The organism is Stappia sp. P2PMeth1, assembly GCF_900185735.1.
Taxonomy (GTDB): Bacteria; Pseudomonadota; Alphaproteobacteria; order Rhizobiales; family Stappiaceae; genus Stappia.
This window is the reverse complement of record NZ_FYAW01000059.1, coordinates 1-55,535: the sequence shown is the minus strand read 5'-3', so window position 1 is coordinate 55,535 and position 55,535 is coordinate 1. Positions and strand designations below refer to the sequence as shown.

The window sequence follows — 55,535 nt, the reverse complement described above, 5'->3', positions numbered from 1 at the left end:
CTTTGCCAACGCTCACGCGCCGCGCTGGCCATATCGCTGGCAGCAAGCCCTGCCTGGTAGCTGTCGGGATAGGCTTGCTGCCATTGCCCCTCAAACTGCTGCAGATCAAAGCTCAGACCCTCAGCCTGGATCATCAAGCCGTCGATCCGCGTCAAAGCTCCCTGCAACTGACCAAGCGAAGAAAAATCCAGCCGCTCCAGATTGCGCGCCATGTTCTGCAACATGCTGGCCTGGTTCTGGAGCTGCAGGATCTGATTGTTGATCTGTTCAAGAGCCCGCGCGGCCTGCAGCACATTCTGCGCATAGCTCGAAGCGTCGAATACCGGCCAGGCCGTGTGCCCCGGCTGCGGCAAGACAAGGGCGATCGCAGCAAGCCCTGCAAGGAATGCCTGTCTCATGACGTTCCATCCTTTCGTTGAGGGGAAAAGCGCGCGGCCAGTTCAGCCGCCCAGTCGAGGCCCTGCGCCTGCAAGAAGGCAGAGAGAAATTCGTCCCGCGCACGCTCGGCCAAGAGCCTGTCCATAAGCGCCTGCGCCGCCGGATCAGACGCACCGCAGAGCGCCAAAGCGAGCGGACCAAGCCCCAGCTCGAACAGCCGGTTGCCGCGCCGCGATTGCAGATAGTAGTGACGCTTGGGAGTTGCCTGTGCGATCAGATCGATCTGCCGCGCGTTGAGCCCGAACCGCTCATAAAAGCCCCGGGCCTGCGGTTCGATCGCCCGATCATTGGGCAGGAAAATGCGCTGCGGACATGATTCAATGATCGTCGGCGCAACCGCACTGTCCGCCACATCCGCCAGAGACTGGGTGGCAAATACCACCGCGACATTGCGTTTTCTGAGAACCTTCAACCACTCTCGGATGCGAGACGCAAACAGCGGATCATCCAGGTAGATCCAGGCCTCATCAAGAATAAGAAGGGTCGGACGGCCATCAAACCGCGCCTCCAACCGGTGAAAGAGATAGGTCAGAACCGGCAGGACCGCGCCAGGCTGATGCATCAGTTCTTCGGTCTCGAAACACTGCACATCCGAAAGCGCCAGACGGTCCTCAGCTGCATCCAGCAAGCGACCAAATGGGCCGTCCAACGTGTAAGGTTGCAACGCCGCCTTGATCCCGCGCGCCTGCACCAGGATGGACAGACCGGTCAAAGTGCGCTCCTCGACCGGCGCACTCGAAAGACTGCCCAGCGCCGACCAGACCGCCTCCTTCACCTCTGGCGTGACCACAACCTGCTCATGCGCCAGCAAGGCACTCACCCATTCTGCCGCCCAGCTTCGTGTCGCGGGATCATCAATGTCGCGCAGCGGCTGGAATGCCAGCGGGTTGGTCGCCTCGTCCTGCGCCGCTCCAAGCGCATGATGCTCTCCACCACAGCCAAGCACTGCAGCGCGTGCCGATCCGCCCTTGTCGAAAATATAGACCTGAGCCTCGCGATATCGCCGAAACTGAAGAGCCATCAGCGAGAGCAAAACGGACTTGCCTGCTCCCGTTGGTCCAACGACAAGCATGTGACCAACATCGCCAACATGCGTGGACAAGCGGAACGGCGTCGAGCCAGACGTCTCGGCATGCAACAGCGCCGGCCCACCCAGATGCGCATTGACCGAAGGCCCGGCCCAGACCGCCGAAAGCGGCATCAGATGAGCAAGGTTCAAAGTATGAACCAGCGGCTGGCGAATATTGGCATAGACCTGCCCCGGCAAACTGCCCAGCCAGGCCTCCACCGCATTGACACTCTCGCGAATACAGACGAAGCCAAGACCGCCAATCACCCGCTCGACGGCACGGACCTTGTCTTCGACACGTTCACGGTCCCTGTCCCACACGGTGATCGTCGTGGTGAGATAGCCAAAGCCAACATGGTCGCCGCCGAGCGCCTGCAAAGCCGCATCCGCATCAAACGCTTTGTTGTTTGCATCGCTGTCGAGCAGTTGCGCAGGCTCGTTGGTCAATACCTCGCGCAAAATCGATGTGATCGACTTGCGCTTTGCAAACCATTGCCGACGCAGCCGCGTCAGCTGCTTTGTCGCAGCCGCCTTGTCCAGCGGAATGAAGCGCGTCACCCAGCGATAAGCGAAATCCTGATGGTTCAACGCGTCCAAAATGCCGGGCCGCGTCGTGTTGGGAAAACCGAGTACCGTCAGGGTCCTCAAATGGCATTCACCCAGCATCGGCTCCAGACCGCCGGCCAGAGGCGTATCCACCAACACGGCGTCGAGATACATCGGAATCTCCGGCCGGGCGACCACCGAGCGACGGGTCGAGATCGTTCCGTGCAGAAAGGTCAAGGTCTCCGCATCGCCAAGGGCACGGATCTCCGGCAAAACCCCGGACAGCAGGTCCTGAACCCGCTCGGTCTCATCCCGAAACCAGGCCAGTTCCTGCCACCAGTCTCGCTGGGTTGCCGTGCCGCCCGTCTCGACCAGAGTGTTCCTTGCACGCGCCTGCGCATCCGGCGGCGGCATGTAGGTCAGCGTGAGATGGCAGCGGTTTTCAAAATGCTGCCCCTGCCGCCCCTCCGCAAACGCCGCGCGGCGCTCCTCGTCAACAAGCCAAGAAGCCGCATCGGGAAATCGGGACAGCGGGTAGTCCTGTGCTTCGCACCGCTCAGCCTCGAAAAACAGAGCCCACCCCGAGCCCAGACGCTTCAACGCATTGTTGGCACGGGCACACGTGCCAAGCAGTTCCGCATCCGTTGCGCTTTCAAGGTCAGGACCACGAAAGCGGAAGCTGCGCTGAAACCCACCATCCTTGTTGAGGACGATGCCAGGAGCAACAAGCGCCGCCCAGGGAAGCAGATCCGCCAAGCGATCCGCCTTGTTTCGATATTCACCAAGCTTCAGCAACCCCACCACCCCTTCTGCCGGAGGTGCCGCAAGAGCACCATCATGAAGTCCGGATCCCGCTTGCCGGCAAAAACGCTGAGCGTGTGCCCAGCCAGAAACAGCAGCAAACCGGCAATCCACTGTTGCAATCCAAGGCCGATGGCCGCCGCCAATGTGCCGTTGAGAATGGCAAGCGAACGCGGAGCACCGCCAAGCAGGATCGGCTCGGTCAAGGACCGGTGTACCGGCACCTCGAACCCCTCGATCCCAGGTCCTGCCTCCCTCACAGGAGCGCCCCGCCGCCAAAGGAAAAGAAGGACAGGAAGAAAGAGCTTGCCGCGAAGGCGATCGACAGACCGAAGACGATCTGGATCAACCGGCGGAAGCCGCCAGCGGTCTCGCCAAAGGCAAGCGTCAGCCCGGTGATAATGATGATGATCACCGCAATGATCTTGGCGACCGGCCCCTGCACAGATTCCAGGATGCGTTGAAGCGGCTCCTCCCAGGGCATGCCAGACCCTGCGGCCCAGGCCGGTCCTGCTGTTGCAAACGCTGTGATGAACAAGAGCGACCTGCGGATGGCCACCGCAAAGGCGCGGATCTGCGTAAAGCTGTTGCGCATGGACAGTCCTTTCTTCAGGAAGGTGACAATTGCGGAAGGCTGAGAGGGGCGATGACATAGCCGTCAGTCGGGTCGACACCCGAAACCGCGGCAATGGTCTCGACCGAACGCGCCGCCCCCCGGCCCGACATGAAGACAACAAGATCAATCGCCTCGGCGATGAGCCGCCGCGGCGCGACCGTGACGCTCTCCTCAACCAGTTGTTCCAACCGGAACAGCGCTGAACGGGCCGAGTTGGCGTGAACCGTGGCGATGCCGCCGGGATGGCCGGTGTTCCAGGCCTTGAGCATGTCAAGAGCCTCGGCCCCTCGCACTTCACCAACAATGATGCGGTCAGGGCGAAGGCGCAGCGTGGAGCGGATCAAATCCGACAGACGAGCAACACCTGCTCGTGTGCGCAAGCTCACACAATCGCGCGCAGCACATTGCAACTCGCGCGTATCCTCAATCAGGATGACCCGCTCGTTGCAGCCGGCAACCTCTGCCAATAACGCATTGGCAAACGTTGTCTTGCCGCTGGATGTGCCTCCTGCGACCAGAATGTTCTTCCGCTCGCGCACCGCTCGGCGAAGGAGCTCCGCCTGGCTCGGTGTCATGATCTGACTGGCGACATAATCTGCCAGCGTGAAGATCCGCAGGGCCGGCTTGCGGATGGCAAAACACGGGCCCAGTGACACCGGCGGCAACACCCCCTCAAACCTTTCCGATCCAAACCCTTCCGAAAGCGCGGGAAGCTCGGCGCTGATGATCGGACTGTCCGCATGCACCTCTGTGCGAACATGAGAGGCAACCAGTCGAATGATGCGTTCAGTCTCGGAAGGGTGAATGCAAATACCCGCATCACTGCGCCCCTCGCCCAAACGGTCAAGCCACAGCCTGCCGTCAGGATTGACCATCACTTCAATGACGGAGGGATCCCTCAAAGCCTCACCAATTGCCGAACCGATCGCAGTCCGCAACATCGTCCGACGTCGCTCTTCCGCCGTCGGGTTCATGACCAGTCTCCCCCCGCACCGGTGCGGGCCGGGCGAGCCTCCTGGTGCGACGCAGCACCGGTCCCACTGCTGGCGGCCTCAGGCTCAGTCGGCTCGTGAACACCGAAAGACTGCGTTCCAGATGCCAGCTGTCGTGCCACCTGCTCGACAAACTTGCGATAACGCTCCTGTGCCACCGCCTTGCCAGCCTGGTCCGGAATCGGCGTATGAGCGTTGAATGTCAGATAAAGCCTGACATAAAAGGCCAGCCCCTCCATCAGCACGGCAAGGTCACGGCGAATGCGGCCATTGTCGCGTGTCATCCGGTCCAACCGGCTTCGCAACACAGGATCGACGACCGGAGCTGTGCTTGGATGAGAAAAATGACGAATCGCCAGCGCAACTGCCGACGACTTGCTGCCATCTGCCTTACGCGTCAATCTTTCGAGCTTAGAACTCGCCTCATCGTCCAGATAAATCGTATGGCGACGCTTCATGAAACCTGTTCCCGGAGCCTGTTTTGAACCGGGAAAAGCTTCGAGCATTTACTGAAATTCTCTTATACCCTTTATCTACGCTGAGATACGCCAAAGCAATCACCTGAAAACCAACGGAAAAACCCCACCCGATCACCAGGCACTCAGACCTTGGACCAACTCAGGCCAATGCCGGCGCAAAGGTTGGCGTTCCAGACAGCCCTCACGACCCGCCGGACAACCGCACGGGCCTGTCGTGCCGCATAGGCCTGTGCAGAGCAGCGGCGACAGCCCCGCGCCGGAAATCGCCGCGCGCCATCTCGCAGTTGGTTGCATTGATGGCATGATCAGCTACAGCGATACTGGCTGACTCCGCTTGAAGTCTTCAACATCGCCCTGCTTTGCCGTACGCATCCGGCGTGGGCCGCCTTGTCGGATTGACCTGACTGTGGCCGATTGTCCTTATGGACGTACATAGGGACAACTGCTGGCCAGATGTGAGCCGGTTAGACATCATCGAGCTTGGTCGGCGGCGCGAATTTACGGATGCTGCGCGGCTGCGGAGTGTCGAGGAAAGCTATTCGGCTCCGCGACTTGGGTCAGCGACGGCGCGCAAATACGGGCTTTCTCGCTCACCGTTGAATACGTGGCGGCGCGCATATCGGGAAGGTCGGTTCGCCGACGGTGATTTTGATGGCTTCGTGCCTGCACTTGTCGCGCCGGAGTCGCCCGTGCCGGCGCCTGTCTTGCCAAGTTTGTCGGCGGGCGGGCGCATGGAGGTGCTGAGCGCAAATGGGCGTCGCGTCATTGTCGACCGCGATGTCGACGTCGATGCATTGCTGCGCATCATCCAGGATCTTGAGGCTCTGCGATGATCCCGATCCCGGCAGGCGTTCGGGTTTGGCTGGCGACGGGCTACACGAATATGCGGTGCGGGTTCCCGTCGCTGGCACTGCGTGTGCAGGAAGTGCTGAAGCATGACCCTCTGGGCGGTCATCTGTTCTGCTTCAGGGGCCGCCGCGGCGATCTGATGAAATTGATCTGGCATGATGGCCAGGGGCCTGTCTGTTCACGAAAAAATTGGAACGAGGAAAGTTTATCTGGCCTTCCGCTGACGGTGGCGCGGTGACGATCTCGCTGGCGCAGCTGTCCTGTTTGCTTTCCGGGATCGACTGGCGAAACCCGCAGGAAACCTGGCGTCCGACACGGGTTTGACTGCATTTACCTATTGAGATTATTGGGAAATCTGGTTGAATGTCATCATGACGTCGACACCGGTTTCCCTGCCCTCGGACCTTGCTAGTGCCCATGCGGTGCTGCTGGCCGAACGCGCGGCACGGCTCCAGGTGGAAGCGCGGTTGGTAAGCACCGAAGCGCTGATCGTGGAACTGCAATTGCTGATCGACCAGTTGGAATTGCAGCTCGAAGAGCTCGTCACATCGGCTGCCGAGGATGAATGGGGCGACGAGGAAGCTGCGGTAAAAACGCAGGCCGTGCGCGCCTTCACGCGCAAGCGACCGGCACGTCAGCCCTGGCCGGAGGACATCGAACGCGAACGCATCGTCATCGAAGCCCCGGCGACCTGCGTGTGTTGCGGTAGCTCGCGGCTGTCGAAGCTCGGCGAAGACATCACCAGAACACTGGAGGAGAGGCCGCGCCGCTTCAAGCTGATCGAGACGGTGCGCGAGAAATTTATATGCCGGGATTGCGAGGCGATCAGCCAGCCGCCTGCGCCGTTCCATGCTACACTGCGCGGCTTCCTCGGCCCGAACCTTCTGGCGACGATCGTGTTTGACAAGTTCGGACAGCACATCCCGCTGAACCAACAGAGTACACGTTTTAGATGCGAAGGCATTGCCCTGTCGACCCAGACGCTGGCCGACCAGGTTGGCCACGTCACCTTCTCCCTCAAGCCGCTCTTCGACCTGATCGAGGGCTATGTGTTCGAGGCCGAGCGGCTGCATGGCGACGATACGACGATCCCGATCCTGGCGAAGGGCAAATGCACGACCGGGCGCATATGGGTCTACGTGCGCGATGATCAGCCGTTTGCAGGACCGGCGCCCCCGGCTGCGGTCTTCTACGCCTCCAGCGATCGGCGCGGTGAGCACTCGCAGAGACACCTGGCCGACTTCAGCGGCATCCTTCAGGCTGATTGCTACAGTGGCTTCAACCCGCTCTTCGACCGAACGAGGAAACAGATGCCGGCGACGCCTGCCTTCTGCTTCGCCCATGCGCGCCGAAAGTTCTTCGAATTGGCAGATGTCGCCCGCAATGCGCGGCGCGGTAAAGGCGCCAAACCGATCTCGCCGCTCGCGCTTGAGGCTGTGACGCGCATCGACGCTCTGTTCGCCATCGAGCGCGAGATCAACAGCCTCAGCGCGACCGAGCGGCTTACCGTCCGGCAGGAAAGAGTAAAGCCGTTGCTGGCCGGTATGGAGGAATGGCTGCGCACCGAACGAGTCAGCCTCTCGCGCTCATCGCCGGTGAGGGAGCCGATCGACTACGTGCTGACGCGTTGGGTCGACTTCGCCCGCTATGCCGACGACGGGAGGATTTGCATGACGAACAATGCGGCGGAAAGAGCGTTGCGCGGCGTGGCCTGCGGCAGGAAATCCTGGCTCTTTGCCGGTTCCGATCGTGGCGCCGACCGGGCGGCCGTCATGCTCACGCTCATCATCACCGCGCGGTTGAATGATGTGGATCCCAAAGCATGGCTTGCCGATGTCCTCGCCCGCATCGCGACGCTGCCGCTCTCCCGTCTCCATGAACTGCTCCCCTGGGAGTGGAAACGGCTGCGCCAGACTGAAAGTCCCACCCTTATGCTGGCGGCCTGACGATGGCGGGTTCTCTGGTTCGCCTGAAGGTCACCCTTGATCACGTCGAACCGACTGTGATGCGGCGCCTTGTCGTGCCATGGCGTATCAGGCTCAGCCGATTGCATGAGGTGTTGCAAGCCGCGATGGGCTGGACCAATACCCATCTCTACGAGTTCCAGATCCGTGACGTTGGCTTTGGTTTACCTGACCAGGAATCGGGAGATGGCCCGCTCGATGCGCGCAAAGTCTCGCTCCTGTCGGCAATCCAGGACACCGGTGCGAAATCCTTCAAATACCACTACGACTTCGGCGACGGCTGGACGCACAGCATCAAGATCGAGCGCACGTTCCCTGTCGTTGCACTGGCGGACCCGATGCTGATCGAGGCAACGGGGCGCTGCCCGCCTGAGGACGTCGGTGGCCCTTGGGGATATCAGGAGTTCCGCGAGGCGCTTGCCGACCCCAGTCATGAGCGGCACGCCGAGCTTGCCGAATGGTGGGGCGCCAAAGACTTCGACCCGAACAATGCCGCCTCCGCCGACCTCAACAGAGCCGTTGACAACCTGGCCGCGAAATGGGCGCGTAGATCACGCCGGAAAACCTGACAGCCCACTACGCTAGGCGCTCAACGGCGGACCACGCCTCATCACCATAGACCGATTTGCCCCTAACCCGCGCGTAAAGATGCCGCGTGACTCCTCGGATGCTTACGCGGTGCCGACTGATCGGCTCCATACCTTCTGCCTTCCCATAGCAACCACACAGCCCATCTGTAGGCGGCAAGATCATGATCCCTTCGAACGATGCTAGGCCTCGCCCGATGTTGTGCTGCGCGGCTGCCAAACAGATTGAAACCGACCGTCCAGATATTGGGATCGTCCAGCACACATGAAGTCAATTGGCCCCAGCGGCGCAAGCCCTCTCACTTCGCCAGTCGACCCCATGCAGCCGTTCGGAACTGTTGCCCATCTCCCTACAGGCTCGTCCGAGCAACCCACACTGCGCAGGACACCGGCGGTTTAGCCCATGCCAGGGCGCACCCATGGTCTTCATACCGCGAGCCGCAGATGCAAAAAGCGGCAAGCACCCCCGACCATTCGGTAAAATCCGAGGCACGCGGAACGGAAGTGCAGCCCGCAAAATCGAGCGAAACGCATTGCAAAAGGTGCTGCGACCGCCAGCTACTCACGTCAAGGAAGCAAGGCGGACGATTTTAAAGATCCGTCTCTGACGGGAAGGGACGACAATGCCTGGATTGAAACCGTAAGCCCAGCTGCCCTCATATACTCCCCGATCAGAACCAGCGCCGCATCCATATCCCCTTCAAACATTTGTCGGTTAATCTCTGTCGAGACTGAAATCACATAATGTTTATCCATTGTCGCTTGCTCCCTCATGCCCATCAAGGCGCCTGAACGAGACCGTCGTTCAGCTCGCTGATGCGAGATCCAATCTCACGCATGCGAAGGTCCAACCGGTCAGGTCCGTCATTCGGGTGATAGTCACGATTGCGGGACGACTTATGCGTCCATTGCCGCAAAATCATCGCCGTCCAGACAATCTCAACCTCAGGATGTCTGGCCAGGCGATCTCTAATCTCTTCCAATCGATCATAGCCAGCCGCCTGGACAAGAATGGTCATGTCTGTCCCGCCCGCAATCGACCATGCCCCGATGAGCTCAGGCCAATTCTGTATCGTGTCATGAACCAACTTGCAGAACGGGCGGCGTAACTTCATGTGAAAGAAAGCAGATTCTCCGCTCTGCTTTCCCCGCCCCTCATCGGCAAGCGTGATCGTGAAGCGCTCGATCACCCCCCGGTCGAGAAGCCGATCAATACGATTCTTCACGGTCATGCGTGACACATCGAGAAGTGCTGCCAACTCGGTATTGGACCGTCGCGCATCCTCGGAAAGCAGCTGGATCAGCCTTCGGTCAAACGGGGAAAGTACATTGTCAAAAACATCCTTGTCACCCATTGCGAGCCCTCACGTCAAAATGCAACCAAGGCGAGAGTATTCATGCATTTCGCTAGACTGATGTCAAATCGCTTTCTGTGAATTGGCGTTTTGTATGCCTAACAAGGTTTGAGGTTCACAAGCTGGAGCTCGACCATGACCGACTTGCATTTCGCAAAATCCGAAATCCTGCGCAGCTTTCACGAGGATGATTGGCGCCTGCCGGTTTTCCGGGAATTCGCCTCGACGCTTGAAAGCGACGCCCGTCCGTTTCCATGCATCTATGGGATCAGTGGCTATCGCGCCAACCAATTGCGATTTGCTTTTCTCGACCCGATCAAAGCCACGTCGCTGGCACCAATCCTTGCGGACTACATCAAGAATGCGCGATCCTTCGGCCCGCACACCACGCTGGTCGTCTTGTCCAAACCGGGGCGGGTCGAGCCGCTTGAAACCTATCGAAAACGCTTCTGGACGTTGCTCGCCGACTTGTCGGTACTGGACATCGCGGAGTGGCCCAGCGCGATCCCACACGATCTTGACAATCCGAAATGGGAATTCTGCTTTGCAGGGGAACCGGTCTTTGTGGCTTGCAATACTCCAGCCCACGTCCTGCGGCAAAGCCGTCGCTCTTCCGGCATGATGCTGCTGTTCCAACCCCGCTGGGTGTTCGACCGCGTTCTTCCTACAGCAGAAAAAGCACAGAACGCATTCGACGCCGTCCGTCGACGCCTTCTCGGCTACGATCTGCTCCCCCCCTCCCCCTCATTGGGACGCTATGGCGACCCGGCAGTGCGCGAATACCAGCAGTACTTCCTCGGTGAAACCAGCGCGAAAGCCGTCTGCCCTTTCCAAAGCCTGCGACACTCATCCCATCCCGTTAAAGCGGAGACAGAAAAGGCATGAGCAACCCTCTCCATAAATCGCGGGTCGATCCCTCCAATATCGGCGGGATCATCCGGCGAACCCTTCCCGACCAGGGAAAACTTACCATCCAACGCGATGTCCCCGGAAAGGAGCACGTCTGGCATCACCACAACAGCGACGAAACCATCATCGTTCTTGAAGGAAGCCTTCGTTTCTACTGGGACGAAGGAGAATGCTACTGCCGTCGCGGCGACGTCATCGCGCTGCCTGCAGGAAAAACACATGGCACAGTCGCGATGGAGGGAGGAGCGCTCTACCTCATCGCCTGGCATGCCTTCGCAATCTGATGTGATCGGCAAGCAGGAGAACACAAGTGTCCGGCCTCAAACACCCCCTGACCGTCGGCCGTGGAACGGCATTGATGCTCAATATCGTCGTGGGGGCCGGCGTTCTTGCCCTACCCGGCCTCGCTATCCAGTTGGCCGGCAATCACGCCTTCCTTGGATGGATCATCTGTGTTTGCACATCACTGCCACTGCTCACAGTGTTCGTGATACTCGGCAAACGCTATCCCAATGCCGGAGGTATCTCCCACTATGCGCACATGGCTTTCGGCAATCGCGGCTATCTCACGGGAGCCTTCTTGTTGTTGGGGGCGGTGGTGTTCGGATTGCCCTCCATCGCCCTGACGGGAGGACACTATCTCGCGCTCATTGTGGACATTCATCCAGCAGCCGCAGCCACCCTGCTGCTTGGACTTGCCACACTCATCCACCTGTTTCCCTCCGAACTGGTATCGAAGACAAACGCGATCCTCGCCGTCGTCATCGTGCTCGCCGTCACGACACTGGTCGTCTTCGGCCTTCTTCGTCTGGACACGACCACCGCACAGCCCGGACAGGTCTTTCCTTCACACTGGGATCTGTCCCAGGCCCTCACACCTTTCATGATGATTTTCTTTGCCTTCACCGGCTGGGAGATGGCAGCCAACACCTCCGAAGAGTTTCGCAATCCTCAGCGGGACTTCCCGATATCAATGTATCTGACGTTTTCAATCGTTGTGTTTCTCTATCTTTCAATAGCTTATATATCACAAGCTGCCCCTTTCCAGACCGGGTTCGAAACGGCATTCGGTGGGATTGCCTTCAACATGTTTGGGCGCCCAGGCCTGTTCGGAACCGCCTTGTTGGCCGCTCTCATCGTCTTGGCAAATCTTGCCGGAGCCTTGTGGGCCGTCTCTCGCCTTCTTTACTCCCTCAGCAGAGAGCGCTATCTGCCACACCAACTGCAGCACAGTCCCGGTGGAACACCTTGGCTTGCAGTCCTCACATCATCGATCATCATCTCGATAATTATCGCTGCCAACGCACTAAAGGTATTTGAACTGAACTTTATGCTGGCGCTGGCAGGACAGAATTTCTTTATCCTATATGGCCTTGCGTCTTGCGCATTGTTTCGGCTGTCAAAATCATGGGGTGAGAAGATCATCGCAGCAACTGGCGCAGCGATCATCGGACTTCTAGTCATCGTCCAGGGCGTGGCCATCCTCTACCCCTTGCTCATTCTGGGGTTGGCTTTTGCCGTGGCGATCGCAAAAGGCAGACCAGACGTGGAAAGACAACAGCCAATCACGTGAACGGCCTCGGCCCTTCACCAGCAGCAGGAGGCGGCTATGACCACCGAACCCATCCTCGTCCGGACAAAACTCCACTACGCAACTGAGAACCTGAAGGCCGCCCAGACCATAGCTGCTCAGGAAGGATTTGAATTCCTCGTCTATCTGATCGCGATGGCGCTCAAAGAAGCAGATGACCTTTTGCGCAGCAGCTCTGGATCCGAGACACAGAATGTCGTCAATCTGAAGCGCGACTGATCAATCCGCCATCCCATTTTGCCGATTTTGACAGCCTCCTCATCAATGCGCCCAAGGAGCGGCCTCGCCTTGCCAACATCCCGTGCAAAGTGCCGGCATGCCCAGCTTGTGAACCGTCGCATGAGGACAGGTCGCAGCCGCAACACATGCCACAGCCAAAGCGCCCCGATCACGCGGCCGCCACACCACACAGCAATGGCGCACGTCAGACTCGTTCGCGCGGAAAGCGGGCCAGGCTGAATTTTAGCAGGCTTCTCTGATTGGGGTCGTTGAGGTCAAGCTCCTCCTGCTCGTTTTCCGGATCATGTCGCTCCGCGGGTCACGCGCTTCTCTTCGCGGTCGGTGCGTGGCCGCCGCATGATGGGGTCAGAAAGGCTCGGCGTCTCAATCTGTTGAACGACCTTGGGAGATCTTGCCCAGGATCTAACCTGCTAACGAGATCGCCTTGCCCATCGCTCCCACGGAACGATCCGGCATCGCCCTTGCGGGCGAAGCTGTAGTTGTTCTTGCTCCTTCAGTTGCCGCCTCGTTCAGGCCACCATGGCGGAGACCGATTCCTTGCCGTAGCGGAATTCGGTTGCGTCAGCCCACATGCGGTGCAGGATGACAGCGAGCTTGCGGGCGACTGCAATCCGGGCCCGCGCCATGCCGCGACGCTTGGCGATGGCTATGCCCCACGCTCTGAGGCTCGACCATTTCTTTGACCTCACAAGCAACGAATGCGCGGCTTCGTAGAGTGCGGTGCGGGCGAGTTCGTCGCCGCAGCGGCTCACCTTGCCCACTATGTCCGTCTCGCCAGACTGATACCGCGCTGGTGTCAGGCCGAGGTGCGCACCCACCGCTCGCGAGCGGCTGAACCGGTCCGGCCGATCGATGGTGGCGCGGAAGGTGAGCGCGGTGATCGGGCCGACGCCGGGAACGCTCATCAGCCGTCGGCAGACGTCTTCCTTGCGGACAATGTCGATAACTTGCTTCGTCAGGCGGACGAACTCCGCAAGCATCGTCGCCAAGATCGCAAGAAGCGGCTCGACCATTGCCGCTACCTGGGCGTCGGCATCCGCCAGTTCGCGCACGCGGCTGGCAAAAGCGGTTCGCGACAGCGTGCCGAGTTTGATGCCGGCCTCGCGCAGGATTGCGCGAACCACGTTCTCGATGCTGCGCATCTCGTTCAGCACCGTGCGGCGGGCGACGAGCAGCGAACGCCAGAGCCGGCACTGCCGGCTTTTCACATGCACCTGTCGATACCAGCCCGTGCGCATGATCTGCGCCAGAGCTCGGGCATCGTTGCGATCGGTCTTGTTCGGCATCGTCTTCATCGCCGCATTGGCCTGCCGGCTTTCGATGCAAATGGCGTTCACTCCATCGTCGCGCAGATGGTCGTGAAGCCATGCCGTCAGCGAACAGGCCTCCAGCCCGACGCGCTCCAGCGGCAAATCGATAGTCCGCAACGCTTCCGATAGCGCCTGCGGCTCGCTCGCCGCCCGAGCCTCCTTCACAATCCGACCGTTCTCGTCGGCAACACAGATCGCGGTCTCTTCCAAAGACACGTCCAGTCCGGCAAAATACTTCATGGCTGCTCCTCCTGATGCTTGTGGCGCTCTACAGCGACCACGTTCTCACATCTCGACAGGAGCAGCCGCCCTTACCTCGGCTCGGGCGAGACCCCAATCACCCCATCTGTTGAAGACGTTGCTCGCCTGCCCGCCCGCGTCAGATTCACTCCCCTTCTTGATGAGGGAGGGATTGCGGTGCGAGGTTCGGACGAGGCGTCGGGAGCTCTGTTCAGCTACGTGGACTAGGAGGCGCGGGTGCGGGCGGATCATCCGCTGCGGGCGATCCGGCAGCTTGCGAACGAGTCGCTTGCGGCTCTGCAGGCGGACTTCTCGGCGCTCTACTCCGGGATGGGGCGGCCCTTGATCCCGCCGGAACGGCTGCTCAGGGCGATGCTGCTGCAGGCCTTCTATTCCATCCGCTCGGAACGGCAGTTGATGGAGCGGCTCGACTTCGACCTTCTGTTCCGCTGGTTCGTCGGGCTCGGGGTCGACGATCCGGTCTGGGACCACTCCACCTTCTCCAAGAACCGCGACCGCCTGATCGAGGGCGATGAGGCGGCGCGCTTTCTCTCCGCCCTGCTCCCCCAGCCACGCGTGAAGCGGCTCCTGTCCAGCGAGCACTTCAGCGTCGACGGCACGCTGATCGAAGCCTGGGCCTCGATGAAGAGCTTCAAGCCCGAGGACGGCACCGGCCCCGGCGATCCGCCGACGCCCGGCGGCCGCAATGCCGACGCCGACTTCCGCAGCGAGAAGCGCTCGAACGAGACCCACGCCTCGACGACCGATCCCGATGCCCGGCTCTACCGCAAGGGGCCCGGCATGGAGGCCAAGCTTGCCTTCCTCAGCCATGCGCTGATGGAGAACCACTCCGCTCTCCTCATCGATGCCTGCGGGACTCGCGTGTCGGGGCACGCCGAACGCGTTGCGGCGCTGGCCATGATCGAAGCCCATGCCGATCGGTCGCGCTCGATCACTCTCGGCGCCGACCGCGGCTACGACGCGGCCGACTTCGTGAACGAGCGCCGGTCCATGAACGTGCGCCCCCACATCGCCCACAACCTCACCCGGGCCAAGGGCCGCTCGGCCATCGACGGTCGGACGACGCGGCACGCCGGCTATGCCGCCAGCCAACGGATCCGCAAGCGCATCGAAGAGAGCTTCGGTTGGATCAAGACCGTCGCCGGGCTGGAACGGCCGATGGTCCGCGGCGTCGACCATGTCGGATGGGGCTTCACCTTCGCCGCCACAGCCTACAACCTCGTCCGATTGCCCAAGCTCATGGCGAGGGTGACCTGATGGCCAGGCGCCCGGCCTTCACCCGCGCCTTTGCCGGCCGCTGGCGGATCACACTGATGGACACGTTCCCGGACGACGTCCTCGACATCGCCGGCGAGGCCCATCTCACCTTCACCGGCACCGATGACGGCGAGATCGCCTTCATCGCCGTCCGCGGCCTCCTCGATGTCCGCTACGGGTCCCGCGACGGCGTCGCCACCGCCGAGCTCAGCTTCGAAGGAGCCGACGATGGGGATCCAGTCTCCGGCCGCGGATGGGCCAGCCTCGGAACCGCCGGCCGCCTCGTCGGGCACATCTACATCCACAAAGGCGAGGAATCCTCCTTCGTTTGCCAGCGTGGGTGACGTCTTCAACGGCCTGCTAGCAGATCGTCCGTGCCGGCCAACCAAAGCCTCAAAATCCATCGAGAACATCTCTCTCGGGCCCCAAAGCCTCGTTCAGGCCATAAACTCTTGCAGGTCCGCCAGCGTGCTCAACAGCCTGCTTTTTAGCCGCCACATCGGCCTCGTCCAAGTCCAGCCCGGGAAGCGCCAGTTGCTCGGCCTCGCCCCGCTGTGCAGGCTCGTGCTCCTCCACACGCGGATACTGCCGCTGAACTCCTGCTCCTTCACTCAAACTCTCCCCCTGCCCGCCAAGCTCGCCTTCATCGGCCACCAGCCGATCATCCGTCTCACGGACCAGGCCGCTCCAATCATCGGGCCGCGCCTCAGGCCGGTCTTGATATTCGCTCCCACACAGACGCGGAGCGGGCAACACCCGACCTACGAAATTCCGATCTTCGTAATAGCGAAGCTTCTTTGCCCGGATCGGCGGCAGGCCAGACACCAGAACCAGTTCATCCTCCGATGGCAGCTGCATGACCTCGCCAGGCGTCAGCAACGGTCGTGCGGTCTCCTGACGGCTGACCATCACATGGGAGAGCCAGGGCGCCAATCGATGCCCAGCATAGTTGCGCTGTGCCCGCAATTCTGTCGCTGTTCCAAGCGCGTCAGATATGCGCTTGGCTGTGCGCTCGTCATTTGATGAAAAGGCGATGCGAACATGACAGTTGTCGAGGATCGCATTGTTTTCCCCATAGGCCTTCGAGATCTGGTTCAAGCTTTGGGCAATGAGATAGGCGCGGATGCCATAGCCAGCCATGAAAGCCAGAGCCGTCTCGAAGAAATCAAGCCGCCCAAGCGCCGGAAACTCATCGAGCATCATGATCAACTGATGTCTGCGGCTCTTGCGCGGATCCCCCTCCAGGCGCTCAGTCAGCCGCCGCCCGATCTGGTTCAACACCAGCCGTACCATCGGTTTGGTTCGGGAAATGTCCGAGGGCGGAATAACGAGATAGAGTGAAATGGGATGCTCAGCATCCATCAGATCCGCGATACGCCAATCACAGGCAGATGTTGCCGCGGCAATGGTCGGATCTCGGTACAGCCCGAGAAATGACATCGCCGTCGACAAGACACCGGATCGCTCGTTCTCCGACTTGTTCAGCACCTCGCGTGCCGCAGAAGCCACCACTGGATGAACTTTCGGCTTGTCCGGCGTGCCAAGGTGGTTTGTCACCATCATTCGCCAAAGTGTCGCCGCAAAAGAGCGACGAGGATCAGACAGAAAATTGGCAACGCGAGCCAAGGTCTTCTCCTCCTCGGCATACAGCACATGCAGGATTGCTCCTACCAGCAATGCGTGACTGGTCTTCTCCCAATGATTTCGCCGCTCCAACGCACCTTCCGGATCCACCAGAACATCAGCGATATTTTGAACGTCACGGACCTCATCAAGCCCCTTACGCACTTCCAAGAGGGGATTGTAGCGAGCAGACTTGGGATCCGTTGGGTTGAACAACAGACAGTGCGAAAACTTGGACCGCCAGCCAGACGTCAACTGCCAGTTCTCTCCCTTGATGTCATGGATCACCGCCGACCCGGTCCAACTGAGCAAGGTGGGGATCACCAAACCAACGCCCTTGCCGGACCGTGTCGGTGCAAAAGCCATGACATGTTCAGGCCCGTCATGGCGCAAATAGCGCCCCTCAAACCAACCCAGAAAGACACCCGCGGAGCCAAACAGACCCGCTTTGCGAATCTCTCGCTGCACAGCCCAGCGCGACGAACCGTAGGTCGTCACCACTTGGCTTTGGCGCGCCCGCCACAAAGATCCCACAATGGCCACGCCGCATCCAAGCACACCACTGGCAGCTGCAAGCATGCCAGCCTTGTCGAACACATCCGGTGCGTAGGCCTCAAATAAAAACCACCACTCAAACACCTTCCAGGGTTCATATATCGGCCAGCCGAACAGGAAGAACCAAGCGCCGCCAAGCTGCGCTTGGTGGCCCAGCATAGACGCACACCATTGCGTCGCCGCCCAGATACCAAGACAGACTATCGCGAAAACGATCGCGATCTGGCCGACAAGCAGTTTGTTGGGCTGCATGCTCTGCTACTCCTTTGCAGATAGCATCCACCCAAAACGGCAAATCAGGTATGTCCCTTACATACGCTCAATACGCCGGCACTTGCCGGAGCCTGTCCTGATCGGGTCCGCCAACTGCTGGACGAACCGGCCTCTCGACCGCGCACTTTGCGGGGGCGGTGGAAAAGTCAGCCCCCCTCACCTCGGCCAGATCTCTCTTGCTGTCCCCAATCAGCTAAGGCCGAGACCCCTCAGCGGCAGGATGAGCGGGAGCGCCCTAAGCACACCTTGCGCAACAGAACAGAGGCATCAGAGGCGCCCCCATACCGAGCGCAAGGATCAGGGTCAGAAGCGCAAGGCCAGGCACGCAAGTGCTCCTGTCGAGTTCAAGGGAGCCGCACCAGTCGCTGTCGATGCGGTCTTTCTCCTAAGCCGGGACAGTCGCAGCGTCCGTCGCGGCTAAGCCCGGATCCCCGGGCCCCGCCGGGCTGCGAGCGGGCAGCGCGACAGCGTCGTTGCCCCCCACGCAGCAAAAGCGGGGGCCGGTCAAAAGGTCAACTTGGCGCACGGGTTAACAGTCAACTGGACCGAATTTCCGATCGGGCTCTCGCGGGAGCTGCAAAATCTGGGTGACAACGGTAAGGGCATTGAGATCGAGCTGGTCGATCTGTTCCCCTTTCACCAGTGCCAAGACATACCGTCTCGCCGCGTCCATGACATCTGCAGCAGGCCACCCGCCTGTGAGTTCACCTAATATCCTCAGCCCAATGATCCCCACCAGACGGCTCGGCTGAACGATGAGCGCGGGTGCGTCCCGCGACGAACATCTAGATCTGCCTCACAGCCAAGTTGCCAGCACGCTCGCCGCCTCACCTGCAATCAAGTACCGCCCCCTTCCCCAAGGCGACCCCGGCGCGGACGTTCGTTGCAACAAAGACAATGCCGCCTCACCGCCACCCACTCGCACCAAACCAAGGCTCAAAAGAGGTCAATGAAACAGCTACTTGCCTGCCAGTAGAGGCGTGAGCTCGACTCGCTTTATCTTGCGAATAACACCTTTGCCCCCCTTCCCTCCTGAAATGTGACGGGCGAGTATGCCAAGTTCCTGCTTTGTGACCCTGTCAGGGGGGCAGCCACGCGTGCACGGCCGACGTTGCAACCCAAAGGACTCGTGGTTTTTTCCCTCCGTATGTGATCGCGAAAGAGGGAAAAAAAGACTGTGCCCGCACGCAATATCCGTGCTCAACGCGCCAGAAAATTCTTCATGATCACGTCCTTCAACAGCAGGATTTTCCAGCCTTGCCAGCGTTGCTTCAATGCGCGCGACATAGGCCTTTGTCTCATCGGGTAGCGGTCTTCCGCCCTCTAGGAAATCCTGGTACCGACCCGGTCCGGCATTGTAGGCCGCAAACAAACCCGGATAGCCAAAGCGCTTATACATCGCCGACAGATAAGCAGTTCCGGCCATGATATTCGCGCGAGGATCAAACGGATCGGCCGGTAGATCGTGTTGCGCGCTCACGTCAGCCCAGGTCCCAGGCATCAGCTGCATCAATCCTATGGCCCCCTTCGGCGAAACCGCGTCCGGATTACCATTGCTTTCAGCCAGAATGACAGCCCAGATCCAGCTCGCCGGAAGCTTGAAGCGCTCCGCCGCATCTTGAAGATGATCTCGGACTCCCTCAAAAGATGCCGCCTCAGCTGGCGTCAAAACGCCGCCCAATAGCTTCAAAAACCGGCAGACCAATGCCTTGATCTGACTGCCAAGCGCTACGCTCTGTGTCTCGCCGCCTCGCCCAATCTTGTGCTGCCCAGCGGAACCCGCATTCCCCTTGCTCACCCACAGTGGCCTCAACCGGCCAATCACAACCTTGTCCCGGACAGGGCCAAAATAACGGCTGTCAAAAGATCGCAAGGACGTGTTTGACAGAAGGAAAAACTCGTTTTCAGAAAGGCTGCGGCAGCCCGCCCAAAGCGGCAACCGACGTCCCCGTTCATCGCCTATCCGCTGCTCCCCAACCATCTCACCATTGATGATGATTGCGCGCCCGAAGGCGCAAGCATGATCGCCAGCACCTGCAACAACGCGCTTCACAAGCGGAACGCCATTTGGCAAATAACCGCGTTCGGCCGCCAGCTGTGCCATGGAACCAGGGAGCTTCACGAGAGCAAAATCACCAGGTTGTGGTGTGCCTGGAATGACAGAATAAAGTCCTGTCGGTGCACTTGCGGAAACATTCCAAACCAACACAGGCCGAGCTCCTGTCAGCAACGAAACGCTCAGCAACATCACTGCTGAACCCGTGGTGGCAAGCAATGCAGATGACGGCCGTGTCATTCGCCCTCTCCTTCCCCAAGCACACAGGAAGGGGTCGCGCCTTGCGACCAGGCCTCAAGATCGGCAATGTGGTAGCGAACAAAACGCCCATGTTTGCGATAGCGTGGCCCCGCGTCTGTCAGCCGCATTTTCTCCAGCGTGCGGTAGGATAGGCCGAGATAGAACGCAGCCTCGCGCGTGGAAAGGAAAGGCGAGCCCTTGCGCGCAGCAGCAGCTTTTGCATTGTGATCCGTCACTTCTGGCTCCATTCATCGTTCGTGTGAATGGTCAGAGCCTGTCAGAGCACTGAACCTGTGCTCAGGATCGAATTTTGCCGGTGCCGAAAACGATCCCCCTGACGATCGCGTCGATCGTCAGAGTTCGCTATGTGCTGCGACCAACACGTCACCAATCAAGCCGCCAGTCTCACCTGTCCGACAGACGACCAGAAAAGACGGTGGTGCTTAAGCCAGTAAGCTGCCGGGACGATGAAAGACGTCACCAAACGACCTCTGCCTTCAGCAAAGCTTTCCAACCGCTGCACCAGCGCTCAATCCCAGGCTCCTAAGACCGGCCCACTCGGCGCCAGCAATCCGACGGCACTGCCACAGCAGCACGTGAGCTTCCTGCCAGCCCATGCTGGCAGGAAGCGGATGAGTGCCTCAGCACTCGCGCGGCTCCCAAAGCACCAGATAATTGATGCTTCCATCCGCCGGAGCGTCGACCTTGACAAGGCGCGCGCGCAACCAGTTCGGGCCGAACTCAGGAGCCGCGAGCTTCAGGCTCAGATAGGCCTCGCCACTCGACTTGGCGACCTGGCTCCAGCCTGCGCCAACCTCATAGCCCTGGCCGTTGCCATCGTAGACGCGATAGTCGGGGCCATTGGTCGATGCTTTCGCGACCGGGACAATGATGAGGCTGGCGACAACGTTGAGCGTCTTCAAAGTGCCGGAGAAACTGCCGTCCTTCTGCTTCGTGAACGTTCCAAGAGCGATGGCCATGATGGTGATCCTTTCATGTCTCCTCGCAGGACCCATCCCTGCGATGGTGAGAGCGGAAAGACCGCATAGCCGAAACAGTTCACCCGCAGCGTCAGCGAAGGGCCGCAACACCGTGGAGGAGCCGCAAGACAGGAAATTTGAAGCAAGGCGGCGCGCGGAATGCCGGCATAAGGTGGCCGCCAACGGCCCCGTGATGCCGGCAGGGGAAATTTCCTGTCCTGCGGCTTGAACGCCTCGGCGCGGGATATACGCCGAAAGCCACATATGCAGGGATGGTGCTCTGTTCGAAAGACACCCGAAGGCGCCTTCATGGCCAGCCTCTACCCGGACGTCCCTAGCCAAAGAGGGCATCTCTGTAGCACATCAAGGAAGAGCACGGATCGCACGTCCTCCTCATATCAACCCCGCGGCGAGCGATCGACCACCGCTCCATCGATGCTAAACACTTGAGGATCGGCAAGGCGATGGCCCAGCGCCGACCGCATCAGCCCCACGTCATGTGGCCAACTGTTGCGGTCACATCCCACTGAGTGACGGCATTCAACACTCTCGCGAGCTGCTTTGAAGCCTCGCCGTCAAGCTGGCTGAGCGCTGAGGATGGTGCCGCCAAAAGCGGAGCGGCTGGCCTTGCCACGAAAGGCGTCATCACTCCGATGACTGTTTCCGCTTGCGCTTCAGCACCCGCGCAGCACGCAGAGACACCTTGCGAAGGTGCGCGAGCACCGTCAAACAGCCCCACTTGCGCCAGGCGTGCAAGCAGGCCAAACCTATTAAATAGTCAGAGCCGATACCCCAAAACGTCATTCTTCACCGACTTCGGCGATGCAAGTGACCGGAGCCAGCGCGCATTGTTTCCCCGGCCGAGTTTACCGAGGAATTCCAGCTGTCGCGCAATCCCCTGGCCAAGATCATGCGGTGCCTCGTTCAGGGCGAATTGATCGAGACGCGGCGCGGAAGTGGCGACGACCCGGTTTCCGCCATGCCGGCACGCTCGATCAGCCTTGCTGCGCTAGTACGCATTCGGGGCATGGCCACTCGCTTCTACAGTGCTTAGCCGCCGGTGGCTGCACGTCCCATGAGCGCTGCCGACGAAAGGCAGATGTCCGATCGGCAGAAGCCGCGCGTTCCTCGCAGAACTCAATCGCAGTGCACTTGCACAGATCGACCTCGCACTGCAGAAAATGGCATAAGCAAGAGGTCGCACCAGTGGAAACCACCTACTCCCGATGGAGGCCTCAAGGCTAATACAGGACCCGAACGCGGATGCAGGGTTTTCAAAGATTGTTTGGCCGATGGAGATCGGCAACGCGACGGGTCAGTTTCCTCGCCAACTCATACCACACTACCCCGGACGCACGCGACCGAGGCGGCCTTTCGTCCTCGTAATCACGCTACGCTGCAGCCTGTTCCGCCTCCCGCGCGATCAGCCAGTTGGCGGCCTCGGATGCTTTGGAGGCGGCGGTGAAGACGGCCTTCTTGTCGTCCTTGAGGACCTTGAGCCAGTGGGCGATATACTGGGCGTGGTCGGCACGGGGCTCCGGCGTGATGCCGAGATCGCCGCACAGGAAGGCCGCGCCAAGCTCGGCGACAAGCTCCTCCATGGCGTAGCTCTCGGCATTGAACCGACCGACGAGATTGCGGTCGAGGCGGTTCGGCGCGCCGGACCAGTGAACCAGCTCGTGGCACAGGGTCGAATAGAAGCCCTCGGCCGGCGAGGTGGTGGCGGTGCCGGTGAAGCGGCGACGCTCGGGCATGCAGATCATGTCGGCGGACGGGATATAGCAGGCACGGTCCCCGCCCTCCTCGATCCTGGCGCCGGTTGCCTTGGCAAAGGCTTCGGCGCGGACGATCGGATTGAAGACGGGCGCTTCGGGCAAGGGCTGTTCTTCGCTGGCAAGATCGAGCCCCTCGACCTGGGCGGCGTTGAAGACGAAGCTGGCGCGGGCCATGAAGCGCTCGGCCTGCTCGCTCTCGCCGGTCTGCTCGTTGGTCTCCTCGACCGACAGCGTCTTGTAGAAGACCACCAGCGAGGACTTCTCGCCGCGACGCACCTGCGCGCCGCGCGCCTGCCACTGGCGATAGGTGCCCCACAGATGCGAGGGATAGTCCTGAACCTGCGCCGCCACCCAGAGCGAGACGATGTTGACGCCATTGTAGGGATTGCCGGAAGCGATGTTGACGGGGCGCTTCATTGAGCCGCCCTTGTTCCTGATCCAGGGCAGGCTGAACTCACCGGCGCTCTCGAGCGCGTCGACGATGCGGTTGGTGATCTCCTGGTGGACATCGAACTTCTGAATGCGGGCCATGATCTCTCTCCTTGTGCCTGTTGAGGCCGCGACCACTGCGGCCTGACGGCGTCCGGAGAGGCAGGGAGAGGCGCGCCCTTGCACCCCGAGCGAGCGGAGCGGCAAGCGAGCGGGCGGGCGAAGCGGAAAGACGGCGCATGCCGTTGCAAGGGCGCTCCTCCCCTGCCAGGACAGCCAGCAAAGGCCGCAGGCGGCGCGGCCAGGATGGGGGGCACCAAGGAGGTATGGCCCGGGAGATGGGTGGTGGCAGGAGAGAGCCGGCAATATCGAGGCGATTGAGAGGTACCAACGGTTGTGATGTATTGGTATCAACAGGAGGCATTGCGATGAGCAAGAACACGTCCATCGCCCTAGGCGAGCATTTCAATCAATTCATCGCCGCTCAGGTGGCGCGCGGTCGCTATGGCAACGCCAGCGAGGTGGTGCGGGCCGGTCTTCGCTTGCTGGAGGAACAGGAGATCAGGCTGAAGGCGTTGCGCGAAGCACTCGCGGAGGGCAAGGCCAGCGGAGAGGCAGAGCCGTTCGACAGTGCGGCGTTCCTTGCCCAGATGCATGAGCGTCATACCGACAAGCGGTAGTCGGCAGAGTGGCAAGGAAGTAAGGCTGCGACCGAAGGCCCGTGCGAACATTGAGGCGATCTGGCGCTATACGGCCGAGCACTGGTCGTTGAAGCAGGCGGATATCTATCATGGGCGGATCGCCGAGATCCTGACGGCCCTGGCCTCCGGTCAGTTGCGTGGGCTGGCTTCAACCGCTGTCGTAAAAGAGATTTGCGGCGACCTTCCTTCCTCGGCCGTGGCAACGCCGAGAATGCCCATCAACTCGCCGCGTAGCTCGGCGTGGACTTCGCCACGCTTCTTGTCGGGCGTGACGATCACCTCGCCGATCAGGGAACGCAATATCTCGGCTGCTTGCCTGCCACCATCGGGATCGTTCAGGACTTCGGCGAACCGCACGACATTGCGGCGGTAGTTGACCGCGAAGTTGGGATGCACGTCCGGCACATCGGCAGGGGCTTCCGCCATGCGGACAGCGATCTCGGACTTCTGCCGTTCCAACTCATCCATCCGGGCGTTCATCGACGGCTGATACATGCCGTCCTCGATGGCCGAGATGATTCCGGCAATGGCGCGCTCGATCTTCGCCAGAGCGCGACGGTCGGTTTCGTGCTGGGCGCGGCGCTGGTGATTCAGCCGATTGGTTTCCTCGACATAGGCGCGCACGGCCTCCTCGATAGCCTCGGCGGATACCAGCCTGTCCTGCAATCCGGCCAGCACCCGCGCCTCCAGCTTCTCGCGCAGGATGGTGCGGTTGTTGGCGCAGGTGCCGCGCCGGTGATGGTTCAGGCAGCCGAGGCGATCCGACAGGATGATGCCGACCCTGCCGCCGCAGCAACCGCAGGTGAGCAGGCCGGAAAGGAGAGAGACGGGCCGGTTCGCACGGTGCAGACGCTTCATACGGCCTTCGCGGGTATTGGCGGGATTGGGGCCGAAGATCGCGGCGATCTGCTTCTGCCGCGCGCGCACGGCATTCCAGAGTGTATCGTCCACGATCCGCAGATGCGGAACCTCGGCCCTGATTCACTCGGATTCCGGGTTCGGGCGGGAAACACGTTTGCCAGTAGCGGGGTCTTTCACGGAGTGCAGCCAATTCCAGACCAGCACGCCCGCGTAAAGCTCGTTGTTGACGATGCCGGTTCCTCGTGTGCGGTGACCCCGGATGCTGGTATCGCCCCATGCCCGACCGAGGGGACCCGGAATACCCTCCTTGTTCAGATCGACGGCGATGGCCTTGGGGCTTTTGCCCGATGCAAACTCGCGGAAGATACGGCGGATGATCTCGGCCTCCTCGGGGACGATCTCGCGGTCGCCCCGGATCGGCTCGCCGTTGCCGTCCAGCTTCTTCACCACCCTGTAGCCATAGCAGAGGCCACCGCCTGCCTTGCCCTTCTCCACCCGCCCGCGCAGGCCACGATGGGTCTTCATGGCGAGGTCTTTGAGGAACAGGGCATTCATCGTGCCCTTCAGCCCAACATGCGGCTCGCTGATTTCGCCCTCGGCCAGTGTCACGATGGTGACGCCCGCAAACTTCAAATGCTTGTAGAGCGTGGCGACATCGGCTGATCGCGGCTGATCCGGTCCAGCGCCTCGGCCAGCAGGACGTTGAACTCACCATGCTGAGCGTCACGCATGAGCCGTTGGATACCGGGCCGTCGGATCGTACTCGCCCCCGATATCGCGGCATCCTCGTAGGAACCGACGATCTGCCACTGCTCCTGGCCAGCGCGTTCGCGGCACAGCCGAAACTGGTCCTCAATGGACGCCTCGCTCTGGTTGTCGGAGGAATAGCGGGCGTAAAGGGCTGCGCGGGTCATTACCGATCCTCTCTCAATTCTACCGGGATTTGCGCTCCCTTTCCCGGCCATCTACCTCTTCGGCTTCTTAGGACTCGGAACGTCCAGCGCCGAGCAAATATCGGTCAGGCCAAAATCGTTGCCGATATAGAGCAACGGGGCCGAATGCTGTTTTGCCAGCGCGTAGGAGAAGCAATCGCCAAAGTTCAGTCCGCCACGCGTGCCGAACCCCTGGCCGTATTCGATGCGCGCCTTCATTGCCGCGCGAGCCAGACGATCATCGACCGGGGCGATGTCGATGCCCAGCGTGGTCAGAAACTCGTCCAGAATTCCGATAGCCTTCGACCGCCTCGACCCGGTGAGCCGACCAGCCAGAACCGTACCCGTCTCCACATAGTTGACAGCAGAAATCAGCCGGGCAGGCGCACCCTCAAGCACCTTGGTGCAATCGGGGCCTTCCGGCTCATCGAACAGAATGGCTATGATGGCGGAACTGTCCACCACCATCATTTCGGAAAGCCCAACTGCTCGGGCGTGTCTCCGACGGCTTCATCCCATTCTTCCTTGGTGACGGGACGACGGTCGAACAGGTGGGCACGCTTGCGCACGAAAGCCTGTACGCGGGCCGTATAGTCACCCTGCGCCTCCCGCTCGGCACGCAGCCGCTCCAGCCGTTCGCGCATGGCCTTGGTGATGGCATCGGTCATGGTCTCGCCGGTCAGGCGGGACAACTCACGCGCCAGCCTGTCGGCTTCCTCGGTCTTGATGCTGAGGCCCATAGCGGCGCTCCTTTCTAGATTACCATTCTAGATAACATATGGGCTGCCTGAGTTCAAACGCAAAACCCGCATCCGGCCCGCCTTATTCATCTTCATCGGCAGTTGACTGGCCCTCCCCTGCATCGGCCTTCCTGTCGGGTTCGCTGTTATCGTTGGCTGCGCACATGGCCTTCTCGTAATCCTCGCGCGCCATGCGCCTGCCGATCAGCCGGGCAATGGACAGCACCACCGCATCCAGCCGCTCGCAAGCACCGGTATCGCCCCCGGCATTCCGCCCGTCCGGCGCATGATTGTCATTCGCCAGCCTCTCTCTTCCCGGCCATTTCCTGCCGTCTTCCTTCATGCCTCTCCCTCTTCCTGCCATGGGAAGGGCTATGAGACGGCAAGGATTTTACCACGCCAAACGATTATTCCCGGCATGCGGCCGTGGCGCGGAAACGGCTAAAAATCGGACGGATCACAAGGCACATGGCCCTCGCCGAGCGCGCGAATCAAGGTGGTACGCGAGAGGCTCCGCAACACCATCGATCCGCCTATTCATTCTGTTGCTCCAGTAGCGCCTCAAGCAGGGCGTGCCGCTGAAGCTGGAACGGGTTGGCGACCGTCACGCCGCCCCAAGTGAACCCGTCCTGCAAATCCTCGGACAGCAGCAAGCGGCAGCCCGATTGAGACGCCACCGACAGGATCACCGCATCCCAGATGCCGAGCCCATGATCCGCGGCAAGATCGGCGGCGGCCAACATGACCTCGGCAGAGGTCGCGGCCACCGGAAACGTGTCGCGCCAGCCAAGCAGCGCCTCGCGCGCCTCGGGCTTCGAGCGACCAGCCTTGCGAACGAGGACGTTGAACAATTCGCCTAACACCTGAACCGGCACCACAACGGCCGATTGCGGCAGGCGGCGCACCAGGTCGAGCGCGACATCGTGCTTCTCGCTCCCGTTCACTCCCTCCGCATAAGCGAGCACATTGGTGTCGAGCGCGAGCCTCACGCCTCGTCCTCGTAGAGTTCATCGCGGGACCAGCGTCCGACATTGACGACGGATTGCCGCTCAAGGCGGGCCAGCAGCGAGGCCCGCGCTCCAGCCTCTACATTCGTCATCTCATCGGCAGGCACGATGCGCGCGACGGCCCGACCATGCGAGGTCACGACATAGCTGTGCCCCTCCCGCACCCCGCGCAGGATGAACGAGAACTTGCGGTTGGCCTCCGCAGCCGACACGGCCTCTTCCATAACGGCCTCCATTGGGTAGTTATATTGCCTACTATAGTGACGGCCGCGCCGGTCTTCAACCCCGTTTGATCGCGTGGCAAGCTGGGCTACCTCAGGCGGAGTAGTGGCCCCATGCTATCGTTGGCAAACAAGCGCACGGCGCGAAAATCCAAGCATCTTCAATGTAGTAGCGACTTTCCACACGTTGTCCCACCAAGCCGAACGGTGCGGAACGCGCCAGAAAACCCAATGAAAACAACCGCCCGACCGAAGCGCACTGTGCGGCCTTTTATCCTGCCATCGTCCGGTCGTGGTGCCCGCGCCCGCCTGGCACACCCTCCATGATGCGAGAAAGTCCGATAAAGTGCGATGGGGTCGCTGCCCGTGTCCGAAGGCTTAGCGAAGGACCTGGTCTTGACGGCGGATGGGGTCGGAAGGCCCCCGGAAACGAAGCAGAAAGCCGCGCGGCTCCTATCGAGCCACGCTCTGCAGGAGGGGGCTCACTGGTGCGCCGCCGAATGCGCGGCAAAATCGGCGCTTGTGCGGAAGGCGCGATCGAGATCACCGATGGCAGGCTGATGCATCATTCGCCGCACTCCTTTTTGACCATAGCGGCGAGAACAACCCAAGGCGGGTATTTGTCGTGCTGGCGGAACGCCTCCTCGACCTTGAGGATTCTCTTAGGATTGTTGTGATACCAATCGCGAATGCACTGCATGCCGTCTTCGACCTTCCGGCCAGCCGCCACGCTGTCTTTCCTGAAGCGGGCATAGGCAAGCCCTTCAACGATACCCGCGACATAGACCACGAACTCGTCGCTCGGCATTTCCCGGAGCACGACACCCGCCGTCATGTCGATGGCATAGGCCGGATGAACACCAGTCGCGAGGAAGAACAGGATTCCGGAAAGAACTGCTTTCACGCTTCTTTCTACTTCTCCAATACTGCTCAAAATCGTCCCGTTTTGTGAGTATTTGAATAATACGCCCAAAATTTGGTATACTTTTATAGAAATCAGGGCCTTGAGTGCCCGTGGCCGATCACACCCGCCGGACACGGAGGCAGGAGCAATAGGGGACGGTTTCGTGACAGGCAGGAAGGGAGCAAGCCATTGAAAAAGAACAAAAAGATCGCATACATCCGCGTGTCGACCTCCGAGCAGCGCCAGACCGCCAGGCCGAAGGCCTGCGCCAGTTCTGCGACGAGCTCCATATCGAGACCGTCTCCGCCTGCGGCCACAGCCGGCCCGTCCTCGACAAGGTGCTGGCGCGCCTCTCCCCCGGCGACACGTTGGTGGTGTGGGATCTCGACCGGGCCTTCCGCTCGGTGGTCGATGCCCTCACCCATGCCGAGGCGCTGCGGGCGCGCGGGGTGCATTTCCGCATCGCCAATCTCAATATCGATACGTCCACGCCTGCGGGCATCTTCGTCTACACGATGATCTCGGCCCTGGCCGAGTTCGAGCGGCGGACATTGTCGCAGCGCACCCGCGAGGGAATGGCCGCCGCGCGCAAGCGCGGCGCGCGGATCGGCCGGCCTCCGGCCTTAAGCCAGCGCGACATTCGCAAGGCGCGTCACCTGATCGGGCAAAAGGAATTGTCGGCAAGTGCGGCGGCCCGCACCCTCGGCGTGGCCCGATGAACGCTCGTGCGCACTCTGCGGCGGCACGAGGCGGCGGTTGTCTCGTGTTGAACAACTGGCGGCAAACAGCCGAATCCGCTAGCCTTAACCGTATGGGAACACGCTTAAAATCCTCGCCCGACAGCGCATTCGCAGACGTCAAGGAACGGCACATTCATACCCGGTCCACGTGCGGTAGGATGGTCGTCCCCGGTCGTGTTGCCGCTCTATCGGAACGGGACCGCCGACCGGCGGGAAGGTCGTTATGATTGCAAAATCATGTCAGATTTGATATATTGATCATGTGGGTTGTTGAAACGCTCAACGCCACGGTCGATGCGGAGCTGGAAGCGCTTCCGGCCGATCAGATCGCCAAGTTCCTGTGAATTGGCGAGTTGATCCAGTCACTGGGACTGGAGCGTGTTCGCGAACCCCACGTGAAGCATCTGGAAGGCCCGCTCTGGGAAATCCGGATGAAGGGCAGAGATGGGATCTCCCGCGCCCTTTATGTGGTGGCAAGGCCAAAGCGGGTGGTCGTGGTCCGGGTGTTTGCCAAGAAGACGCAGAAGACCCCGCGCCGTGAGATTGAGCTCACCTTGAAGCGGGCGGAGGACGTGACATGACGAAGCTGAATGAACTGAAAAAGACGTTGCTGGAGCGCCCCGACGTGCGCGCCGAGTACGAAGCCCTGGCCGAAGAGTTCTCGATTGCCGAGGCGCTGATCCGCGCCCGCGCCGAGGCGGACATGACCCAGGAAGAGGTTGCCCGGAGGATGCAGACCTCGCAGTCCTATATCGCCAAGCTGGAAAGCGGCCGCGTCAGCCCGTCGATGAAGGCCCTGCAGCGCTATGCGGCGGCGACGGGGGCGCGGCTGAGGATCAGCCTCGAGCATGCGACAACGCCGTAACACCGAGCAGCGCGAGGCACGCACCTTTGGAGCGCACCGCTGGACGTTCATGCGCACCCTGCGCACACGCGAGGCGGCGGTTGCTTCGTGACCGGAGCGAGGTTACTCGCGATTTCCTTGTAAATTCAGACGGATTTTCGCTATACTTGTTATATGAGCGAGATTGAGACCACCAGCATTGACGTCTATCCGTGGGCTGCCCCCTACAGCGGAGCAGCGCGCGCGGTTTGATGCGCTCTCGCCGGAAGCCAAGCGCGCCGCGATCCAGGCAGCCATCGACGAGGGCTTCGACAGCCCGCTGTCTTCCAAGTCCATCGAGGACATTATCCGCAAGGCGCGTGCCGACCTGACGCATGCGCCATAGGACTACCCGTCGCGCCGAGCGCGACCTCAAGGACATTTATCGCCACACCGGCTCAAGTCCAGTGAGGCTTTGGGAAGCAAGTAAGGCTTGCTGGTAGCGTGGCGCTCCCCTTGCAACGTGAGTTCGGGCAGATCGAATCAGGCACCGGCGTTCGGTCATAGGCTGGCCCCTGTATGGAAGTCGGGGCAACCGGATCGCGCAGTCTTTCCTATTTGCCGCCGTTTCTACTCCGTAGCCCTATCAGGGCTAAATATCTGTTGCACAACGATTAATCGTTACTCTGTCTGGTCTCTGCAATCGTCAGAAACAACCGGCAGGAGGTAGCGTATCCATGCGTCAACCAGACCGTATCGTCCGCCTGAACACTGTACTTGCCCGCTCCCGCCTGTCCCGATCCACCATCTACCGCAAGATCGCCGAGGGCACGTTTCCGGCCCAGCTCAAGATCAGCACCAACGGAGCTGGCTGGCGGGAATCCGACATCAACCGCTGGGTTGCCGATCCTGTCAGGTGACGGCCAGAGGAAGAGGCTGGCAATGGGCGGTGACGGAAAGGGTTGCGGAAGAGAGAGGCCGGCGAATGATAACCGTCTGCCGGATGGGCAGGAGGCGGGAAGCGGGACCGATGTGTCCGAACGGCTGGACGCGGTGGTGCTATCGATCGCCCGGCTGATCGGCAGGCGGATGGCGCGTGAGGATTTCGAGAAGGCCATGCGCGCCGCCAATGACAATGTGCCACCGGAAGCAGGCGGCAACGACAGATGACACCGCGATCCGCGTTCCTGCGGGATACCTCACATGGCCGGATTCGACATGTGCAATATTGACATCTTATGAGATGTCTATAAAATATCTCCCATGAGGCTGGTTCTGGACACCAACGTGATCGTGGCGGCGTTCCGCAGTCGCAATGGAGCGAGCAATCTGCTGTTGCGGTTCGTTGACCGGGGCTTGCTGACGCCGCTTTGTTCGACAGCGCTGTTTCTAGAATATGAAGCGGTGCTGAGCCGGGAAGAAACCCGCAAAGTGACGGGCCATAGCCTGGAGGATGTCGCTTCCGTGATGTGTGCGCTCGCCGCCGTGTCCGAGGGCGTCGATATCTCGTTTCGGACGCGGCCTTTGTTGTCCGATGTCGCGGATGAGATGGTACTTGAGGCCGCTCTGAACGGAGAAGCCGAGGCCATCGTGACGCATAACGTGAAGGACTTCCGCCCGGCGCTCAAGCTGGGCGTCACCATTGCAACGCCGGGAGAGATCGTCAGGAGGCTGAACACATGACGCAGACCCAACGTTACAAATACCCGCTGCAACTGCCGCAGTCGCTCAAGGAGACGGCGGCGCGTCTTGCCATGGAAGACGGTGTGTCGCTCAATCAGTGGATCGTCTCGGCCGTCGCGCAAAAGATCGGCGCGGTGGAGACTGCCAGCGATTTCCTCAAGGCCCGCGCAGGCACGGCGAAGCGCGGCGATCTGACGAGACTTCTGGACCGCGCACCCGATGTGCCGCCGATGCAGAGGGATGCTATCAAGGAGTGACCGAACGGAGACTGCCGTGACCCGCGTTGCGCCTTATGCCCGCTATTCGTCAGACAACCAGCGGGAAGCCTCGATTGGGGATCAAGTGCGGCTATGCCGTGAGCGCGCGGAGCGGGAGGGATGGCAGGTCGTAGAAAATTATACCGGCGCCGCAATTTCCGGTGCCAACATGATCCTTCGACCAGGGATAAAAACGCTTCTGGCAGATGCTCAGGTTGGGCGGTTTGACGTGGTTCTGGCCGAAGCCCTCGACAGGCTCTCCCGTGACCAGGAAGACATCGCTGCGCTGTTCAAGCGGCTTCGCTTCGCCAGCGTTCGCATCGTTACCTTGTCGGAGGGAACGGTGGACAAATTGCATGTCGGCCTAAAAGGGACGATGAACGCTCTCTTCCTTCGGGACCTGGCTGCCAAGATCAGACGCGGCCAGTCCGGTCGTGTCATCAGCGGCTATTCCGCCGGAGGTCTGTCCTACGGATATCGTGTAGTCAAGAAGCTCGACGAGCGAGGAGAGCCGATCCGAGGCCTCCGCGAAGTGGATGAGGGACAGGCTGGTGTAGTCCGGCACATCTTTCAGGAGTTTGCCTCGGGATGTTCCGCCCGGACGATCGCTGCTGGCCTTAACCGTGATGGCATTCCCTCTCCATTCGGCCGGGAATGGGGAGCCTCAACGATCAACGGCAACCTCAAACGTCGCAGCGGCATACTCTACAACGAAGCCTATATCGGGCTCTTGGTCTTCAATCGCGTCCCGATGGTAAAGGACCCGGAGACCGGCAAGCGCATCTCCCGCCGGAACCCGTCCGAACAATGGCAAGTGGTGGAAGCTCCTCACCTGCGTATCGTCAGTGACGAGCTGTGGAACGCCGTCCAGGCACGTAAGCAGCTCTACGGAGGAACCCGGCTGCATAAGCGCAGAAGGCCGAAACACATGTTCTCCGGCCTTGTGCGGTGCGGATGTTGTGGCGCCACCTACACCGTCAAGTCCCAGAACCAACTCGCCTGCACAGCGCATAGGGAACGGGGGACATGCACAAACAATCGCACCGTCCGCGTGCCTCACCTTGAACGTCGTGTATTAGAAGGCATCAAGCAGCGGCTACTTTCAGTCGATGCCGTTGCCGAATTCCTCGCCGAGTATCATGCCGAAAGGAAGCGCCTCAATGCGAGGATGCGACATGATCGGCAGCAGATCGGTAAGCGGCTTGCCAATCTCGAAAGGCAAATCGCGAACATCATCGACGCCATAGCCGATGGTGTTGCAACGATGGGCATGAAGTCGCGGCTGATCGAGATGGAGGCGGAAAAGGAGCGCCTTGCCTCCAATCTGGCCGCGATCTCCGAAGCAAGCGATATCGTGGAATTGCATCCGGCTTCGATTGAGGTTTATCGCCGCAGGATCGCCGAATTGCAAGAGGCGCTGCACTCCAACGAAGATGATCGCAGGGAAGCAGTTAATGCCATTCGGTCGCTTGTCACAAGCATCGAAGTCATGCCGCGCAAAGGACGTGGAAAATTTGACCTGACCGTCAACGGGGCACTGGCAGAACTGCTCAACCTGCCTCGCCGAAAACCGGGCGAACTACCAACACTGTATTGATGATAGCGGAGGACCGCTACCGCCAATCCATACACCTACCGGAAATACACTACAGGCTCCGATTGTTCTCTCGGCTTCTGGTGGCATAGGTATGCGTACCGCGTGTGCCCAGTAGCTGACTCTGAAGCGCGCATTGACTGTCTAGCTCGCCGGGGTGTGGAACGGCTTCATTGTTCCCATCCAAAGAGGAATTATAAAACTCCACTTTATAAATCGGCGTATGTCTGAAACAGGCCGCCTTGACATTGCAACACTTCAGCCAAAATATATAGCATGACTTTAGAAAAATATGGGCTTTTGAAACAGGTTCTGACGCATGCCCGGCCGGGCCAGCCGCTGACAGCGGCCTGGCTCGCCGAGCAGGGCGTGTCAGCGCAGCTTGCCTATCATTACGTTCAGGCGGGTTGGCTCATCAGGCTCGGGCACGGCTGGTTCCTGCGCGCCGGAGATGAACCGGAATTGCTCCTTTCCTTGGCGGCCTTGCCGGGCACTTTCCATATCGGCGGCAAGACAGCGCTCGCTTGGCACGGTTACCAGCACAATCTTGCCCATCGCCCCGATACCGAACTTTTCGCGCAAAGCCCGTTCCGCCTGCCTGAATGGATGCAGGCGCATTTTCCCCTCACAGTACGGCGGCGTCACCTTTTTAACGATGATGCCCTTGGCGTTGCGCCATGGCGCGACATGGCGAGTCTGCGGGTTGCCGAACCCGAACGCGCCGTGCTGGAAATGCTGTGGGGAGTTCCGCAACATCAAACGCTGGAAGAGGCCACCCACCTCGTCGAAAGCCTGTTCGGCCTGCGCGCGACGCTGATGCAACCGCTTCTGGAAAGCTGCCGCAGCGTCAAGGCGGTGCGGCTTTTCCTGAATCTCGCCAAACAGGCCTCCCTCCCAATCATGGAGGAACTCGACATGACCCGGATCCACACTGGATCGGCCACGCCCTATGTACGCCGCCACGCAACCGGCACGATCAGGACCTGACCGTGGAGAAACGCTATTTCGAGACCGTGCAGCTTCTGCTCGATGTCGCGCCGCTCGTTTTTCGGGGTGAGGATTTCGCCATGAAGGGCGGCACGGCCATCAATCTTTTTCACCGCGACATGCCCCGGCTCTCGGTTGATATCGACGTGGTCTATGTTCATGGCAATCGACCGCGCGAGGAAGCGCTCGGCGCCATATCCCAAGAACTGGATCGGGCAGCGACCGAGTTGGAGCGGCACGGACTTGCAGTCAGGCGGCGAGCATCGACCGGCACTGGCGATATCAAGCTGTTTGTGCGCCGGGGTCTTTCCGAGATCAAGATTGAGGTCAACCCGGTCGGCCGCGGCACGCTGCTGCCCACGCGCTCGGCCGAACTCTGCGCATCGGCGGCGGACGAATTCAAGCGTACCCTCAGGCTGCCGATCCTGGCGCCTGCGGAACTCTATGGCAGCAAACTTGTCGCCGCGATGGACCGCCAGCACCCGCGCGACTGGTTCGATTGCCTGCTGCTGCGGCGGAACGAAGGGCTGACCACCGACATACGCCAGACATTCGTCGCCTATGTCGCCGCCCACAATCGCCCCATCAACGAAATCCTGATGCCGAACCCGCAACCGCTCGAGGCCACCTTTCGCAATGACTTCGTCGGCATGACGCGGGATGAAGTCGGCCTGGAAGCACTTGAGGAAACCCGCATCTGGCTGTTCGAGGAGTTGCCCAAAAGCCTGACACGCACGGAGCGGGATTTTCTCATCGGCCTGAAAGCTGGAGAACCCGACTGGAGCCTCCTGCCGTTTCCCTCACTGCAGCACATGCCCGCCGTGAGATGGAAGCTTGAGAATATTCGCAGGCTGAAGCAGTCCAACCCGCGCAAACACGCCAACCTGCTGGCAAGATTGGAAGAGAAATTGCGGATGTGAGGATAGCTGCGCGGACGAGATCGGCCGCTTCGGGGTCGAGGCTGTGTGAAAACCCTTGATCACGGTATGATTGGGCACTGCTTCGAAGGTGTCAGATGGGACGTTTTGTCGAGGCTGCAGATCGTAATCAGGCGAGTTTTCTGCCGGCGCGTCTTGATGACTATGTTGATCCCGACAACCCTGTCCGAGTGATCGACGCCTTTGTCGATGAACTCGATCTGGCCGAGCTTGGCTTCGCCCGCGTTCAGCCAGCATCGACCGGCAGGCCCGGCTACGCGCCGGGCACGATGCTCAAGCTCTATGTCTATGGGTACCTGCATCAGCTGACATCTAGGCGGAAGCTTGAGCGCGAAGCTGGGCGCCACATCGAGCTGATGTGGCTGACCGGCAAGCTGGTGCCCGACTTCAAGACCATTGCCGACTTCCGCCGCGACAATGCCGGTGCGATCCAGATCGCATATCAGCGCTTTGTTTCCATCTGCTGCGCCCTTGGTTTGGTCGTCGGCGGCATGGTCGCGATCGACGGGTCACGCCTGCGGGCGGTGAACACGCACGAGAGGAACGACACCAAGGGCAAGCTGGCGCGCCGGAAGGCCCATGTCGAGGAGAGCATCGCGCGCTATCTCGCCGAGCTTGAGGAGACCGACAATGCGGAAATAGGAGCTGCAAGGCCGCCCATCGAGCACCTGACCGAGCGACTGGCGTCGCTACGTGGTCGGCTTGGCGAGCTCGAAGAGATTGGCCGGCAACTGCAAGCCGCCCCCGATGAGCAGATATCGCTCACCGATCCGGACGCCCACGCTATGGAGACCGAGAGCGACCATCGCGGTGTCGTCGGCTACAATGTCCAGGCGGCCGTCGATACCAAGCAGCATATCGTCGTTGCCAATGAGGTGACGAACCGAGGCCATGACCGCTCGCACCTGCTTGAGATGGCCAAGGCCGCACAGACCGAGATGATCGCCCTTGCCGATCGTGGATACTATGAGGGCGAGCAGATCCGCGCCTGCGCCGAAGCCGGCATTGTCCCGATGGTGCCCAAGCCGAGTATCTCACCAGCCCAGGCCCATGGCTTCTGGGACAAGACCGTGTTCGTGCATGAGCCCGAGACCGACACCTACCGCTGCCCTGCCGGCGCGCAGCTCCACAAGCGCTTTGCCAGGGTTAAGGGCGGCTAGCTGATAAGCGTGTACTTCAACCAGAAAGCCTGCAGTGCCTGCGCATCCCGTCCTCTGTGCACGGCCGACAAAGAAAAGCGCATACGACGATGGGAGCACGAGGCCGTGCTCGATGCCACGGAGCGCAGACTTCAAGCGATGCCCGCAGCCATGGCGGTCCGCCGCTGCATGGTCGAGCACGTCTTCGGCACCATCAAAGGATGGGTGGGCGCTGCCCACTTCCGAACGCGCGGCCTCAGGAACGTCTCCACCGAAGCCAGCCTGGCGATCCTGGCCTACAATATGAAGCGCGCTATCGCCGTCGCCGGCGTTGCCTCGACCCTCAAAGCGACAACGGGGTGAATGGAGCAAATGCGCGCCATGGCAGTAGCCTGCGCGACGAGCCACAGGGAGTTCTCACACAGCCTCGAACCTAAACCAGTCGTTGAAATCGGCTCCGGGATAAAGGTTGACTTGCCGCTTCACACTGGCCAACCTTTTCTGATTATGCCTAGCAATTTTTAGTTTTGATAGGCATAGCGTGCCAAGCGAAAACAGAAAGCGATAGGCATGACCCCACTCAGCAGCATCGCAATGAGCGCATACACCGATCTGGTGCGGCTCCTGAAGGACCCTGCTGTGTCGGGCGTCGAGGGCAAACCGACCCTGAAACAGCGCGGCGACAAGGCTTACTGGTACGCTGCACGCCGCATCGGATCGGAGATGCGTTTCTTCTACATCGGCGAAGACAGCGACGAAACCCGCGCACGCATCGACCGCATCGAGGCCCTGCATGCGACAGCGAAGGAGCGGCAGGCTGAGCGCTCGCGGCTGGTCCGTCTGCTACGGGCGGAGGGCCTAACACCAACCGACCGGGCGACCGGCTCCATCCTGTCTGCCATGGCAGACGCGGGGACATTTCGGCTAGGCGGCACAATCGTCGGTACAAATGCGTTTCGCCTTTATGAAGGTGAGCTTGGCATCCGCCTGCCCTTGAGCGGGATGGCGAACACCGGCGACATCGACATCGCCCAATTCGAGAAGCTCAGTGTCGCTCTGGAGGATCAGGTCGACCCAGGACTGGCCGAGACGTTCTCGGCGCTCAAGTTTGCCCCCCTGCCCGGGCTCGACCTGGGGCGCACGTGGCGCTGGGTGCAGGGCGGTAGCGGCCAGTTGGCCGAGTTCCTCACCCCAGCGTTCGGTGAGGAAACCATTCGAGAACTGCCCGCACTAGGCGTCACCGCTCAGGCACTGAACTACCTCAATTTTCTAATCGCCCAACCGATCCACGCAGCGGCCATCTATAGATCCGGCGTCCTTGTACAGATACCTCGCCCCGAGAGGTACGCGATCCACAAGCTGATCATCGCTGATCGGCGTCGCGATGGTGCCGATAGCTTGAAAGCGTCGAAGGACCGGGAGCAGGCGGCGTTTCTTGTTGAGGCGATGGCCGAAGACCGCCCCGACGACCTGCGCCGAGCCTATGTCACCGCAATGGACGTCGGCCCTCGCTGGCGCGAACACATAGCAAATTCGCTGAAGCGCATGCATCACACGATGAACACCTTGAACAGTATTTAGTAGCCACTGGCGCACAGGGATGTTCTGCGACGGATGCATTGCGATGCTCCATGATTTAGGTCGCGTAGTGAAAAACGCCATAGGGCCGGGGCGATTGACCTGGCCGCTTTTGACCCCATCTCTGTGACCTGCTCCCCTAATACCAACGGCCTTCACAAATGACCTTCATGCGCCCATGATCGCATTCCGATTGAAGTGATCTTCTGCGGTTGGGCGATGAGTTTTCGCCATGCGTCGCATGCGGCATTAATGATGGCATCGTAGTCGTCGAAGACGCGGTTGGAGAGGTAGTTGGCGCGTAGATATTGCCAGACCTGCTCGACCGGATTGAGCTCCGGCGAGCGTGACGGCAGCAGGATCGGCGTGACGGTCTTCGGCCAGACCAGATTGCCGGTTGTGTGCCATCCGGCGCGGTCGAGCGGCAGGACGGCATGCGCGCCTCGGGCGACGTGCAGGGCGATCTCGTCGATGTGCCGCTGCATGGCGTCGGTATCGGCAAAGGGCAGCGCCAGCGCCGCACCGACGCCGCGCGCCGGGCAGATGGCGCCGAACAGGTAGGCGCTCTCGTAGCGCTGGTCGGCGGGCTGGATCGGCCGCGTGCCGCGCCGCGCCCATTGCCGCACGAGGCCGTTCTTCTGGCCTATGCGCGCTTCGTCCTGGAACCAGATCTCTATCTTCTTCTTGTGCGTCACGCCCGCGAGGTGGGCCGCGAGCGTGCGCGGAAAGTTTTTTTGAACGCCTGGATGACCTCGCCATCCTGCTTCGGGTGACGCGGCCTGGCGCTGATGTGCGAGAAGCCCAGAGCCTTGAGCAGCTTGCCGATGGTGCGCTCGTGATACGCCACCCCGAACCGCTCCTCGATGACGCGCTGAAGGTCCACGCGCCGCCAGCGCACCACGCCGTCGCCCCCTCGGTCCGGGCCGATCTCCACGATTTCCGCCAGTTCCGCCTGCTGTGCGGATGACAGCCGCCTCGGGTTGCCGCGGCGGCGATTGTCCTTCAGCCCGGCCGGGCCATGCGCGTTGAAGCGATGCACCCAGTCCCGCAGCGTCTGTCGGTCCATCCCGCCGATCCTGGCCGCCTCCGCCCGGCTCATCCCGTCCAGCACCGCCGCGATCGACAGCAATCGTCGGCTCTGGTTCGCATCCTTTGTCGAAGCCGCAAGTCGGCGAAGCTGCGACGGTGTATGGCTCGGCTTGATCTCAACGGTTCTCGGCATAGCGCGGGTCCTCCACGCCACTTTGAATCACGCCAGCATTAATCTGGGAATCTGGAGGGTTATGTGAGGTCGGTTCTGCTGGTTCGGCTGTCTGTGTCCGACCTCATATAAGCCGGATTGAATGAAGCCACGGGCTGTTTGGCGCTGTTATGGGAATAGTAGATTGCTGGGCAATGTTGTGGCGGCGGGCATTGCGGTCGGGGCGATGGCGGCGATCAGTTTGGGCCTGTTGAATTGGCGTTCATGGCCTTTCCGGCGGGCGTTTTGGCCGGAATTTCTGCTGCATTGACAGCGGTGGCCACCCATTCGGCACGGACGGGACGCGTGATATCGAGCGCTGGGTGAACGTTCTGGCCTTCCGTGACATTTTTGGAAGTAGCGCGCTTCGGACATCATGATGTATCGCACCGGAACGATGAGGGCCGAGGCGGAGCAACCGGCGGAATGTTGATACCTGTCCTGCGCATGGGGCGCCGGCAGTCTGGGCATTCGTAGGACTTCCCGCCTTGTGTTTCGCTGGAATGGGATTGCCCGCTTGGGGGCGATGGCTGCTCAAGGAGCATCCTGCACAGAGCGATGCGATCCCGTCGATGACTGTTGGCGAGAAAGCCGAAGTGACGCATGCGATGGAAGCCGGCGGGAAGCAGGTGCAAGAGAAATCGTCGGATGAACTCGTGAGGATGAATGCACATGATCTGCTCGCGATCACATCCATTGCGCCGGTAATCTTTCCATCGGAAGGCAACATGGTCATCATCAAGTTCGACGATGCGGCCGTTGGCGATAGCGACGCGATGGGTGTATCGGCCGAGATAGGCGAGCACCTGGTCCGGACCGCCGAATGGCGGCTTTGCATAGACGACCCATTCGATGCTGCGCGCACATGCGAGATGGCGGGTGAACAAGGCAGCGTCGTTGAGATGGGCGAGGTCATTGAAGAAGCGCAGTTCGCCCTGAGCGAAGGCCTTGGCGAGAGCTGCCAGAAAGAGCCGGCGAAACAGGCGTGACAGCACGCGCACCGGCAGAAAGAAGCCTGGCCGACATGCGATCCACGTCGACCTGTCCGGCGAGAGACCTCCACCCGGCACGACGCAATGGACATGAGGATGGTGGGTCATCGCCTGGCCCCAGGTGTGAAGCACGGCGGTGACGCCGATCTCGGCGCCCAGCCATCTGGGGTTGGCGGCGATGGTCTGCAGTGTCTCAGCCGAGATCCGCATCAGCAATGCATACACGATCGCCTTGTTCTGGAAAGCGATCTCGGCGACTGCCGGAGGCAGGGTGAAGACCACGTGGAAATACGGGACCGGCAACAGATCGGTGATACGAGCCGCGACCCATTGCTTGCGCGCCGCCCCCTGGCACTTCGGGCAGTGGCGATTGCGGCAGGAATTATAGGAGACGCGTGTCAGGCCACAGTCGTCGCACGTATCGACGTGACCGCCGAGCTGCGGCGTCCGGCAAGCTTCGACCGCACCCATGACGCGACGTTCGCCGCGGCCGAGGTGACCGGCGTTCTCTCGTCTGTAGGACGCCCCATGCCGCCGCAAGATGTCGGCGACTTCGAAGGCAGAGCGCACCCGACTAATAGCCCGGCGGCGTCACATCCAGGCGCAATCGGTCGAGCGGGCTCGTCGTAGAGCAGATGGTCTTGTTGGAAACCTGCGTATAGTGGGCCGTGCTCGACAAATGGGCGTGACCGAGCAGAACCTGAATGATGCGGATATCGGTGCCATTCTCCAGAAGATGCGTGGCGAAGGAATGCCGCAACGTATGCACGGTGACGCGTTTGGAAAGGCCGGTCGCGGCAACTGCTGACCGGCAGGCGGCGTTCAACACTGTCGGCTCGATGGGCTTGCCGGGATCACGCCCCGGAAACAGGAACGGTTCTGGACGTGCGAGACGCCAATAACTGCGCAGAATTCCCAGCAACTCCACAGACAGCATGACATAGCGGGCTTTGCTGCCTTTGCCGTGACGGACATGGATCACCATCCGGGAGCTGTCTATATCATGCACCTTCAACCCGCAGACTTCCCCGACCCGCAATCCCGCCGCATAGGCGCATGTCAGCGCCACCCGGGCCTTCAGGCTGGAAACGGCCTCGAGGAATTGAACGACTTCGTCAGCCGACAGAATAACTGGGAGTGTGCGCGGCTTGCGCGCATACGGGATCCGCTCGGGCACATCATTCTGGCCCAACGTGATGCCGTAGAAAAACCTGAGAGCGCAGACGATCTGGTTCAGTGACGCCCAGGATATCCCTGTCGAGACCAGATGAACCTGGAAGGCGTGAACATCCTCAAGATCAAGCCGATCCGGTGACCGACCGAAATAGCGGCTGAACTTCTGGACGGCGTTGATGTAGGATCGCTGGGTTGCCGGAGACAGATTGCGGACCGTCATGTCCTCGATCATCCGGCGGCGAAGAGGGCTAAGCTCAGCCATCTGGACCTCCTGTCTGAAGGGTGGGTTGCAACACCACCATCCAACCAGTCAGGAGGCTCCGTTCAAAGCCTGCCCCCAATCGCCGCGATAGCGGCTTAGTTCAATCCACTTTGTCAACACGACCTAGCAGGCCGCCGTCCCGTTGAAGAGCTGACAGCACTCTGCTCCCCTACGGAAATAGGTGGGCTCGTCGAATTTGGGTGCAGCGGGTCGCGGCGCCATGAGATCAACATGCAAGCGGTGTCAGTGGTATAGTGATGCAAGATAAAGCGATCTCAAATCGCGCGACCTGGAGCAAATAACCTGTTGTGCATTCACAGCTTTTGCCCTTTGAGTGCGTGCCATTTTGGCACCACATCAAGACCGGGCTATTCCTTGTCACATCTTACGGACATCGTGGCATTGATGATCACGCTGCCGCTGAAACAGTCCCAAGCGCTTCTACGCGGCACGCCGCTTTATGTGCGCTCTGCTGCGCTCCATGCAGTCCGCATACTTGAACCGGTCAACTTCTCAATTTACTCCAGCTCTTATGGTCGACGATCTCGATACCCTGTTTCGCATCCAACTTGAGTCTCCCCGCAACCGGGGAGAGAGCGGCGTACGCGCCACCCCTTTGTTCCGTCATCAGGTAAATATTGCGATGCGCCAAGCAGGCGGATCTGTTGGCCGCACAGGCTGCCAAAACGGCACAGTGACCGGGCGTTTCAACGCCCGCGGCCGCGGGGCCAAAGTCATAGCTTCGCTTGCCGCTCGGAACGATTCTCGGGAAACTTTGGAAGGCGGGTTGCGATATCGCTCACGCCGCGTTGTCGTCAAAGCCCGTATCGTAAAACTAGCTCAAGGACACTGCACTGCGCAAACCAACCGGACATTTGTTGTTGGCCCACAAGCTGTTGATGTGCATCTACGTTACCTTCAGCGAGATGGCGTGGATAAAGAAGGGCAAAGCGGCCGACTCTATTCGGCATATGATGATGAGGTTGACGGAAAAGCATTTCTCAAGCGCGCGCGCCAGGATCGCCATCAGTTCCGCTTTATTATAGCCCCAGAAGAGGCCGCGGAGCTGGAGGACCTAAGAGGTTTCACTCGAGACCTGATGCGACAAATGGAAAGCGATCTCGCCTCGCATCTGGATTGGGTGGCGGTAGACCATCACAATACCGGCCATCCACATAGCCATATTCTGCTGCGGGGCATTACCGATGAGGGCAAGACCCTTAATATCGCCGGAGACTATATTGCTTATGGCATCCGACATCGTGCAAGTGAGCGACTGACACTTGAGCTCGGACCGCAAAGCGAACTCGATGCTGCCGAAAAGCTGGCGTGGGAGGCTCGCGCAGACAGGCTAACTCGGCTTGACCGCGTGTTGATCGCACAACAGCTCCAACAGGGACTGGTTGACCTTTCACCCAGTGCTGGCAATGGCGAGCGTATTTTCTCGCAACTTGAGCGCAGTCTGCTGATTGACCGCATGCACAAACTCGAAAGCATGGGGCTGGCCGAAAAAACCAAGCATGGACAGTGGTTACTGGCCACGGCAGCCGAAAAAACACTCAAAGACCTCGGCACCCGCCGCGACATCATCAAGACCATGCACAGAGCCTTGGAAGCCCATGGTCTGAGCAAGGACCGCCGGCCCAGCCACTATGCGTTGCATGACCACAATCTTGAGAAACGGGTCGTCGGGCAGGTGCTTGCCACGGGGCTTGCCGGCGACGAACTCAGCGAGCGATTGCACGTCATTATAGATGGAGACGACGGCCGCGTTCACTATATCGAAACCGCAACTGACACATCTGTCGAGCAGGGTCACATCATCGCTTTGGAGCCCAAGCATTACAAGACGGAGCGGCGAGCTGGCGATAGCGAGGTCGGGCAACCAAAAGACAGGCTTAACAGCCCTGTACGCGACGACGGGGACAATCGCGTCACCAACGGGCGGGGGCTTACCGGCCGTACCATTCACAGGCTTTCGAGTTTCAATCTGGAAGAGCAGATTGTCAGCACCGGCGTCACATGGCTTGATCGCCAGCTCCTCTCACAAGACGGATATAGGCCTGCGTCGAGCGGTTTCGGCGAACAAGTGACCCAAGCGCTCAACAAACGCACCAGCAAACTTGTCGAGATGGGCATCGCCCAGCGGAATACGACCAACAATATCGTCACCTTTCCCCCAGATATGCTTCACCGCCTTGAGGTGGCAGAAGTGGTGCGTGCCGGCCACGAGATTGCCAGTGCCAGGGGCCGCGCTTTCGTGGCTCTTCATCCTGGGCAAGAAGCGCGTGGCAAACTGGCTGGCGCGACCGACTTGGCAGGTAGCCGTTATGCCATGCTGGACGACGGACATCGTCTTCATCTGGTGCCCTGGGAGCCGACGCTTGAAAACGCAATCGGTCACACGGTTGGTGTCCGTGTCCATGCCACCGGCATCAAATGGACGGTCAGCCATCAACGCGGAATCGGGATCGGCGATTGTTGATGCGGCAGGCATGTGGATGCACTGAATCGAGTGCCCATCTAAATGCTGCAGGTCCGTGAGATGTGGAGTTGGAGTTCCCCCGGTTTGATGGACCCAATCCGAGTTGTGAGAGGAGAGTGTCATCATGCCGAGAACGAGGAACCCATATCCGCCTGAGTTTAGGGAGCAGATCGTTGCACTTGCGCGAGCCGGGCGCAGCATTGAGGGTCTGGCGCGCGAGTTCGAGCCGTGTGCTGCGAATATCCACGGCAGGATAAAGCAGGCCGCATTCGGTTTGGACTGGGTAGTGAATGATCGAAGGTTTGAACTCACACGATAACGATGCCCCACCACAGAGTCGAGCGACTCCCTGTTTGAATAGATCGACTATCGCAACAGCAAACGATAGCCGCCACCGCGGATCATTTTCTCAGCTGTGCGAATAAGACGCTGAATTCGCGTTCGGAGATATCCAGCCTCCCAATCCGCGTTCACGCGCTGCTCGCCGAACAAGGCAATGGCGATCTCCCGTTGGCTGGCCCCCGCGCGCATGCCATCATGTGCTTGCAGGGCCATTCTCCAGCGGTCTGCCTTTCGACTTGGCGGGCACAGAGTTGTGGGCAAACGTCCGAGCCGCTCCAGCGCAAGAAGCTTGCGTAGCGTCATAATCTTCGGATCGAGACCCACAAAACCCGAAAGGCAATATTCAAGGTGCACCGGTCCAGCGAGAAGGCTTCCTGAGAGAACATCCAGGCGCAGCGCGCTTGCTCCACTGCCGATCAAGACATGTTCGCCGTCCAGCGAGCGAAGAACCGTTACCGGGCAAGGAATAGACAGTAAGTCAAAAGAATCTGGATGACCAACACAAGTGATGGGCTTTGCTTCGACGGGAAGAATATTTGCGTGACAATCTCCATGCCAAAACACCGAGAATCGGCATTGTGGAGAGCAACAAAGTTCTGCTGCGAAATCGCACGCCCCAAGGGCGAAGCAAATACATGTCCTCCTCCAGGGTCACCAGCGTGACCGGTGGAACTTTGCGCAGGAGATGATGGGTTGCCGATGTTGTCACGAACTTTGGAAACTTTGGATTGCGACGGACGAACTCCCATGCCCAATCGGCACGATCACAATATCGAAGCGCCCGGTAGCGCGTCTGCTTGTGCCAACCCGCGAAGGATGTGCCTGTCTCAACTTTCTTCATCCGTCAGCAGGTCCCTGCCTCCCTGCAGCCGAAGGCAGCAAGGGGATGCCATTCGACCTTACTCCCCAAGAGGCTGGCGACGGCGGCGTCCACAGAACTGAGTGATCTATGGAATATCTCTCCCGTGTCTTGCTGAGTGCAGTGGCGCTCATTTCAAGCATAAGGCCAATAATCGTCTCTCCGCGATGACAGATGGCATCTCCGAGGAGGTAAGGATTCCAGCCCAACGCTTTGAGCCGATTGAACCAGTATGGTTCACAGACAACAGTCAATTGTCTAATATGCTGCTGCAGGCAAAATTCCAGGATCGCACAATACATGACTCCAGCGGCAAGACATTGCTGTCCTGGTTGGCGAAGAGCGGGAACAACGAAGATCCTGGTCCATTCGAAAATTGAGCTGTCGCGCGGCACCCCGGCCGGGGCAAGTCGTGGGAAGACGTCACTCATCAAGTGAGGTCGTAGGCTCGGCACCAATCGGGATCCGGCGACCACCCCGGTTTCGGGTTGTATACCGAGCAGGTATATGGCGTCATCGGTATCAAAGGCATCGATCTCGCGACCGTCGCCGCGGTCGAGATCATACCATCCTCGTTCCCCCACATAGATCTCATGGCGTATTCGGAACGATTGTTCCAGATATTTGCCATAAGCAGTTCGATTGGCGTGATTGACAATGTGGACCTGAAACATGGTGCATCCTCTGCTTTCCATGTTCCTAGGTTGCAATCCCCTCCCAACGCCATAGCCAGATTTGGGAATTGCTCAAGGCTCGATCTCCCGCCTGAGCAAAGCCTGCACAACTGCATGAACATTGTTTGCAGCATCTAGTTTCCTCTTGGCGTTTCGTAGATGCGCAAGAACCGTATGCTCGGACAATGCGAGTATGCGAGAAATTTCCCAGGCCGTCTTGCCGCCAGCAACCCAGCGCAAGATTTCTCTCTCCCGTTTTGTCAGGGTCGTTTCTGACGTGTGCTCTCCATGTGACTGCAGTCGCCGCAAAGCGAGCAAAGCGTGGGAGGATAGGAGACTTATGATGCGCAGAGAAGCGGGCTCCAGGCCTCCCCTTTCACCGGATGCCGTGACCACCAGCGGCGGCGAGAGCGGAGCATGGCTGGGAACGCAAATACCTTCTCGAAGTCCGAACTCAAACGCCTCATCCATGATGCGCGAGGCGGAGGCTTCAAGGTTCTTGCCACAGACTTCGCTCCACAAAAACGTCGCGCCCGTCCGACGACACAAAGCCACACACGGATCGTGTCGATAGTAGCCGCTTGCGACATAGTGCCGGTACCAGTCTTGCGGCCACCCGTTAGCAAGGATCTGCTCCTGCCAACGCGCCTGGCGGTCCTCCGGCAAACATGTCACCAGGTAGGAAGACAGGCCGCAGCGCTTGAATTGACTGGCGAGAATATCGCTGATCTCCCGAATGTCCTTCGCCTGATCAAGCGCTTCCGCGTCGCGAAACAGATCAATGATCGTCTTGAGCTCCATTGTAACTTCTACGCATTCTCTAGACGCCAAACCCCCACACGGAAATCAAAATATTCCCAAGACAGATTGAAGCACAAGGCCGCAGCATAAGAATGATTACTATAGTAGGTAGAAGGAATTACCGTCTCCTGTCTGCATCGAGATATGAGACTACGATCCATCATGGCGCGAAATCTGCGCCTGCTCCGCCGTGCCTCCGGCCTGAGTCAGGAACAGCTGGCAGATCTTGCCGGGCTAGATAGGAACTATATCGGCAAACTAGAGCGGGAAGAAAACTCCCCAACTCTCGATACAATCGAGGCAATTGCGTTGGCGCTGCAAGTTGATGTTGAGAACTTGATAGGGCGGGATACACCACGACACCGCTAGTAACCCGAATCTGAAGTTCGTCACATTTCTCGGCAGGCTCTGAACGAACTTCAGATTCAAAAGGGTGACCAGCAAGTCTATGTTTCTATTGTGGTTTTCGAATTTAAAATACGCTCACCGGCACGCTGAAAAAAATGAGGCGTATTTCAAATTCACCACACTAGGATGTCAGCTCTCAGCAGCGCAGATTTCCATGCCTGCGGTGAAGATCCGTTCTTCAGTCACCGCCCCGCCGTTTTCGTTGATGGCGGCCTGCCTTTTCCGCAACATCCTTGCGCGTGTCACCGCGCCCTGAGGGTCGGACAAAGAACTCCGCAACATCAGCGCCAAGCGCCTTAGCAAGCCCATCAAGAAACACAACCGTGGGATTGCGCCGACCAGTCTCGACGCCACTCAGATAGCCACGCGTGCAGCCCGAAAGCAGCGACAACTCCTCTTGGGAGATGGCGCGCGCCCGACGCATGCGCTGCACATTGAGACCAACCACCACGCGAATGTCCATGAGAGCATGGTCACAACGCCGCACACTTTAGGACGACACACTATAGTGAACATTCGCACTTGACAGCCTCCGCAGGCGTTCACCTATAATCGTCTTATAGGAACATCATTCCGATTAAAGGAACACTCATGACAGGCAGTCTTTCCCTGGAGCGCGGGCTTTCAGTACTCGAGGCATTGAAGGACGCAGATGAACCGATCGGCGTTCGCGAGATTGGCAGGAGGGTAGATCTCAGCCCTGCCGCCGTTCAGCGGCTTCTCAACACGCTCGCCGATCGTGGCTATGTCGAGCAGACGTCCGACACGCGACGCTACCGTGTCGGATATGGCATCCTCGAGCTGGGCAGTCACGTGCTGCGGAAGAATGGGCTCTTGGAACTGGCCGAGCCAGAACTGCAGGCCCTTGCTGCAGTAGGCTTCTTTAACGCGTTTCTTGGCGTCCGCCGCGGATCGCGTGGGCTTTATCTCAGAGCAGTCCAGAGCAGCAGCCCAGTGGTCATCCGATCCACGCCCGGGGAGAGCATGCCCTTGCATTCAACCGCTTTGGGTAAGGCTCTATTGCTGGGACTACCCGACAATGCCGTTCTCGAACTTCTCGGCCAGTCTGAGCTGAACAAGCTGACAGCGCGCACAGTCACCAAACCGGCGACTTTGATTTCGCAGCTCAAAACAGCTGGCAGGACCGGTTACACAACCGCACTCGATGAAAATATCCTTGGCGTCATCTCAGTTGGCGCTCCTATTCGCGACGCCAACGGATCAGTCATTGCTGCCATCAGCATCGCGTATCCACGTACGATTGGACCACAGATCGAAATCGCGGATATGGGCGAGCGCGTCATGGCCGCTGCTACACGAATTTCAACAAGCCTGGGCTTCACAACCGGAGGCGAGCCGCATGGAGAGGATCCTTGCTATGCCGCGTGAAAGCATTCTTTTGAACGAAGAGCGGCTTCACGCTCAGATGGCACGCTTGCGGCTGGATGGGATCATTGCCTCCAGCCCGGAAAACGTCACCTATTTGAGTGGATTCTGGGCTCTGCCACAATGGATCCGGCGAGGTCCGCAAGCTTATGTATTGTGGGTCGAAAGTGGCGTTGGCGAGCCGGAGGTTATTGCCAGCACAGCGACCCTGGATTTGGTTGCAGACCAAAACGTCTGGATCAAACGGGTGCGTCGCTATGGAGCCTTTCATATCGACCACAATGGTGACGCCGCGATTGATCCTGTGTCTCGCCGACACCTGGAGCTGCAGGCGCAACCAGGCCATGGTGATGCGCTGAGTGCATTGGTAGCGGCGGTGACCGAGGCTGGTTTGTCCCACGCCCGGGTTGGGATCGATGAGATCGGACTGCTGCCTGGCCACCTGGAGCAGCTCAAAACCCGCCTACCGAATGTGACCTTCGTGCCTGCCGCAAGCACGTTCCGCGACGTACGCGCAGTAAAAACACAGGAAGAGATTGCGCGGCTCTCGCGGGTTGCAGAAATCGCCGAGCGCTCGATTGAGGCGGCGCTCGCTGTCGCACAGCAGGGCGCAAGCGAGCGCGATCTCGCGCGTGCTTTTCATACACAGACCGTTCAGTCCGACGCCACCCCTGTTCTCGGCTGTATCGGTTTCGGTGAACGAAGCGCGCTGATGAATGTACAGCCGTCCAATCGCACATTGAAGAGGGGAGACGTCATCCGTTTCGATGTCGGGGGACGCTATCGCCATTATCGTGCTGATATCGCTCGAATTGCCACCTTTGGCGAACCTCCAAGGGTTGTTCGCCATCACCACCGAGCACTGGTTGCAGGCGTTGAACGTGCATGTGAGTTGATACGTCCGGGCATGCGCGTGGCGGATGTCTATGCGGCCACCGTAGAAACCGTCCGCCGCGAAGGCATCACACACTACCAACGTAACCATGTTGGGCATGGCATCGGCATTGACGGCTATGACGTCCCCTCCTTGACACCGGAGAGCAACGAGATCCTAGAAGCTGGCATGGTCCTGTGCGTGGAGACCCCTTACTACGAGCTTGGCCGTTGGGGATTGCAGGTCGAGGACATGATCGTTGTGCGCGCGGATGGGGTCGAAAAACTGACAACCACCAGTGGCGACCTCATGGTGGTGGAGTCATGACAGGAATCGTCGGTTATGCCTGCATCCGTTGCGGGGCGCGATACCCTGCAGATCTAGTCATCGACTCGCGTGGTTGCCCCGCCTGTCACGCTGAAGCCCCTTCGAACTTGCGCCTTGTTCTAACGCGCGAAAGCGCTGTGACTGGCACGAGGAGATCAGAGGAGGCGACGGCGGTTCCATCGTTGTGGCGCTATGCACACCGGCTCCCCTGTCCTGAAGGAATGGCTGTTTCAATCGGCGAGGGTTTGACGCCTTTGGTGCCTGCCCCCTCGCTCGGAGCACGCTTGAATGTCCCTCTTCTCCTGATCAAGGACGAAGGACGAAACCCCACCTGGTCACACAAGGACCGGTTTTCGTCAGTGGCTGTCTCGGTCGCACGCCAGCAAGGGGTCCGCGTGGTGGCCACGGCATCCTCTGGAAACGCTGGTGCCTCGTTGGCGGCATATGCAGCTCGGGCTGGTCTCACATGCATCACAGCAACCTTCGCAGGAGCCGCAGGGCCGATGCTTGCGCAGATTCAGAAGGCCGGCGCTGTTGTTGTCCCGTTTGAGTCAAAACTCGATCGCTGGACCTTCATTGAGGAGGGAGTTCAACGCTACGGCTGGTTCGCCACATCTCCGTATCGCGCACCAGTTGTTGGCAGCCATCCGGTGGGGATCGAGGGCTACAAGACGCTAGCATACGAGCTTGTCGAACAGATGCATGGTGCGGTTCCTGACTGGTGCGTGCTGCCTGTTTGTTACGGAGATGCACTTGCGGGCCTCTGGCAGGGGTTCAAGGAGCTCCATGCGGAGCAGTGTATTGAGCGACTGCCGCGACTTGTCGCTGCCGAAGTGCATGGTTCGTTGAGCGCTGCACTGGCGGGTGGGCAAGACCGCCTGCCCGATATACAGGCCAGCTCTAGCACTGCTGCGGTGTCCATTGGTGCAACTCGCAGTTCGTTCCAGGCGCTTAGCGCGTTGAGGCAATCCAACGGCTTAGCTGTCCCTGTTGGGGACTACAACTTGGTCGCGTATCAGGAACAACTGGCTTTGGAGGAAGGTTTGTTTGTCGAGATCGCCTCCGTCACGGCGATTGTTGCAATAGATTTTCTCCGAAAAAAGAATGTCATCTCCTCGGCCGATCATGTTGTCGCAATTTCGACAGCGAGTGGCCTAAAAGATATTGACCTATCCATGACTGACTCACCTCCAATACCTATACATTCTTCGACTAAGAATGCCTGGTCCTTCATATCGAATGAAGTAGAACTCGCATAAACAAAAAGAAACAGATCTAATACGGAGAGGAACAATGGATCGTCGTAGCTTTATTGTCGGATCTATGGCTTCTGCAGGTGCAACCTGTGTCCAAGCCCGCGCAATTGCATCAACTGGCACCATTGCGGAAGCGACGATCGTCGTTGGCTTTGCTCCAGGCGGAGCCGGAGATCTCGCTGCCCGCACCGTTTCTCAATATGCCATCTCAGCCAGAGACATTCCGGTCACACTGGATTTTAGGCCAGGAGCCGGTGGCACCATCGCCACAGATCAAGTCGCCCGCGCATCTCCTAACGGCTCCACTCTTTCGCTGTTTTCGGTCAGTCCGGTCATGGTGGCGCCGCATCTCCAACGCGTCCCCTATGACCCCCTGTCTGATCTTACATATGTTGGCAGCTACGCCGGCATTTCCATCCCGCTCTTTGTTCGCGCCGACAGTCCGCTCCGGACCTGGGACGATCTGCTAAAGCATGCGCGTTCGAAACCGGGTGGGCTCCGTTGGGCGACTGCCGCCCCCCGTGGACTGCCACATATTGCCACAGAAGCCGCTCTTCGCCAGGAAGGCGTAAGTGCCACCTTCATCCCGTTCAGCGGTGAAGCTGATGCGATCACAGCCTTGCTGGGTGGGCATATCGAAGCGGTCGCAGCAGCTGGATACGCGCCTCATTTGGACGCGGGCTCAATACACCTGCTGATAGAAACTGGCCCACAGCCGATTGCCGAGCTACCAGACCTTCCGACGTTCCGGCAGCGTGGATATCCCCTCGCTATCTCTGCGGCGTATGGCCTCTTCGGCCCGGCTGGACTATCGCCAGACGTCATTGGCTGGTGGGAAGATCTTCTTCAGGACATGACAACCAGCGAAAGCTACGAGATTTTTCTGAAAACCTTGCGCGGACACCACCTGTTTCAGAACAGCGCGACTTTTACGAAAACTGTCTTGGATGGGTATCGCGAGATAGGCCGCCAGATCGAGCTCTTGGGACTACGCCCGTGACCGCTCTACGCCTCACCTGTCTGTGTCTTGCCGCAACTGCGACATCTGCTGCCATTGCCGCAGTCCGGTTGGGACTCTGGCAGACCGGGACACCAGGAGCCGGAATGTTTCCGTTTCTAGCTGCTTTACTGCTGCTGGCCTCAAGTGGAGGCATATTGCTGCTGGAGGCAGAGAGCAAAACGGATGCTGAGCCTGCCGAACCTCGTCGCCTCCTGCTCCATCTGTTGGCTTTGTCGATGTTTGCTGTTGCCTTTACTCTACTTGGCACATCGCTGGCCATTTTTAGCTTCATCATCATTGTTCTGCGCGGCATTGAGCACCTGAACTGGCTGCATGCCATGGCGGTTGCCGGGGGCCTCACTGCCTTCTGTTGGCTCATATTCAGCAAATTGCTCGGCGTTCCTTTGCCAACAGGCCTATTGGGGATGATATAATGGACGCACTTGCAAGTCTCGGAGAAGGTCTGTCTATAGCGCTGGAGCCTTCCAAACTCTTATTTGCCTTTGTCGGTGCAGTTCTTGGAACAGCCGTCGGCATCATTCCAGGACTTGGGCCGACAGCTGCGGTGAGCTTACTTCTGCCGATTTCAATCATGCTGGATCCGCTGAGCGCCATCATTTTGCTCGCCGGCATCTACTACGGCTCACTCTATGGTGGATCCACCGCTTCAATCCTCATGCGCGTTCCGGGAGAAGCAGCAAGTGTGGTCAGCTGCTTTGACGGGTATCCCATGGCGCAGGCGGGTCGAGCTGGTGTCGCCTTGGGCATAACGGCTTTTGCAAGCTTCATTGCAGGCATAGCTGCGACGTTTGCCATTACATTCTTAGGGCCCGTCTTTGCCGAAACGGCGCTTGCCTTCGGTCCAATCGAAAAAACGGCTCTCGTTGTCTTCGGCCTCACCCTGGCTGCCAATATCGGAGAAGGCCCACGAATGCGCGCCTGGGCTATGGTGGCGCTTGGTCTGTTCTTGTCCACCGTCGGTGCCGACCTGGTATCTGGCGAGGAGCGCTATACGTTTGGGAGTCCGAACTTGCGGGATGGACTTCATGTTGCTGTGCTTGCGATGGGCATGTTCGGGGTAAGCGAAGTTCTGATGCTGTCGGAACGACGACGCAAGATCGAGCAGGCAGTTGCCACGAGATACCGCCTGCAAGACCTTTTACCTAATCGGCAGGACTGGAAAATGTCGGCAATGCCCATGACCCGAGGAACCGTCCTTGGCTTCTTTCTGGGGCTGCTTCCCGGCGGCGGAGCCCTCATCGCGAGCTTTGCCAGCTATGTCATGGAAAAACGGATCTCCAAGCATCCCGAGCGCTTTGGGAAAGGGGCCATTGAGGGGCTTGCCGGTCCGGAGAGTGCAAACAACGCTGCTGCACAAGCAAGCTTTATCCCCCTTCTTTGCCTGGGAATTCCTCCAAATGTCGTGATTGGAGTCATCATGGGTGGGCTCTTGATGCACGGCGTGGTGCCTGGCCCGCGGCTGATTGCTGACCACCCTCACCTCTTTTGGGGCGTAGTTGCAAGCATGCTGATCGGAAATGCGATGCTGATCGTTTTGAATGTGCCGATGATCCGTGTATTCGTGCTACTTCTAAGGGTACCCCCAACAATTATGGCGCCGTGCATACTTGTATTCTGCGTCATCGGCGCGTTTAGCATTCACAATAGCAGCTTCGATGTAGGAGTCGTCATCGTCTGCGGAATTCTGTCCTACAGCCTCCGGAAAAGTGGATTTGATCTCGCTCCTTTGTTACTTTCCTTCCTTCTTGGCTCTTTGCTCGAACAGAACCTTAGGCAAGGTCTGATCATGGGCTATGGTAGCTTCAGTGTCTTCATCACCAGTCCAATCAGCGTCGTCTTTCTTGCGACCGCGGGAGTCACGCTGCTGATGCCTGTACTGCGTTATGTCAAACAGATCCGCGATGGCGTGGGCCCTTGAAATCGCCGCCTATGCCGCACGCGAACCGAACCTAAATTTCAACACATGGGGACAGAGCATGCAGCCGCGGAACGCAAAGAAGCCCGCCTGACGCAGCTATGACGTGCCCCTGTCATTGACAACGCTCGAGAGTGCTCGACGGCTCCAGGAAAGATATGTCCATTCATGCTCACCGCCCGCATGAACGCGGCCGAGCACTTCCGGCTCATCAGGAACAGCAACCGGCCAACCCGAGAGGTTCGCAAGCCATTCGTCACTATAGAGCGTGTCCTGATAGCGGTGTCCTTCATCTGGAAGGATGACGAGTGTTGTATCGTCAGGATGTGTCCGGGCATGCCAAGCAGCCACAAGTGCCGCGGCACCGCTTGTTGGTCCCATAAACAGAGCGTGTTCCCGGTAGAGCTGGCGGGCAGCAGCGAAGGCAGGCAGTCCCCCAACCCAGTGCACATCGTCGATGAGTTCGTGTTGCAGATTCAAAGGGACAATGGAATTTCCCAGTCCGCGCAACAGTCTGGGGCCAGGCGATTGCCCGAATAAGGCGCTGTTATGTGTGTCAACAGCTATCAAAGTGACGTCGGGAAACAGTTGGCGCAAGATCTCCCCTGTTCCACAAAGAGACCCGCCGGAGCCAACACAACCGACAAGGCAGTCTACTCGACCAACAGCACGGCAGATATGTTCCGCGCACCTGCCATAGGCCCATCGATTTTCGGGGTTGTCGTATTGATGTGGACAAAAAGTTTCGGGGCGATCCTGTAGAAACTTGTTGAGAAGCATAAGCCTTTGACCCTGAGCGCCGATCCCATTCGGGTCGTCCACCAGGTGCACTGAAGCTCCCAACAGTTCCAACCGCTGTCTTAGCGGCACATCGATCAGGCTCGTGGCGCTAACCAGGGTCAGATTGCTTCCACGTACCGCGGCGAGCATGGCGAGCGCGAGCCCGAATGTTCCTGACGACGTCTCTGCAACACAACCTCCGCGCTTCAACCGGCCTGAAGCTTCAGCTCTGTCGAGAATATATCGTGCTGGCAGCATTTTCATCAAGGAGAAGCAGGCGGCGAAGAGATTCTCCTTCAACTGGACAATCTGGTCTGCCCCCAAAGGGTGGTCCAGTTTTAGTCTTAGTGCATGATCGGCTTTTCGGCTATTGCCTGGGCAGATGGAGGTGCCGATCCGGGCGGTGGCGCGGGCCAGATAATAGCCTCCGGTGCTGG

61 protein-coding genes and 3 pseudogenes (1 of these 64 running past the window's edge) are annotated in these 55,535 nt (G+C 59.7%); 33 read left to right on the top strand and 31 right to left on the bottom strand.

Annotated elements, in window-relative coordinates; all coding sequences use genetic code 11:
* The 6 genes in view from trbJ to P2PM1_RS24130 are tightly spaced (at most 14 nt apart) and all read right to left on the bottom strand, a layout consistent with a single transcriptional unit that may run on beyond the window.
* On the bottom strand, positions 1-398 hold the 5' portion of the coding sequence (gene trbJ, locus P2PM1_RS24155) for a P-type conjugative transfer protein TrbJ (protein ID WP_186400857.1). The gene continues 310 nt to the left of window position 1, outside the view; 398 of the gene's 708 nt are visible here — the first part of the coding sequence; its start codon is at positions 396-398; its stop codon lies off the left edge, out of view.
* On the bottom strand, positions 395-2,848 hold the full coding sequence (gene trbE, locus P2PM1_RS24150; protein ID WP_186400856.1) for a conjugal transfer protein TrbE: 2,454 nt from the start codon (positions 2,846-2,848) through the stop codon (positions 395-397). The genes trbJ and trbE overlap by 4 nt, the downstream gene beginning before the upstream one ends.
* The gene (locus tag P2PM1_RS24145) at positions 2,842-3,114 is read right to left on the bottom strand and encodes a VirB3 family type IV secretion system protein (protein WP_186400855.1); all 273 of its coding nucleotides are present in this window, start codon (positions 3,112-3,114) and stop codon (positions 2,842-2,844) included. The genes trbE and P2PM1_RS24145 overlap by 7 nt, the downstream gene beginning before the upstream one ends.
* Positions 3,111-3,449, bottom strand: coding sequence for a TrbC/VirB2 family protein (locus tag P2PM1_RS24140; protein WP_244301622.1), 339 nt, complete (start codon positions 3,447-3,449; stop codon positions 3,111-3,113). Before P2PM1_RS24140 ends, P2PM1_RS24145 begins: the two co-directional genes overlap by 4 nt.
* Positions 3,450-3,463: 14 nt before the next feature.
* A complete protein-coding gene (gene trbB, locus P2PM1_RS24135) occupies positions 3,464-4,444 on the bottom strand; it encodes a P-type conjugative transfer ATPase TrbB (protein ID WP_371637072.1) in 981 nt (326 codons plus the stop codon).
* A complete protein-coding gene (locus P2PM1_RS24130; RefSeq protein WP_186400854.1) occupies positions 4,441-4,968 on the bottom strand; it encodes a CopG family transcriptional regulator in 528 nt (175 codons plus the stop codon). Before P2PM1_RS24130 ends, trbB begins: the two co-directional genes overlap by 4 nt.
* Before the next feature lie 395 nt (positions 4,969-5,363).
* Between P2PM1_RS24130 and P2PM1_RS24125 the strand changes: the two genes are divergently transcribed.
* The 4 genes and pseudogenes from P2PM1_RS24125 (at position 5,364) to P2PM1_RS24110 (ending at position 8,323) form a co-directional block, all read left to right on the top strand.
* A complete protein-coding gene (locus P2PM1_RS24125; RefSeq protein WP_186400853.1) occupies positions 5,364-5,774 on the top strand; it encodes a transposase in 411 nt (136 codons plus the stop codon).
* A pseudogene (gene tnpB / locus P2PM1_RS24120) lies at positions 5,771-6,114 on the top strand (IS66 family insertion sequence element accessory protein TnpB). The gene P2PM1_RS24125 and the pseudogene tnpB overlap by 4 nt, the downstream one beginning before the upstream one ends.
* A gap of 47 nt (positions 6,115-6,161) precedes the next feature.
* Complete coding sequence (locus tag P2PM1_RS24115; RefSeq protein ID WP_186400876.1) at positions 6,162-7,736, top strand: IS66 family transposase; 1,575 nt, start codon at positions 6,162-6,164, stop codon at positions 7,734-7,736.
* Between the two features lie 2 nt (positions 7,737-7,738).
* A complete protein-coding gene (locus tag P2PM1_RS24110) occupies positions 7,739-8,323 on the top strand; it encodes a plasmid pRiA4b ORF-3 family protein (RefSeq protein ID WP_186400852.1) in 585 nt (194 codons plus the stop codon).
* A gap of 797 nt (positions 8,324-9,120) precedes the next feature.
* On the opposite strand, the gene P2PM1_RS24105 is transcribed toward P2PM1_RS24110, so the two are convergent.
* A complete protein-coding gene (locus P2PM1_RS24105; RefSeq protein ID WP_186400851.1) occupies positions 9,121-9,696 on the bottom strand; it encodes an Lrp/AsnC family transcriptional regulator in 576 nt (191 codons plus the stop codon).
* 135 nt (positions 9,697-9,831) lie between these two features.
* Between P2PM1_RS24105 and P2PM1_RS24100 the strand changes: the two genes are divergently transcribed.
* The 4 genes from P2PM1_RS24100 to P2PM1_RS24085 are packed head-to-tail and all read left to right on the top strand — an operon-like array spanning position 9,832 to position 12,415.
* On the top strand, positions 9,832-10,581 hold the full coding sequence (locus tag P2PM1_RS24100) for a YqcI/YcgG family protein (RefSeq protein ID WP_186400850.1): 750 nt from the start codon (positions 9,832-9,834) through the stop codon (positions 10,579-10,581).
* Entirely contained in the window at positions 10,578-10,889 is a 312-nt protein-coding gene (locus P2PM1_RS24095; protein WP_186400849.1) for a cupin domain-containing protein, read from the top strand. Before P2PM1_RS24100 ends, P2PM1_RS24095 begins: the two co-directional genes overlap by 4 nt.
* Positions 10,890-10,915: 26 nt before the next feature.
* On the top strand, positions 10,916-12,178 hold the full coding sequence (locus P2PM1_RS24090; protein ID WP_186400848.1) for an APC family permease: 1,263 nt from the start codon (positions 10,916-10,918) through the stop codon (positions 12,176-12,178).
* Positions 12,179-12,214: 36 nt separating this feature from the next.
* Complete coding sequence (locus P2PM1_RS24085) at positions 12,215-12,415, top strand: hypothetical protein (protein ID WP_186400847.1); 201 nt, start codon at positions 12,215-12,217, stop codon at positions 12,413-12,415.
* A 530-nt stretch (positions 12,416-12,945) separates the two neighbouring features.
* Here the strand turns inward: P2PM1_RS24085 and P2PM1_RS24080 are convergent.
* Positions 12,946-13,986 (bottom strand): IS110 family transposase, encoded by a 1,041-nt coding sequence (locus P2PM1_RS24080; protein ID WP_186400846.1) that lies wholly within the window; start codon positions 13,984-13,986, stop codon positions 12,946-12,948.
* Between the two features lie 237 nt (positions 13,987-14,223).
* Between P2PM1_RS24080 and P2PM1_RS24075 the strand changes: the two genes are divergently transcribed.
* Positions 14,224-15,264, top strand: a complete 1,041-nt coding sequence (locus tag P2PM1_RS24075; RefSeq protein ID WP_244301621.1) for an IS5 family transposase — start codon at positions 14,224-14,226, stop codon at positions 15,262-15,264.
* A complete protein-coding gene (locus P2PM1_RS24070) occupies positions 15,264-15,608 on the top strand; it encodes a hypothetical protein (RefSeq protein ID WP_186400845.1) in 345 nt (114 codons plus the stop codon). The genes P2PM1_RS24075 and P2PM1_RS24070 overlap by 1 nt, the downstream gene beginning before the upstream one ends.
* 49 nt (positions 15,609-15,657) lie before the next feature.
* On the opposite strand, the gene P2PM1_RS24065 is transcribed toward P2PM1_RS24070, so the two are convergent.
* The 5 genes from P2PM1_RS24065 to P2PM1_RS24035 form a co-directional block, all read right to left on the bottom strand.
* The gene (locus P2PM1_RS24065; RefSeq protein WP_186400844.1) at positions 15,658-17,694 is read right to left on the bottom strand and encodes a conjugal transfer protein TraG; all 2,037 of its coding nucleotides are present in this window, start codon (positions 17,692-17,694) and stop codon (positions 15,658-15,660) included.
* A 979-nt stretch (positions 17,695-18,673) separates the two neighbouring features.
* Positions 18,674-20,011 (bottom strand): transglycosylase SLT domain-containing protein, encoded by a 1,338-nt coding sequence (locus tag P2PM1_RS25655; protein ID WP_244301620.1) that lies wholly within the window; start codon positions 20,009-20,011, stop codon positions 18,674-18,676.
* Positions 20,008-20,259, bottom strand: a complete 252-nt coding sequence (locus P2PM1_RS24050; protein ID WP_371637067.1) for a helix-turn-helix transcriptional regulator — start codon at positions 20,257-20,259, stop codon at positions 20,008-20,010. The genes P2PM1_RS25655 and P2PM1_RS24050 overlap by 4 nt, the downstream gene beginning before the upstream one ends.
* A 393-nt stretch (positions 20,260-20,652) precedes the next feature.
* Entirely contained in the window at positions 20,653-20,991 is a 339-nt protein-coding gene (locus P2PM1_RS24045) for a DUF736 family protein (protein ID WP_186400843.1), read from the bottom strand.
* 1,391 nt (positions 20,992-22,382) lie between these two features.
* Entirely contained in the window at positions 22,383-23,297 is a 915-nt protein-coding gene (locus P2PM1_RS24035) for an ArdC family protein (RefSeq protein WP_186400842.1), read from the bottom strand.
* Positions 23,298-23,623: 326 nt separating this feature from the next.
* Between P2PM1_RS24035 and P2PM1_RS24030 the strand changes: the two genes are divergently transcribed.
* Positions 23,624-23,875 carry a type II toxin-antitoxin system ParD family antitoxin gene (locus tag P2PM1_RS24030; RefSeq protein ID WP_186400841.1) on the top strand — a complete coding sequence of 84 codons (252 nt, stop codon included), beginning with the start codon at positions 23,624-23,626 and terminating at the stop codon, positions 23,873-23,875.
* Positions 23,850-23,978 (top strand): annotated as a pseudogene (locus tag P2PM1_RS25865) (type II toxin-antitoxin system RelE/ParE family toxin); the annotation flags it as partial. The gene P2PM1_RS24030 and the pseudogene P2PM1_RS25865, both read left to right, overlap by 26 nt.
* A gap of 47 nt (positions 23,979-24,025) precedes the next feature.
* Here P2PM1_RS25865 and P2PM1_RS25650 read toward each other — a convergent pair.
* The 9 genes from P2PM1_RS25650 to P2PM1_RS23990 form a co-directional block, all read right to left on the bottom strand.
* A complete protein-coding gene (locus P2PM1_RS25650) occupies positions 24,026-24,847 on the bottom strand; it encodes a zinc ribbon domain-containing protein (RefSeq protein WP_186400840.1) in 822 nt (273 codons plus the stop codon).
* A gap of 30 nt (positions 24,848-24,877) precedes the next feature.
* A complete protein-coding gene (locus tag P2PM1_RS25645; RefSeq protein WP_244301619.1) occupies positions 24,878-25,366 on the bottom strand; it encodes a recombinase family protein in 489 nt (162 codons plus the stop codon).
* A gap of 20 nt (positions 25,367-25,386) precedes the next feature.
* Entirely contained in the window at positions 25,387-25,671 is a 285-nt protein-coding gene (locus P2PM1_RS25640; RefSeq protein ID WP_244301618.1) for a recombinase family protein, read from the bottom strand.
* 51 nt (positions 25,672-25,722) lie between these two features.
* Positions 25,723-26,160 carry a type II toxin-antitoxin system VapC family toxin gene (locus P2PM1_RS24015; protein ID WP_186400839.1) on the bottom strand — a complete coding sequence of 146 codons (438 nt, stop codon included), beginning with the start codon at positions 26,158-26,160 and terminating at the stop codon, positions 25,723-25,725.
* Positions 26,157-26,429: a type II toxin-antitoxin system VapB family antitoxin gene (locus P2PM1_RS24010; RefSeq protein WP_186400838.1), complete on the bottom strand. Its 273-nt coding sequence runs from the start codon at positions 26,427-26,429 to the stop codon at positions 26,157-26,159. Before P2PM1_RS24010 ends, P2PM1_RS24015 begins: the two co-directional genes overlap by 4 nt.
* A gap of 82 nt (positions 26,430-26,511) precedes the next feature.
* Positions 26,512-26,772, bottom strand: a complete 261-nt coding sequence (locus P2PM1_RS24005; protein WP_186400837.1) for a hypothetical protein — start codon at positions 26,770-26,772, stop codon at positions 26,512-26,514.
* Positions 26,773-26,962: 190 nt separating this feature from the next.
* Positions 26,963-27,418 (bottom strand): PIN domain-containing protein, encoded by a 456-nt coding sequence (locus tag P2PM1_RS24000; protein ID WP_186400836.1) that lies wholly within the window; start codon positions 27,416-27,418, stop codon positions 26,963-26,965.
* A complete protein-coding gene (locus P2PM1_RS23995) occupies positions 27,415-27,660 on the bottom strand; it encodes a type II toxin-antitoxin system Phd/YefM family antitoxin (protein ID WP_186400835.1) in 246 nt (81 codons plus the stop codon). The genes P2PM1_RS24000 and P2PM1_RS23995 overlap by 4 nt, the downstream gene beginning before the upstream one ends.
* A gap of 562 nt (positions 27,661-28,222) precedes the next feature.
* Positions 28,223-28,561, bottom strand: a complete 339-nt coding sequence (locus P2PM1_RS23990) for a hypothetical protein (RefSeq protein ID WP_186400834.1) — start codon at positions 28,559-28,561, stop codon at positions 28,223-28,225.
* Between the two features lie 188 nt (positions 28,562-28,749).
* On the opposite strand from P2PM1_RS23990, the gene P2PM1_RS23985 reads away from it, so the two are divergent.
* From P2PM1_RS23985 to P2PM1_RS23925, 13 genes and pseudogenes are all read left to right on the top strand, one after another.
* Positions 28,750-29,280 carry a recombinase family protein gene (locus P2PM1_RS23985; protein ID WP_186400872.1) on the top strand — a complete coding sequence of 177 codons (531 nt, stop codon included), beginning with the start codon at positions 28,750-28,752 and terminating at the stop codon, positions 29,278-29,280.
* A 374-nt stretch (positions 29,281-29,654) separates the two neighbouring features.
* Entirely contained in the window at positions 29,655-29,882 is a 228-nt protein-coding gene (locus P2PM1_RS25635; RefSeq protein WP_256376499.1) for a type II toxin-antitoxin system RelE/ParE family toxin, read from the top strand.
* The gene (locus tag P2PM1_RS23975) at positions 29,879-30,166 is read left to right on the top strand and encodes a helix-turn-helix domain-containing protein (protein WP_186400833.1); all 288 of its coding nucleotides are present in this window, start codon (positions 29,879-29,881) and stop codon (positions 30,164-30,166) included. The genes P2PM1_RS25635 and P2PM1_RS23975 overlap by 4 nt, the downstream gene beginning before the upstream one ends.
* A gap of 178 nt (positions 30,167-30,344) precedes the next feature.
* Entirely contained in the window at positions 30,345-30,530 is a 186-nt protein-coding gene (locus P2PM1_RS23970) for a hypothetical protein (RefSeq protein ID WP_186400832.1), read from the top strand.
* Positions 30,531-30,861: 331 nt separating this feature from the next.
* On the top strand, positions 30,862-31,044 hold the full coding sequence (locus P2PM1_RS23965) for an AlpA family transcriptional regulator (protein ID WP_186400831.1): 183 nt from the start codon (positions 30,862-30,864) through the stop codon (positions 31,042-31,044).
* Positions 31,045-31,066: 22 nt separating this feature from the next.
* Positions 31,067-31,294 carry a hypothetical protein gene (locus tag P2PM1_RS23960; protein WP_186400881.1) on the top strand — a complete coding sequence of 76 codons (228 nt, stop codon included), beginning with the start codon at positions 31,067-31,069 and terminating at the stop codon, positions 31,292-31,294.
* A gap of 93 nt (positions 31,295-31,387) precedes the next feature.
* Entirely contained in the window at positions 31,388-31,807 is a 420-nt protein-coding gene (locus P2PM1_RS23955; protein ID WP_186400830.1) for a putative toxin-antitoxin system toxin component, PIN family, read from the top strand.
* Positions 31,804-32,064, top strand: a complete 261-nt coding sequence (locus P2PM1_RS23950; protein WP_186400829.1) for a toxin-antitoxin system HicB family antitoxin — start codon at positions 31,804-31,806, stop codon at positions 32,062-32,064. Before P2PM1_RS23955 ends, P2PM1_RS23950 begins: the two co-directional genes overlap by 4 nt.
* Positions 32,065-32,080: 16 nt before the next feature.
* Positions 32,081-33,661, top strand: coding sequence for a recombinase family protein (locus P2PM1_RS23945; protein WP_186400828.1), 1,581 nt, complete (start codon positions 32,081-32,083; stop codon positions 33,659-33,661).
* A 273-nt stretch (positions 33,662-33,934) separates the two neighbouring features.
* The gene (locus tag P2PM1_RS23940; RefSeq protein ID WP_186400827.1) at positions 33,935-34,645 is read left to right on the top strand and encodes a type IV toxin-antitoxin system AbiEi family antitoxin domain-containing protein; all 711 of its coding nucleotides are present in this window, start codon (positions 33,935-33,937) and stop codon (positions 34,643-34,645) included.
* Positions 34,646-34,647: 2 nt separating this feature from the next.
* Complete coding sequence (locus P2PM1_RS23935; RefSeq protein ID WP_186400826.1) at positions 34,648-35,565, top strand: nucleotidyl transferase AbiEii/AbiGii toxin family protein; 918 nt, start codon at positions 34,648-34,650, stop codon at positions 35,563-35,565.
* 95 nt (positions 35,566-35,660) lie between these two features.
* A pseudogene (locus P2PM1_RS23930) lies at positions 35,661-37,085 on the top strand (IS1182 family transposase).
* Between the two features lie 231 nt (positions 37,086-37,316).
* Entirely contained in the window at positions 37,317-38,303 is a 987-nt protein-coding gene (locus P2PM1_RS23925) for a GSU2403 family nucleotidyltransferase fold protein (protein WP_371637061.1), read from the top strand.
* Between the two features lie 152 nt (positions 38,304-38,455).
* Here P2PM1_RS23925 and P2PM1_RS23920 read toward each other — a convergent pair.
* The 3 genes from P2PM1_RS23920 to P2PM1_RS23910 form a co-directional block, all read right to left on the bottom strand.
* A protein-coding gene (locus tag P2PM1_RS23920; protein WP_186400824.1) for an IS630 family transposase occupies positions 38,456-39,522 on the bottom strand; the annotation gives its coding sequence in 2 pieces (ribosomal slippage) (positions 38,456-39,036 and positions 39,036-39,522; 1,068 coding nt in all).
* 392 nt (positions 39,523-39,914) lie between these two features.
* Entirely contained in the window at positions 39,915-41,102 is a 1,188-nt protein-coding gene (locus P2PM1_RS23915; protein ID WP_186400823.1) for an IS91 family transposase, read from the bottom strand.
* A gap of 4 nt (positions 41,103-41,106) precedes the next feature.
* Positions 41,107-41,970, bottom strand: a complete 864-nt coding sequence (locus tag P2PM1_RS23910; RefSeq protein ID WP_186400822.1) for a site-specific integrase — start codon at positions 41,968-41,970, stop codon at positions 41,107-41,109.
* A gap of 532 nt (positions 41,971-42,502) precedes the next feature.
* Between P2PM1_RS23910 and P2PM1_RS23905 the strand changes: the two genes are divergently transcribed.
* On the top strand, positions 42,503-44,455 hold the full coding sequence (locus P2PM1_RS23905) for a DUF3363 domain-containing protein (protein WP_186400821.1): 1,953 nt from the start codon (positions 42,503-42,505) through the stop codon (positions 44,453-44,455).
* Positions 44,456-44,821: 366 nt separating this feature from the next.
* Here P2PM1_RS23905 and P2PM1_RS23900 read toward each other — a convergent pair whose 3' ends face one another.
* From P2PM1_RS23900 to P2PM1_RS25625, 4 genes are all read right to left on the bottom strand, one after another.
* Positions 44,822-45,361, bottom strand: a complete 540-nt coding sequence (locus tag P2PM1_RS23900) for a DUF2285 domain-containing protein (protein ID WP_186400820.1) — start codon at positions 45,359-45,361, stop codon at positions 44,822-44,824.
* Positions 45,276-45,638, bottom strand: coding sequence for a transcriptional regulator domain-containing protein (locus tag P2PM1_RS25860; RefSeq protein WP_371637059.1), 363 nt, complete (start codon positions 45,636-45,638; stop codon positions 45,276-45,278). The genes P2PM1_RS23900 and P2PM1_RS25860 overlap by 86 nt, the downstream gene beginning before the upstream one ends.
* On the bottom strand, positions 45,635-46,330 hold the full coding sequence (locus P2PM1_RS23895; protein WP_186400819.1) for an acyl-homoserine-lactone synthase: 696 nt from the start codon (positions 46,328-46,330) through the stop codon (positions 45,635-45,637). The genes P2PM1_RS25860 and P2PM1_RS23895 overlap by 4 nt, the downstream gene beginning before the upstream one ends.
* A 72-nt stretch (positions 46,331-46,402) precedes the next feature.
* Complete coding sequence (locus P2PM1_RS25625) at positions 46,403-47,131, bottom strand: LuxR family transcriptional regulator (protein ID WP_186400818.1); 729 nt, start codon at positions 47,129-47,131, stop codon at positions 46,403-46,405.
* A gap of 144 nt (positions 47,132-47,275) precedes the next feature.
* On the opposite strand from P2PM1_RS25625, the gene P2PM1_RS23885 reads away from it, so the two are divergent.
* Positions 47,276-47,500, top strand: coding sequence for a helix-turn-helix domain-containing protein (locus tag P2PM1_RS23885; protein ID WP_186400817.1), 225 nt, complete (start codon positions 47,276-47,278; stop codon positions 47,498-47,500).
* A gap of 217 nt (positions 47,501-47,717) precedes the next feature.
* Here the strand turns inward: P2PM1_RS23885 and P2PM1_RS23880 are convergent, their stop codons facing one another.
* The gene (locus P2PM1_RS23880) at positions 47,718-48,002 is read right to left on the bottom strand and encodes a helix-turn-helix domain-containing protein (RefSeq protein WP_186400816.1); all 285 of its coding nucleotides are present in this window, start codon (positions 48,000-48,002) and stop codon (positions 47,718-47,720) included.
* Between the two features lie 128 nt (positions 48,003-48,130).
* Between P2PM1_RS23880 and P2PM1_RS23875 the strand changes: the two genes are divergently transcribed.
* The 6 genes from P2PM1_RS23875 to P2PM1_RS23850 are packed head-to-tail and all read left to right on the top strand — an operon-like array spanning position 48,131 to position 54,321.
* Entirely contained in the window at positions 48,131-48,928 is a 798-nt protein-coding gene (locus tag P2PM1_RS23875) for an IclR family transcriptional regulator (protein ID WP_186400815.1), read from the top strand.
* Positions 48,929-48,932: 4 nt separating this feature from the next.
* Positions 48,933-50,126 carry a Xaa-Pro peptidase family protein gene (locus tag P2PM1_RS23870; RefSeq protein ID WP_186400871.1) on the top strand — a complete coding sequence of 398 codons (1,194 nt, stop codon included), beginning with the start codon at positions 48,933-48,935 and terminating at the stop codon, positions 50,124-50,126.
* A complete protein-coding gene (locus P2PM1_RS23865) occupies positions 50,123-51,385 on the top strand; it encodes a pyridoxal-phosphate dependent enzyme (RefSeq protein WP_186400814.1) in 1,263 nt (420 codons plus the stop codon). The genes P2PM1_RS23870 and P2PM1_RS23865 overlap by 4 nt, the downstream gene beginning before the upstream one ends.
* A 34-nt stretch (positions 51,386-51,419) precedes the next feature.
* Positions 51,420-52,382 (top strand): tripartite tricarboxylate transporter substrate binding protein, encoded by a 963-nt coding sequence (locus P2PM1_RS23860; protein ID WP_186400813.1) that lies wholly within the window; start codon positions 51,420-51,422, stop codon positions 52,380-52,382.
* On the top strand, positions 52,379-52,816 hold the full coding sequence (locus P2PM1_RS23855) for a tripartite tricarboxylate transporter TctB family protein (protein WP_186400812.1): 438 nt from the start codon (positions 52,379-52,381) through the stop codon (positions 52,814-52,816). The genes P2PM1_RS23860 and P2PM1_RS23855 overlap by 4 nt, the downstream gene beginning before the upstream one ends.
* On the top strand, positions 52,816-54,321 hold the full coding sequence (locus P2PM1_RS23850) for a tripartite tricarboxylate transporter permease (RefSeq protein ID WP_186400811.1): 1,506 nt from the start codon (positions 52,816-52,818) through the stop codon (positions 54,319-54,321). Before P2PM1_RS23855 ends, P2PM1_RS23850 begins: the two co-directional genes overlap by 1 nt.
* Positions 54,322-54,417: 96 nt before the next feature.
* On the opposite strand, the gene P2PM1_RS23845 is transcribed toward P2PM1_RS23850, so the two are convergent.
* Entirely contained in the window at positions 54,418-55,398 is a 981-nt protein-coding gene (locus P2PM1_RS23845) for a PLP-dependent cysteine synthase family protein (RefSeq protein WP_371637079.1), read from the bottom strand.
* Positions 55,399-55,535: the final 137 nt, after the last annotated feature.

Excerpts from the sequence above, each read along its gene's own strand:
- P2PM1_RS25625 (WP_186400818.1), bottom strand. The coding sequence starts at position 47,131 with ATGGAGCTCAAGACGATCATTGATCTGTTTCGCGACGCGGAAGCGCTT.
- P2PM1_RS25655 (WP_244301620.1), bottom strand. The coding sequence starts at position 20,011 with ATGACACGGCCGTCATCTGCATTGCTTGCCACCACGGGTTCAGCAGTG.
- P2PM1_RS24015 (WP_186400839.1), bottom strand. The coding sequence starts at position 26,160 with ATGATGGTGGTGGACAGTTCCGCCATCATAGCCATTCTGTTCGATGAG.
- P2PM1_RS24070 (WP_186400845.1), top strand. The coding sequence starts at position 15,264 with ATGGCCAGGCGCCCGGCCTTCACCCGCGCCTTTGCCGGCCGCTGGCGG.
- P2PM1_RS24065 (WP_186400844.1), bottom strand. The coding sequence starts at position 17,694 with ATGCAGCCCAACAAACTGCTTGTCGGCCAGATCGCGATCGTTTTCGCG.
- P2PM1_RS23895 (WP_186400819.1), bottom strand. The coding sequence starts at position 46,330 with ATGTTTCAGGTCCACATTGTCAATCACGCCAATCGAACTGCTTATGGC.
- P2PM1_RS23850 (WP_186400811.1), top strand. The coding sequence starts at position 52,816 with ATGGACGCACTTGCAAGTCTCGGAGAAGGTCTGTCTATAGCGCTGGAG.
- P2PM1_RS24125 (WP_186400853.1), top strand. The coding sequence starts at position 5,364 with ATGGACGTACATAGGGACAACTGCTGGCCAGATGTGAGCCGGTTAGAC.
- P2PM1_RS24005 (WP_186400837.1), bottom strand. The coding sequence starts at position 26,772 with ATGAAGGAAGACGGCAGGAAATGGCCGGGAAGAGAGAGGCTGGCGAAT.
- P2PM1_RS23885 (WP_186400817.1), top strand. The coding sequence starts at position 47,276 with ATGAGACTACGATCCATCATGGCGCGAAATCTGCGCCTGCTCCGCCGT.
- P2PM1_RS24105 (WP_186400851.1), bottom strand. The coding sequence starts at position 9,696 with ATGGGTGACAAGGATGTTTTTGACAATGTACTTTCCCCGTTTGACCGA.
- P2PM1_RS23875 (WP_186400815.1), top strand. The coding sequence starts at position 48,131 with ATGACAGGCAGTCTTTCCCTGGAGCGCGGGCTTTCAGTACTCGAGGCA.
- P2PM1_RS23925 (WP_371637061.1), top strand. The coding sequence starts at position 37,317 with ATGAGCGCATACACCGATCTGGTGCGGCTCCTGAAGGACCCTGCTGTG.
- P2PM1_RS23975 (WP_186400833.1), top strand. The coding sequence starts at position 29,879 with ATGACGAAGCTGAATGAACTGAAAAAGACGTTGCTGGAGCGCCCCGAC.
- P2PM1_RS23965 (WP_186400831.1), top strand. The coding sequence starts at position 30,862 with ATGCGTCAACCAGACCGTATCGTCCGCCTGAACACTGTACTTGCCCGC.
- P2PM1_RS24085 (WP_186400847.1), top strand. The coding sequence starts at position 12,215 with ATGACCACCGAACCCATCCTCGTCCGGACAAAACTCCACTACGCAACT.
- P2PM1_RS23865 (WP_186400814.1), top strand. The coding sequence starts at position 50,123 with ATGACAGGAATCGTCGGTTATGCCTGCATCCGTTGCGGGGCGCGATAC.
- P2PM1_RS25640 (WP_244301618.1), bottom strand. The coding sequence starts at position 25,671 with ATGACCCGCGCAGCCCTTTACGCCCGCTATTCCTCCGACAACCAGAGC.
- P2PM1_RS24130 (WP_186400854.1), bottom strand. The coding sequence starts at position 4,968 with ATGCTCGAAGCTTTTCCCGGTTCAAAACAGGCTCCGGGAACAGGTTTC.
- P2PM1_RS23960 (WP_186400881.1), top strand. The coding sequence starts at position 31,067 with ATGGGCGGTGACGGAAAGGGTTGCGGAAGAGAGAGGCCGGCGAATGAT.
- P2PM1_RS24050 (WP_371637067.1), bottom strand. The coding sequence starts at position 20,259 with ATGGAGCCAGAAGTGACGGATCACAATGCAAAAGCTGCTGCTGCGCGC.
- P2PM1_RS24035 (WP_186400842.1), bottom strand. The coding sequence starts at position 23,297 with ATGGCCCGCATTCAGAAGTTCGATGTCCACCAGGAGATCACCAACCGC.
- P2PM1_RS24080 (WP_186400846.1), bottom strand. The coding sequence starts at position 13,986 with ATGAAGTATTTTGCCGGACTGGACGTGTCTTTGGAAGAGACCGCGATC.
- P2PM1_RS24115 (WP_186400876.1), top strand. The coding sequence starts at position 6,162 with ATGACGTCGACACCGGTTTCCCTGCCCTCGGACCTTGCTAGTGCCCAT.
- P2PM1_RS24030 (WP_186400841.1), top strand. The coding sequence starts at position 23,624 with ATGAGCAAGAACACGTCCATCGCCCTAGGCGAGCATTTCAATCAATTC.
- P2PM1_RS23910 (WP_186400822.1), bottom strand. The coding sequence starts at position 41,970 with ATGGCTGAGCTTAGCCCTCTTCGCCGCCGGATGATCGAGGACATGACG.
- P2PM1_RS24095 (WP_186400849.1), top strand. The coding sequence starts at position 10,578 with ATGAGCAACCCTCTCCATAAATCGCGGGTCGATCCCTCCAATATCGGC.
- P2PM1_RS24045 (WP_186400843.1), bottom strand. The coding sequence starts at position 20,991 with ATGGCCATCGCTCTTGGAACGTTCACGAAGCAGAAGGACGGCAGTTTC.
- P2PM1_RS24100 (WP_186400850.1), top strand. The coding sequence starts at position 9,832 with ATGACCGACTTGCATTTCGCAAAATCCGAAATCCTGCGCAGCTTTCAC.
- P2PM1_RS23955 (WP_186400830.1), top strand. The coding sequence starts at position 31,388 with ATGAGGCTGGTTCTGGACACCAACGTGATCGTGGCGGCGTTCCGCAGT.
- P2PM1_RS23950 (WP_186400829.1), top strand. The coding sequence starts at position 31,804 with ATGACGCAGACCCAACGTTACAAATACCCGCTGCAACTGCCGCAGTCG.
- P2PM1_RS24140 (WP_244301622.1), bottom strand. The coding sequence starts at position 3,449 with ATGCGCAACAGCTTTACGCAGATCCGCGCCTTTGCGGTGGCCATCCGC.
- P2PM1_RS23880 (WP_186400816.1), bottom strand. The coding sequence starts at position 48,002 with ATGGACATTCGCGTGGTGGTTGGTCTCAATGTGCAGCGCATGCGTCGG.
- P2PM1_RS24110 (WP_186400852.1), top strand. The coding sequence starts at position 7,739 with ATGGCGGGTTCTCTGGTTCGCCTGAAGGTCACCCTTGATCACGTCGAA.
- trbB (WP_371637072.1), bottom strand. The coding sequence starts at position 4,444 with ATGAACCCGACGGCGGAAGAGCGACGTCGGACGATGTTGCGGACTGCG.
- P2PM1_RS23905 (WP_186400821.1), top strand. The coding sequence starts at position 42,503 with ATGGTCGACGATCTCGATACCCTGTTTCGCATCCAACTTGAGTCTCCC.
- P2PM1_RS23860 (WP_186400813.1), top strand. The coding sequence starts at position 51,420 with ATGGATCGTCGTAGCTTTATTGTCGGATCTATGGCTTCTGCAGGTGCA.
- P2PM1_RS25860 (WP_371637059.1), bottom strand. The coding sequence starts at position 45,638 with ATGAAGAAAGTTGAGACAGGCACATCCTTCGCGGGTTGGCACAAGCAG.
- P2PM1_RS24010 (WP_186400838.1), bottom strand. The coding sequence starts at position 26,429 with ATGGGCCTCAGCATCAAGACCGAGGAAGCCGACAGGCTGGCGCGTGAG.
- P2PM1_RS23940 (WP_186400827.1), top strand. The coding sequence starts at position 33,935 with ATGACTTTAGAAAAATATGGGCTTTTGAAACAGGTTCTGACGCATGCC.
- P2PM1_RS23995 (WP_186400835.1), bottom strand. The coding sequence starts at position 27,660 with ATGGAAGAGGCCGTGTCGGCTGCGGAGGCCAACCGCAAGTTCTCGTTC.